Raw genomic sequence first — 57,671 nt, forward strand, 5'->3', positions numbered from 1 at the left:
TTTAGCATCTGCCACTACATATATTTTCTGGTCGGAATAAATTCCTTTTACTTCTTCTACAATCTTATCAGCATACGTCTGATTGTTGGTTTCAACAATAATAAGATTGCTATAGTTATATAATTCCGGAGTGTTGGCAAATGGTGCTACAACCGGAATTTTCTGATTCTTTGTAAAATCAAGGACATCAATTACATTGGATTTAAAGAATGGCCCGATAATAAGGTCTGTATTATCAGGATTGATCTGCGTCAAAGAGTTTTTGAATGACGCTTCATTTCCTGAATCTACGACTTTAACATCCAATTTCTGCCCTCCTCTTGCATTTCTTTCAATAGCAAGTTTAGCTCCTGTCAAAAAGTCAAGTGCCATTGTTCTATATTGGGTTTCGTTTGTGCTGTACCCAAATGGAAGCATTAAAATCACACTAAGAGCATCGCCGTTTTTCTTTATATAAGCTGCGTCCTGCTTTTTGATCTTTAAAACCATTCCGGTCTTTAATCCGTGCGAAAGGTCCGGATTCAGAGCAATAAGCTCATCTATTGAAACCCCGAATTTATTAACAATGGAGAAAACTGTATCTCCCTGCTGAACAGTGTAGGTCACATAATCATCTCCTACAGCAACATTGGAAGAGGAAGCCGATTTTTCGTTCCCGGAATCCATTTTTGCTTTTGGATTCACCGGTTCAGAAACAGCTTCGGTATTTGTATGAGTACTGGATTTTTTTATTTTGATAGAATCACCAGGTTTAAGTCCTTTATCTTCCAATCCTGGATTTAAAGCAAAAAGATCTTGCTGGCTGATGCCAAACTGTTTTGTAATTCTGTAATAATTATCTTTAGACTGGATCACATAAGATTCTCCTTCTACAGCACTCGTAACGCCAGCAGGTGCAGTCGTTGTTATTGTTTTTTCAACAACAGGTTCAACATGCTTTTCTACGGCTACAGCTTGTTGGTCACCACCATATTTTTTAATGCTGGCAAGAGGTAATGTTATCTCGTCTCCTATTTTCATGTGAGAATCCAATTCAGGATTCAATTTTCTCAAATCGGTTTCAGAAATTCTGTATTGTTTTGTGATGCCATATACTGTTTGTTTTGGCTGTAAAACAATTTTACCCAAAGAAGAAGCACTTATGTTTGAAGTTACTTTTTCGGCAGGAGCCGTTTTGGTCACCACCGGAGTGGCTGCTTTCTCGGACTTTATTGTTAAAATATCTCCAATAGCCAGCTTGCCGTCTTTATGTTTAGGGTTTAGCTTCAGCAATTCATCTACAGTCATTCCATACTTTTTGGCAATGTTGTAAGGATTATCACCTTGCACAACCGTATGTGATTTCTGGGCTGAAACTCCCAAAACCATACATAAACTGGATAGAATAAAAAACCTCTTTATCATATTCGATAATTATAATTTACAAAAATACTTCTTTAAAATTAAATGGCAACAATTATTAATTTGGAATCTTGAACCACCATTTCTTCCAAACAATTTTCAAGCCATGAATAGCCATAATCTGAAAAGAATACACTAAAGTTATACACTCTCTCCTGCCAGGTTTTAGCCGGGTGAACATCTAAAAACAATTTTTCAAGTCTTTCCAGTAATTCATTCTGTTTTATTTTCTCGGCATGAAGCAGACGTTTTTTCATTCTTTTGAACGATTTCAACTGCCGTACTTCTTCTGCTTTCACCATATTCCCAAAAGATTTTTCAGTAGTTTCTGCTGAAGCTTTCAACGCTGAAAAGCTGCTTATCAATACCTCTTCTTTTTCGTCCAGTAAATGTAAAATCGGATTGTCTTTTAAAATCTTCTGATTCGTCAATACTGTGAAATTCCGGAAAAAGTCCTCTATTTTAAGATCCAATTTATCAATCTTTCCTAAGGTTTTTTCTTTCAGGAAAAGCATAGAGTTTCTCGGAATCAGGATAGGGAAAGGAATCGCAATTTTCGAAAAATAGTCTTTAAGTTCCAGCCAGTACATGATTTCGGCATTTCCGCCGATATATGCCAGGTTTGGCAGCACACTTTCCTGATACACCGGACGCATTAAAGCATTTGGACTGAATCTTTCAGGGTTGTTTTCCAACTCAGCCAGTATCTGTTCTTCTGTAAACTGAATCGTTTTATCTACAATAATATATTTCTGTCCGTTGAATTCAATTCTGTCTCTGGTTTCTGAAAGATAGAAAAGATTGATCTCACGAGGATTTACCTGAACTTTTCCATACTTTTCAGTGAGAAAATCCACTTTATTCTTAGACGTTTTCTGTAAACTGAAATGAAGAAGTTCATCTTTAAAAACATCCTTCATCTGATTCTTAAGCTCCTTAGAGTCTCCATCCAGAATCAGGAGTCCAAATTCTGAGAAAAGCCGGTTGACAAGAATCTTTATCGCTTCAGTTAAAGTATTTCCTACTTTATAAGCTTCCTTCATCATTAAGATCAACTCGGTTCCGAAAATAGAGTCTTTGAATTCTTTTTCAAATTCAGAGATAAAATAGGTGTCAGTGATATCAATTCTTCCTACCGGTCCTCCGGATTTTTCATTGGTTTCGTAATAATTATTTTCGGTTTTAAAATGGTTGATCTCAGCAAAATCATGATCTTCTGAAGCCATCCAATAGACCGGAACAAAATTAAAATCAGGGAAATTTTCTTTCAGATAGGTACATGTCTTTATGGTCTGAAGAATTTTATACACAAAGAATACAGGTCCCGAAAACAGGTTCAGCTGATGTCCGGTTGTAATGGTAAATGTATTCGGCAGTTTAAGGTTCTCCAAATTTTCTCTTTGTTTTGAAGAAAGGGAAAGGTCTGAAAGCTGCCCTTCGAATACATCAGATAGAGTATTTCTTTGCTCTGATGAGAAGGAATCTTTTTTCAGATGTATCTGTTGTCTGAAATGATCTAAGGAAAATGTATTATTTTCAAAACCCTCAATTTTCTGCTGTAAAAAATCTTTTACCAGCTGAGGAATGCTTTCTATATCGTTAAATGATATTTTATTAATTGTTTTCAACCTGTATCGTTTTTAGTTGAACAAATACCACACGATCCCGATGTTCAATCTGAAATCATATACCGGATAATGTGGAAATGCATATGCTTTGTTATTGGAAATAACCGTTCCTATCTGCTGACCTTCTATGAAAAAGAACATCTTTTTCACTTTCATATTAATGTAGATATCGGCGATAGGCTGTCCTCCAATTGAAAATGAGTCTGCTCTGGGAAGAATATATTCGTTCAGAACAGGGAAATAATCTCTTGATGCAAATTTAGAGAAGTAGTATATTTTAACTCCCGCCTGAATTTCAGCTGCTTTTTTGAATGCTTGTGTCTGGTAGAAGAAATTGGCTCTACCGATGAAACTCGGCATAGGAAGTAATTCTTTATTGGTTAAAGTATTCTGGAAGTGCACTCTTGTATTCAAATGAAATTTATTGAAGCTGAATGTAGCATCACCTCCGATTTGAGAGATATTCACAGAATTATCACTTTGCTTTGGAGCTCTGTTGCTGTCAAAATAAGTATAGTTATCGATTCTGAAATAGTTGGCGAAAATTTCTGTTTTAAACCATTTCAGATTGACACTTCCTCCTATTTCCATTACAGATTGGTTCTTTGCATTTTCAAGATAATAATTGAAATTATTGTAAACGGATGTATTCAATAAATAATTAAAGGAAGGATATGCACTTTGGAAATTCACTTTAGCATTAACAAAATAATCTTTAATAGGTTCAAATTTCAGATTATTGGTTGTTTTAAGATAGCTTTTAAATTGGCTTCCGTTTGAAAATTCCAGGAATGAGTTCAATTGAATTTTATCCCAAAGTTTTACCTGTAGATTTCCTACGGCTCCGATTCTGCTTTCTTTAAGCTCGCCAGGAAAAGGTACGCCATTAAGAGCAACAACATCTCTGATTCCTAATTTAATCATCTGATAACGTACTCCAGCATCCAGTTTAAATTTTTCATTATTAAAAATCAAACTTACTGTATTGCTTAAATTTTCGGAATATTTTTTTGTTGTCAGCGGGAAACCATTAACCAATTCTGTAGGTGCAGCATACCAATAAGGCTCCAATGCTGTCTGGTTGTAATAATATTTATTCCCCTGATGAGAAATAATATGTCTGATACTGAAAGGGAATTTCCCTGAGTTGAACGGTGTAAACTGATGGCTCAGATAATATCTCCTGTACGCAAATTGTGAGCTTGAAGAGGCTAGATTTACCTGTGCATTTTGTCTGTTACTATAATTGCTATCACCACTCTGAAACAGGTTATCCTCAGTAATCCCACCGCTTTCCTGATTGTTTATATTTTGGTGAAGATAATGAGCAAAGAGTTCATAGTTTCCGCTTTTTGAAACATAGTGTCCAGAGAATAAAGTATTGTTATTCGCGGACAATGAGTTTCTGTAAAGTCCCTGAGAACGAAGTCCCATATATTCAAGAGCAAAATTGAATCTTTTTCCAATATTTTGGGTATAAGTTGATCTTAAAGCAGCCCCGTTTCTCATTGCGTTATGATAAACAAATGTCGCGGTAGGTGTTTTTACATCATAGTATTTCACATCATTCGCTCCAATGATCATATAAGATTTGTTGGAGGGCAGCAAAGAAAGATTCTGCTCATCATTGACTTCAAATACAAGAGGATTGAATCCTGAGCCAATGTTGGCAGGCTGTACTCTCCCAAAGTTATCTTCATTATTCTGCTGTGAAAATATGTACGTTTTATCAAAAGTCATTACGGTATCAAAAACTTTCTTTTCAGAAAACTGAGTCTGATACAGGTAATCATTAATAGTAGGTTTGAAAATTTTCAGGGAATCTTTTTTCCCGGAATCTATAACAAGAGTATCTTCTTTTTTAGGTTGAGGCTTGTTACCGGCCTTATTAACAACCTGAGCGTTGGCTACAAAACTTAAAGAGAAGAGTATGAAAAGGATGTACTTCATTATTCATTATTGTACAGCAAAAATAAGAAATAAAAGGACATAAAAAACCCCACAATAAATGTGGGGTTTGATATATTTTTCTTAGAAAAATTTTAGTTTTTCGATAAGCTAAATTTATATCCTGTATTGCTTCCAAAAGCAAGGCTGGTAATATCTATATCTCCAGTACAGAAATTAACTTTACCTGTACCAGTTACAGCAAAGATATCTGTTCCTCCATAGTTAAAAGGCTGATTAGAAGTAACTACAACCGAACCATCATTTGCAACCGTTACAAGCATATAAGATGTAGCTGCATTCAAAAGAGCAGGGTTGTTAGTCGATAATATCTTGAATTGATTAGCAGCAGGCCCTTGCTGAACAGGAACCTCATCATCTACTGAGTAATCTTTCCATGAGTCAACTTTAACTTTATATATTCCTGTAAATGGTGCAATAGTGAAAAGACATGCTTTAGTATATGTTAAAACATAAGTCTGATCAAATGTTGCATTAGCCACTGATGAAGACTGTAATTTAAACGTAATGACTCTAGGTTTTACTGTAGCTCCTGATTCAAGAAGTTTAACCTGAAATTTTGCGCTGATTTGACCAGCATTAACTGTTAAGTTTTGATTTACAATCTGAAAATCTACTCCTTCTACAGCTGTTGAAGTACTAGGATCAACTACCAATTTCACCTGTGCTGAACCAGATAATGGATGAACTGTTCCAAATTCAACATCTACAATTTGAGAACCTGTTCCCTCTGTCACAATAGCTTCTCCTCTTGTTCCCTTATTAAAGTGTAAATAAGAATCTCCTTCGTAAACCGCGGTTTCATCTTTACAACTGTTTAGGAAAAAAACAAAGAATGACAATATTAAAAATGCAATTTTTTTCATAATCTCTTTATATTATTAAAAATTAATAACCCGGGTTTTGTTGGATATTAGGATTTGCATTAAGCTCATTCAATGGAATTGGCAATGTAAATCTATAATCACTAGCAGGCAATGTAAGCGGTAATGACTTGTTGTCATCATCATAAACATCTCTGTCTACACCTACTCCAGCAGCAACCCCCATTCTTTTTAAGTCTACATAACGGTGACCTTCTAAGCATAATTCTTTTCTTCTTTCTAAAAGAATATCAGCATATGCTTGCTGAGCTCCAGCATAAGAAGGCATCGGAGCAGCACCGTTTTCAGATCTTGCTTTTCTCACTTTGTTGATATTATCTGCAGCCACTGCATAGTTTCCTTGGTGAGCCGCTACTTCAGCTAAAATAAAATACATTTCTGATAATCTGAACATCTTGATGTCATTTCTTAAACGCATTGTAGCACTTGCAAGATTCCCAGTTTTCCCTGGGTACTTGTTAATTACAATTACATCATCTTCTCTTGCGTTGGCTCCATTAGGATAGAATGCATCAAATTTACTTGTAGGATCTACAAAATCACGACGGCGACTGTCATTCTGATTTCCAATTGGAGTATCAAGAAGTGCAAATAATTTTCTCCCCATATCGTAGTTTACAGAACCATCGATGTCTGTAGTGTTAGTAGTCCAAAGACCTGCAATATTAGACCAAGAACCCGTTGCACTGTTTGGTCTGTATAAAGACCAGATGACTTCACCTCTGGCTGTATCATTCCAAACGGTAGTATATGCTGCAAATGATGTTAAACTTAAAGTACTGGTACTAATAACCGCATTAGCTTTTGCTTTTGCATTGGTATCATCACCTTTATAGTTATAATATCTTGCTGCAATCGCATTAATGGATGCTTTTTTATCAAAATAATGTTGAGCAGAAACCCCTGTAGAAACTGGAACTCCGGTAATATAGTTCGTAAGAGCATATTGCAAATCAGATTCAATCAAAGCAAAAATATCAGAGTTCTTTACTCTTGGTAATTTTGTAGTAAAAGGATCTGCCTGTTCAGTGCTAAGCATTACTCCTAAAGCATTAGGATCCTTCATATTTGTAGAAAAGTACGATTCCAGAGTAATATAAGCATACGCTCTGATAGCTCTTGCATTTACCAGGATATTCGTGTATAATGATTTATTAGCAGGAGTCAATGAGTTATAATTAACCAAAGCACTTCCTTTCAAAAGGATATTTACTTTATTGATAATGTTATAGTTACTCACCCAAATCCCGGAAACCTGGCTAGTTGTAGAGTTAAGCACGAATCTATGTGTTAAGATATCAGATGTACTTACACTGCTTGGTCCGTATCCAACTTCATCTGTGAAAAGAGAAGTAAAAAAGATCTCATTTGTTGGATTTACTGCAGGATACACACTTCCGTTAAGAAACTTCTGCATATCATCTACTGACTGAAAAGCAACATTTGCATCATTAATCTCCCCATCTTGGACAATTTCTAGCGCATCGTTACATGACGTCAGCACTAAGAAAAACGATAATATATAAAATACTTTTTTCATTTTAATAATTTTTTTAGAAATCAATTTTCACCCCTACTGTATACATTCTCGGGTTAGGATATACACCTAAATTAGTTCCTGTAATTGGTTCAGGATCGAAACCTCTCCATTTTGTCCACGTATAAAGGTTTTCCCCTTGTACATATATTCTAAGCCCTGTAATAGGCAGGTTCCGCAATTGCTCTTTTCTAAGCTGATATCCAATTGTTACGGATCTCACTTTTAAGAAAGAAGCATCTTTAAGGAAATAGTCAGAATCCGCTGTATATCCCCAGTTAGTCGCTCTTAAGCTTGGAGTATCAGAATTTGAATTCTGAGGAGTCCATGCATTTAATAAATCTGTTGACATGTTTGAAGAACCAACAGCACTAGAGCCTAGTCCTTCAGGGTTTGCCAACCAATAAAGTGCATTATCGAATTTCTTAACTCCTTGCTGGAATGTAAATAATCCGTCAAAGAAGAATCCTTTATAATTCGTTTCGAAACCAAAACTTCCCGCATACTTAGGAATAGGGCTCACGTCAATAAATTGTGCATCTTCCACTTTTGGAGCCTCTGTAACTCCTCCGTCTTTAGAATAGAATAGCAGGTTACCATTACTCTTGTTAACTCCGGCATACTTGTAAACATACCATTCACTTAGGGTATGACCAGCCATGGTAACAGTTGATCCCGGTTCCGGATCACCAAAAATCTGATACTCATTAACTTTATTGTTGTTATAAGCACCATTCGCAAATACACTGAATGTAAGATCGTCAGTTTTTATAACATTATAACGTAATCCAAGTTCAATACCTTTGTTAGTCATTGATCCGTTGTTACCATTAATAGTATAAGAACCTGAAGAAGCAGAAGTTGGAATTGTACTGAATAGATTAGTTGTTTTCTTCTGGTACACATCAAGAGTACCTTCCAATTTATTATTAAGCAAAGTGAAGTCTAATCCAAGGTTGGCCTGAGCAACATCTTCCCATTGTATAAACGGGTTTCCGTAAGCAAAACCAAAACCAAGAGCGTTACCGTATCCTGTAGGAGAAGTATATAGATCTCTTACAACATTACTAGCTGTCAATAAGGGGTTTGAACCTGGGTTTGCTGCAATAATATTCTGGTTACCATTTGTTCCGTAAGAAGCTCTTAGCTTAAGAGTACTGAATGTAGATCCTTCCATAAAGCTCTCATGGTCGATATTCCATCTACCTGCTACAGACCAATACGTCGCCCATTTGTTTTCTCCAACAAATCGGTAAGAAGCATCTCTTCTTAATGTACCACTGAAACCAAATCTTCCGGCATAATCATAGTTAACAGTTCCAAAAACAGCTAATGTTCCTGCTGTAACTCTTGAAGCACTTACTGAAGGAATATAAGGAGATGTCGCTGTGTTATCAAAAGGCACATATCCTGTACCTGAACCTGGTACATATGTTCTTGGATCTAATCCGTTTTGTGTTCTTGAAGTAGCTCTATAATTTACTTTATTATACTCCATGTTTACAGATGCATCCACAGAGTGCTCACCTAGTTTCCCACTATATAATAAAGACACTACGTTATTGATCGTTAAGTCTCTTGTTGTAGTTTGAGTTTCCGAACCTGTATACTTAGCCCCTGCTTGTGTTGCTAAAGCCAAATATGACCAAGGAGCTCTACCAGATACTCTATCACTTTGTCTGTAATCAATACCTAGTTTATTACCAATGGTAAAGTTTTTGTTAATAGCATAAGTAGCACCCAAGTTTGCACCGATAGATACCTGATCTACCATATTTGGAAGATTCCCTCTTGTTAGAAGGTTTTGTAATACGTAAATGTTGTTACCATTACTGAAATTGGTACCTATAGAGTTAAATAGCTGTTGCCCATTTGCGTATTTAGTCGGAGACAAATATGGTAAGCCCATAAGAACTCCAAGAAGTGGGTTCTGTACAGAGTTGTTACTAATTCCCGAAGTCGTTTCTTCTACTAATTCGTTTCTTCTTGAGAATGCAAGAGCAAGCTGTGAATTAACGTTTAACTTATTATCTTTAGATTTAGCCTGAACGTTTGATCTAACCGTAAATCTCTTGAAATCCGTAGTTGGAACAGCTCCACCTTGCTCCATATAACCAAATGAGTTATAAGAAGACACATTCGATCCACCCGTAGAAAGAGCAACGTCGTGAGACTGGAACATCTCCGGCTTAAAGAATTGTTTTTTCCAATCTGTATTTATCCCTTGAGCTAAAGCATCTTTAGCCTTAAGATATTCTGAGTTAGTATCAGAGAATCCGTATAATTTCATAATCCCCATATACTGTTCAGTATTGGCAAGATTATATTTATCAAGTGGTCTTAGTGACATACCCGTCATCCCTGTATAGGAAAGCTTAAATCCACTGTTATATTTACCTCTTTTTGTTCTGATAACTACAACCCCGTTAGCACCACGGTTACCATATACGGCAGTTGCTGCAGCATCCTTCAAAATAGTCGTTGACTCTATATCATTAGGGTTCAAGTTTCTATATTCTGAAGCATTCGATGGAATATCATCGATAACAATTAAGGCATCTGTATTACCATTAACAGAACTCGTACCACGAATCAATAAGCTAAACTTAGCAGAACCCGGGCTACCAGAACCACCGTTCATGATCACCCCTGGAGCTGACCCTTGTAAAGAAGTTAACATATTGACATTTGGTCTGTTCTCGAAGAATACCTCTCCAACAGTATTAGAAGCAACAGTTGACTTAGGTTTTGTGATACTTTTTGAGTAACCTAGCAAAACTACTTCATCAATTGATGTTTCTTTTTTTACCGTGTCTTTTTTCTTAGTTGTTGTCTGCTGCTGCGCAATAACCATTCCTCCAAAGAAAAACAGCGCCCCAGCACTCAGTACACGTAATTTAACATTCATATTAACAAATTTTAATATATTTAATGGGCAAATATGTTAATAAATATTAACATCCGCAAATTAAACTATTGTTTAATCTACTGTTTTTTTTAATGTTTCATTTAAAAATTACGCAAATCAAATAAGATTCATTAATGATAGACAGCTTTTATTCAATAAAAAATAATTTTTCCACTATACACATTCGATTTAACAAATTATTAATAATTCAAAAAATATTATTTAGAATCATTATAAATTATCAGGGTATAAAAAATAAAAAAACCACTTTATAAAAAAGTGGTTTTCACATATTTAGGATATATTTATTTCAGTTTCTTCTTAACTGCTACTTCTTCGTAAACTTCAAGAATATCGCCAATTTCAATATCATTATAACCTTTTAGGTTCAGACCACATTCGTAGCCTTTTGTTACTTCTTTAACATCATCTTTGAAACGCTTCAAGCTTTCCAGTTCACCGTCAAATTTAACAATACCATCTCTAAGAACTCTTACTTTTGAACTTCTGGCTACTTTTCCTGAAAGAACCATACATCCTGCAATTGTTCCAACCTTAGAAATTTTAAATACTTCTCTGATCTCAACATTACCAATTACCTGTTCTTTAATCTCAGGTGAAAGCATACCTTCCATAGCTTCCTTCACTTCTTCGATAGCGGCATAGATTACAGAATAGTTTCTGATCTCGATTTCCTCTCTATCAGCAAGGTCTTTAGCATTGGCACCAGCTCTTACATTAAATCCAATAATAATTGCATCTGAAGCTGCAGCTAAGTTAACGTCAGATTCGGTAATCTGTCCTACTCCTTTGTGAAGAATATTAACGTTAATCTCAGCAGTAGACAATCTCTGTAACTGATCTGATAATGCTTCAACTGAACCATCTACGTCCCCTTTAAGGATAATGTTCAATTCTTTGAAATCACCTAAAGCAATTCTTCTACCTAATTCTTCAAGTGTAGTATGCTTTTTAGTTCTGATGGAAAGTTCTCTCTGAAGCTGCTCTCTCTTATTAGCAATAGTTTTAGCCTCACTTTCATCTTCATATACTTTAAACTTATCACCTGCTGTAGGAGCTCCATCCAATCCTAAAATAGTTACTGGAATAGATGGGCCTGCTTCTATAAGGTTTCTACCTCTTTCATCAAGCATAGCTTTCACCTTACCATGGTTTTTACCTGCAACCACATAGTCTCCTACTTTCAGAGTACCAGTCTGTACCAACATTGTGGCAACATATCCTCTACCCTTATCTAGTGAAGCTTCAATAACAACTCCCTGAGCATTTCTATCAGGATTAGCTTTTAAATCAAGCATCTCTGCCTGAAGTAATACTTTCTCCAATAGAACGTCCATGTTGTTACCAAATTTCGCAGAAATTTCCTGCGCCTGAACATTTCCACCCCATTCTTCTACAAGGATATTCATCCCTGAAAGCTGCTGACGGATATTGTCAGGGTTTGCACTTGGCCTATCTACTTTGTTCAATGCAATAATCATTGGTACACCAGCTGCCTGTGCGTGAGAAATTGCTTCTCTCGTTTGAGGCATTACATCATCATCGGCAGCAATTACGATAATTGCAATATCCGTAATTTGAGCACCTCTGGCTCTCATCGCTGTAAACGCTTCGTGACCAGGGGTATCTAAGAATGTAATTCTTTGTCCGTTTTCAAGTTTCACATTGTAAGCACCAATATGCTGCGTAATTCCTCCGGATTCTCCTGCAATTACATTCGTCTTTCTGATGTAGTCAAGCAATGAAGTTTTACCGTGGTCAACGTGACCCATTACTGTTACGATTGGAGCTCTTGATACAAGATCTTCTTCAGAATCAATAATATCTTCGCTGTCATTTTCTTCAAGATCAGCATCTGAGAATTCAATTTTATAACCAAATTCATCTGCTACCAATAATAAGGTATCTGCTTCCAATCTTTGGTTCATGGTAACCATTACCCCAAGTGAGAAACATGCAGAAATCACTTCTGTTGGCGAAACGTTCATTAAGCTCGCTAATTCACCTACAGTAATAAATTCTGTAACTTTTAGAGTTCTGTCTTGTGCTTCAAGCTCTTGCTGACGCTCATCCTGCTCTCTACGGTAAGTTCTTTTGTCTTTTCTGTGTTTTGCAGACTTAGATTTACCTCCTTTATTAGTCAGTTTCTCTAATGTTTCCTTGATCTGATTCTTAACTTGTTCGTCAGTCAGTTCAACTGGCATAACTCTTTGTCCAGGTCTATTGTTCTGAGGTCCTTTTTTGAATCCTCCACCTTGACCACCTGGGCGGTTTTGGTTATTGTTGTTTCCAAAACGGTTTCCACCACCTTGTCCACCTTGACCTGGAGGTCTGTTTCCTTGCCCTCCTTGACCCTGGCGGTTCCCACCTTGTCCACCTTGACCTTGAGGTCGGTTTCCTTGGCCTTGTCCACCTTGGTTATTATTATTGTTATTTCCTGAGTTTTGATTATTCCCTTGGCCTTGTTGGTTATTCTGGCCGCCAGGTTTTTCAATTCTCTTTCTTTTCTTTTTTGCTCCGGCACCTGGTTTTGGCGCAAACTGAGTTAAGTCGATCTTTTCCCCAACGATCTTAGGACCGTCTAGTTTTTGATATACTGTCTCAATTTTTTGCGGTTCCTGAGATTCAGGTTCAGCTTCTACTTTTGGAGCTTCCACTTTCTTCTCCACTACAACAGCTGGTTTTGGAGTTTCTTTTATTGGTTCCACAGGTTTAACTTCTTCTTTTTTCTCCTCCATTTTTGGCTTGTCTTTTTTTACAGGTCTGTTTCTAGATTCTATTTGAGACAAATCAATTTTATCCAAAACCTTGAATTCCTGTTTTTCAGGAACTGCTTTTACTTCCGGTTGTTCTTCTTTCACGATTTCGTCTTTCTTTTCTTCAACCGGTGCCGCAACAGGAGTTACAGGAGCTTCAGGAGCTTCTTCAACTTCAGGCTTCTTAGGTTCTAAATCTATTTTACCTAAAATTCTAGTTTCTGGTTTATTTGCTTTAGCTCTTATCACTTCAGGGGTTTTCTTTTCTTCAATTTCCAGTTTTTCTTCCGGAACTTTAGTGATCACCACCTCATGGGAAGCCTTTCGTTGTTCGCCATCCTTAGCAAACTCAGCTTCCAATGCAGAATATGCCGATTCTTCCAATTGAGCGTTAGGATTGCCTTCAACCACGAACCCCCTTGATTGTAAAAATTCTACTAATCTGGACATCGAAATATTGAATTCCTTAACCGCTTTATTTAATCTAATTTTTGGCATCTATATTATTTACTGTTTTTAATTTTTAAAATTAAAGTATTTCCTTTTTACTGTTTATTAAAATTTATTTAAAATTTTAATCTTCAAATTCTTCTCTTAGAATACGCTTAACATCTTCGATTGTTTCTTCTTCAAGGTCAACCATATTAAGAAGACTTTCAGTTTCTTTATCCAATACTGATTTTGCAGTTGTAAGTCCTACTTTCTTAAACTCATCCAAAATCCACTGCTCGATATCATCGTTAAATTCTCTCAATTCAACATCATCATCCTCGCTGGACTCTCTGTATACATCAATCTCATATCCTGACAACCAAGAAGCCAGTCTGATATTCTGTCCTTGTTTTCCAATTACTTTAGAAATCTCTTCAACAGGAGTATACACTAATGCATAGTTTTGTTCCTCGTTGATGTCAATTTTATTGATGGTAACATTTCCTAAAGCTCTCTTCACCAAAATCTCAGGGTTTTTAGACCACTGAATAACATCGATGTTTTCATTTCTCAATTCTCTTACAACTCCATGAATTCTGGATCCTTTTACCCCAACACAAGCTCCTACAGGATCAATTCTATCATCATAAGCATCTACTGCAATCTTCGCCTTTTCACCAGGAATTCTCACTACTTTTTTCAGCATGATTGTTCCATCCTGGATCTCAGGAATTTCCAGCTCCAATAACTTCTCAAGGAATTTAGGTGCAGTTCTGGAAATAATAATCTGTGGTTTAGAACCTTTAAAATCTACTGTCTCAACAATAGCTCTGATATTCTCACCCTTTTTAAAGAAATCGGATTGGATCTGGTTTTCTTTTGGTAAAATAAATTCATTTCCTTCATCATCCAACAAAATCACGTGCTTATGACGGATGTGGTGGATTTCCCCTACAACTATTTCTCCAATTTTATCTCTAAACTGCTCGTACAGCATTGCATTATTGTGCTCCTGTAATTTTGTAGCCAGAATCTGCTTAAGGGTAAGAATATTTCTTCTTCCCAATTGCGCAACAGGAATTTCCATTGTAAAGTCCTCACCTACTTCGAAAGTAGGGTCAATCTTCTTAGCTTCAGAAATTTCAATTTCCAAATCATCATCTTCAGACATTTCGTCCTCTACAATTGTTTTATTTAAAAATATCTGAAAATCTCCTTTATCCGGGTTTACAATCACATCAAAATGATCATCTGAGTCAAATCTTTTTCTCAAAAGAGTTTTCAGTGAATCTTCAATAATTGCCATAAGATCAATCTTACTGATCCCCTTTTCGTCTTTAAAATCACCAAAGGATTCAATCAACGCTATATTATCCATCTATTCTTTTTTCTTTTAAAATTTAATTATTACTAATGCTTTTTTGATCTCAGAGTAAGCAATCTCTTTCTCCTCTTCTACATCTACTTTCCCTTTCCCGATGTCTTTCGGTTTACGGTAACGTAAAATAAGTGTAATCTTCTCATCGTCTACTTTTGACAATTCTCCTTCAATCTTGGAAGAATCCTCCAGCATCACCTCAATCTCTCTTCCGATATTTTTACCAAACTGTCTGGGTGTGGATAATGGCTCGCTCAATCCTGCAGACATCACCTGAAGGCTAAAGTCATGCTCTTCACGATCCATATTAAATTCTATCGCACGGCTTGCATCAAGACAATCCTGCAGAGAAACTCCGTTATCACCATCTAAAATCACTGTAATATCATCCCCTGCAGAAAATTTAAGATCAATAAGAAACATATCTTTTCTGGTCTCAAGGAATTCATTTAACAATTCTTCAATTCTTTGTCTAAACTCCATATATTTTTTATCTTGATTTACAGTACGAAAAAAGGCTTTCTTGCGAAGCCTTCCCATTTTTTCCGTAAATCCAATGCAAATATACGCTTTTTTTCTAAAAATGCAAAATTATCTTAAGTATCAAGCAAATAGCGTCAGATTCATTTACAATAAATTAAAGGAATATGTCACAGGATTTTTATTACTTTTGTCTTTAGAATTTAAAAACAAACATTTTGAATATAACGATTGTAGGAACAGGTTATGTAGGGCTGGTTACAGGCACTACCCTCGCAGAACTTGGCAATTCAGTATACTGTGTTGATATTGATGAAAAAAAAGTAGAAGGTCTAAAAAACGGCATTGTTCCCATCTATGAGCCGAACCTTGAAGAAATGTTTTTGAGAAACATCCAATCTGAAAGATTATTTTTCACTACGAACCTTAAAGAAGCCTTAGACAAAAGCGAAGTGATCTATCTGGCACTGCCTACACCTCCTGGTGAAGATGGTTCTGCAGATTTATCTTATGTGCTTCAGGTTGCCAATAATATTGGTGAGCTGATGACAGAATACAAAGTTATTGTTAATAAAAGCACCGTTCCTGTAGGAACTGCGGATAGGGTAAGAGAAGCGATCTCTTCCAAAACAAACCTCCCTTTTGATGTAGTTTCAAATCCTGAATTTTTAAGAGAAGGTTTTGCCGTTGAAGACTCTATGAATCCCTCAAGAGTAGTCGTGGGTGCCAGCTCCGAAAGAGCAAAAGACATCATGTCTAAAATATATCAGCCCTTTACCAATACCGGAATCCCGATCATCTTTATGGATGAAAAATCCTCGGAGCTTACGAAATATGCGGCGAATTCATTTTTAGCGGTAAAAATTACCTTTATGAACGAAATTGCCAACTACTGTGAAAAAGTAGGTGCAGATGTAGATAAGGTAAGACTGGGAATGGGGAGTGATGACAGAATCGGACACCGGTTTCTATTCCCGGGAATAGGATACGGAGGAAGCTGTTTTCCAAAAGATGTAAAAGCTCTTATAAAATCCGGAAAGCAGGAAGATTTCAACTTCCAGATTCTTGAAGCCACAGAAAATGTAAATACTACCCAGAAAGTAATTTTAGTTTCGGAAATTGAAAAATATTTCGGTGGAGACATTAAAGGAAAGAAAATCGCGATGTGGGGGCTTGCTTTCAAAGCGAATACTGACGACATCAGAGAAGCTTCATCTTTGGACAACATCGCTCTTTTACTAGAAAAAGGGGCAGAAATCGTAGCCTATGATGCTGTTGCAGAAAATAATGTCCAGAAACTTCTGGGCGACAAAATACAGTATGCCAAAGGAATGTATGATGCATTGGAAGATGTGGACGCACTATTTATTGCTACAGAATGGCCGGAATTTAAAAACCCAAACTTTGAGCTTATGGCAAAAAAGATGAAAAACAAAGTTATTTTTGACGGCAGAAATATGTATCCATTGGAAATCCCGGAACAAAACGGATTCCATTATAAAAGTATAGGAAGAAAGACCATCTCAAAATAAATAAATGAAAAACATTATCATTACAGGAGGTGCTGGATTTATCGGCTCCCATGTTGTAAGAGAATTTGTAAAAAACAATCCGGATATTACAATTATCAATCTTGACGCCCTTACTTATGCCGGAAATCTGGAAAACTTAAAGGACATCGAAAATGAGCCCAATTATGTTTTCGAAAAGGCAGACATTACCCAGCCTGAAGAACTCAGAAAAGTTTTTGAAAAATACAATCCGGATGCTGTAGTGCATTTAGCCGCAGAAAGTCACGTAGACAGAAGCATTACCGATCCTATGGCGTTTATCAACACCAATGTGAACGGAACGGCTAATCTTTTGAATCTTTGTAAGGAATTCTGGACATTAAATCCTGAACATACCCATGGCAGATTCCCTGATGAAAAAAGAACAAGCCTTTTCTATCATATTTCTACAGATGAAGTATATGGAAGTCTGGGAGAAACAGGATTCTTTTTAGAAACAACATCATACGACCCTCAATCTCCGTATTCTGCTTCAAAAGCTGCTTCTGACCATTTGGTAAGAGCTTACGGAAATACATACGGAATGCCGTTCATCGTATCGAACTGTTCCAACAATTACGGCCCCAATCATTTTCCTGAAAAGCTAATCCCTCTTTGTATTTCAAATATTATCAATGAAAAGCCTCTTCCTATTTATGGAGACGGGAAATATACCAGAGACTGGTTATTTGTCATTGATCATGCGAAAGCGATTCATCAGATTTTTAACGATGCAAAAACCGGAGAAACTTACAATATCGGAGGCTTCAACGAGTGGCAGAATATTGATCTTGTCAAAGAACTGATCAAACAAATGGATGCTAAACTGGAAAAACCTGAAGGTTATTCTGAAAAACTGATCACTTTTGTAAAAGACAGACCCGGTCATGACAAGCGTTATGCTATTGATGCAACAAAATTGAATAAAGATCTAGGCTGGAAACCCTCAGTAACTTTTGAAGAAGGTTTAGGAAAAACCATAGACTGGTATCTTGAAAATAAAGAATGGCTGGAGAATGTGACTTCTGGAAATTATCAGGATTACTATAACAAACAATACAGCTAAACACCCAGCTATTGAGGAAAAAGACAATCCGTAAAATAGCAAAAGAAAATCAACTTAGTAACACAAAAGAAATTTGCGTAATACGCACCAACACATGAAAGGAATAATATTAGCCGGAGGTTCCGGAACAAGACTTTACCCTCTAACCATAGCCGTAAGTAAACAGCTAATGCCTGTTTATGATAAACCTATGATCTACTATCCGCTTTCCACGCTTCTTTTGGCAGGAATCAAGGATATACTGATCATTACCACGCCACATGACCAGGCTGGCTTCATCAAACTGCTGGGCGATGGCTCACAAATTGGCTGTAATATAGAATACGTTGTACAACCAAGTCCTGATGGATTAGCACAAGCTTTTATTTTAGGTGATCAGTTTATTGGTGATGATTCTGCAGCACTCGTACTGGGTGATAATATTTTCTACGGTTCCGAGATGGGAACTTTACTGAAAAACAAGACCAATCCTGATGGAGGAGTTGTTTTTGCCTATCACGTTGCAGACCCTGAAAGATATGGTGTTGTAGAGTTTGACAAAGATCTGAAAGCAGTTTCTATTGAAGAAAAGCCTGAAAAACCGAAATCAAACTATGCCGTACCAGGGCTTTATTTTTATGATAACAGCGTAGTGGACATCGCTAAAAACATCAAACCTTCCGCAAGAGGTGAGCTGGAAATTACCGATATCAACAATGTGTATCTCAGCAAAGGAAAGCTGGAAGTAGCTGTTCTTGACAGAGGTACTGCCTGGCTGGATACAGGAACTTTCGACTCTCTTCATGATGCTTCAGAATTTGTAAGCGTTATTGAAAAAAGACAAGGATTTAAAATCGGCTGTATAGAAGAAATTGCATTCAGGAACAAATTCATTAACGAAGAAAAACTTCTTGAAACTGCTGCTAAATATGGTAAAAGTGGTTACGGCGAATACCTGAAACAACTTATTGGTAAATAACAAATACAATTTATAAAAATCATAGACTATTGGCTTTATGGCCAATAGTTTTTGTTCATACCACCAAATATCAATATATTAGTTGTTGATTTTTAGTTTTATTGACAATGAAAATTCATAAACTAAGAGATAAGGTAAGAATTAATTATTATAAATTTGCAAAAACTTACACAGATGAATGAACCACAACAGAAGTGGACTGAAACGATTGATGCTGATCATTCGTTATTTGACTTGAAGCTTAAAGAAGTCTGGAAATATAAAGATCTTGTTTATATGTTTGTAAAGAGAGATTTTATATCCAGTTTTAAGCAGACTATTTTAGGACCTATATGGTTTTTTATCAATCCCATTCTAACAACCATAGTATACCTGGTTATTTTTGGAAGAATTGCCAAACTCCCTACAGATGGAGCCCCACCTCTTCTTTTTTATCTGGCTGGTGTTACTCTTTGGAATTATTTTTCTTCCTCTTTACTGACAACATCCTCTACTTTTACGGGAAATGCGGGAATTTTCGGAAAAGTTTATTTTCCAAGGCTGGTTACTCCCCTGTCCATTGTCATCTCTAGTCTTATGAGATTTGGGGTACAGTTTCTGTTATTCATCATTGTATGGGCTTATTATTACTATAATGGAGAAGTTCATCCTAATATCTGGATTCTTGCAACACCTTTTCTTATATTCCTGATAGCACTTTTTGCTTTAGGAGTGGGAATGATTTTCTCTTCACTCACTACAAAATATAAGGATCTGGCAATGCTATTAGGCTTTGGGGTAAGCTTATACATGTATGCAACTCCGGTAATATATCCAGTCTCATCACTACCTGGATTCTTCAAAAAGCTAGCATATTACAACCCTTTAGCAGGTATTTTTGAATGCTTTAAGTATGCATGGATTGGCGTAGGAGACTTTTCTCCAGTCATGCTTGGAATTAGTACTATTATTATTATTTTCCTTTTAATAATAGGAATTGTTGTATTCAATAAAGTTGAAAAAACTTTTATGGATACCGTGTAATTATTTTCTTTTAAAAATTTAAATTAAAAAACATGCTGGCTTTAAAAGCAGAAAACATATCTAAACAATACCGTCTGGGACAAGTCGGTACAGGAACACTGTCTCATGACCTCAACAGGTTCTGGTATAAAGTAAGAGGAAAAGAAGACCCCTATCTGAAAATTGGAGAAACAAACGACAGAACAACAAAAGGTGATTCTGAATATGTGTGGTCTCTCCGTGATATCGATTTTGAAATCGAAAAGGGAGATGCTGTTGGAATTATTGGAAGAAACGGTGCAGGAAAATCGACACTATTAAAGGTTTTAAGTAAAGTTACAAAACCTACGACAGGTAAGATTTACACCAACGGAAGAATAGCCTCTCTTTTGGAAGTAGGAACAGGATTTCACCCTGAAATGACAGGACGTGAAAATGTCTTTCTTAATGGAGCTATCCTGGGAATGACAAGAAAGGAGATCAAAAGAAAGTTTGATGAAATTGTAGATTTCTCAGGCGTAGAGAGATATATAGATACTCCTGTTAAAAGATATTCTTCGGGAATGTATGTCCGCCTTGCATTTGCTGTAGCCGCTCACTTAGAATCTGAAATTTTAATCGTTGACGAGGTTTTAGCAGTGGGTGATGCCGACTTTCAGAAAAAATGTCTTGGAAAGATGAATGATGTTACCAAAGGAGAAGGAAGAACCATCTTATTTGTAAGTCATAATATGACGGCAATAAAAGAACTTTGTACATCTGGAATTCTGCTTCATCAGGGACAACTGTCTTATAGCGGAGGTATTTTAGATACCATTGCAGAATATCAGAAAAGCTCTGAAAAACAATCAAGCTATCTCCATGAAGGGTCACTGGAAACGGCTTTAGGAAATGAAAATATCAGAATATTAGAATTTTCTGTTAAACCTACAAAAGGACAGTTTTTAGATATAGAATCAGGGATTAAAATACTGCTTAGATTTTACAATTTCAAAGAGAATATCAATATTGACACCACTTTTGAGCTGAGAACATATGAAGAAGCCGTAGTTTTCCATACTGGTGCTCCCATTACCACTCAAAATGATTCTCAAAGAAAAGAATATACTGTAGAATTTGAAATCCCGCCACACTTACTCAATACTGGTAATTATTACTTCAAACTTATGTTTGGAGAGGATCAGAGAATTCCTCTTTTTGTAGCTAATGAAATAGTAGGTTTTGAAGTTGAAAACGTAAAAATGGGTAAAAATATCAATGCATTACCAGGAATCATTAGACCCGACTTTAATTATATTGTAAAATAAATTTATTTAATGGAAAAAGTTCAATATTTTGATTTAGAAAAAATAGGTGATTCTTCATTAGGTTTCATTACTGTCGCTGAAAATTTAGAAAATATACCTTTTGAAATTAAACGTGTATACTGGACTTATTATACTCCCCAAGACGTAATAAGAGGAGGTCATGCACATAAAAATCTTGAACAATTAATATTCGCTGTTTCAGGGATCATAGAATTTAACACCGAAAATAAAGATGGTCACAAAGAAACTTTTGTTCTGAACAATCCATCTAAAGGAATATACTTCCCCAAATTGGTGTGGAGAGACATCAAGTTTTCACATAATGCTGTGCTTTTATGTTTAGCATCTTTGCCCTATAGTGAAGACGATTATATAAGGGATTATCACGAATTTCAAAAACTCATAGAATGATTAAAATATTAATTGCCGGTGCAGGCGGCGCTCCCTCTGAAGGTGTAATCAACTCACTTCTTAAAAGCTCAAAAAAGGAGAGAATAATTGGTATGGGCAGTGAGCCTACAGACCTGATACTCTCCAATGCTCATGAAGTATCCTATATACCTTATGCCAATCAACCTGATTACAAAGCATCATTATTACAAATACTGAATCAGGAAAAGCCTGATTTAATACATTTTCAAAATGATCTGGAGATTTATCATGCCTCTATGATCAGAGAAGATATTCATTCTACCGGTACCAAAACATTTATGCCATCACATGAAGTGATAGATACCTGTGTTCATAAATATAAAACCTATTTAAAATGCAGGGAAGCTGGTGTAACAGTCCCAGAAAATATCATGATCAACAATGAAGAAGATCTAAAAAAAGCTTTTTCAGACTTAGGAGACAAAAATGGGAACATATGGTTAAGAGCTTCATCTATTGGAGGAGGAGGTAAAGGCGCTCTGCCTACCAATGATTTTTCTTTTGCAAAGGGATGGATCGAACGATATAATGGATGGGGAGATTTTGTGGCTGCAGAAATGCTGACTCCGGATACGGTAACATGGCTCTCTATTTGGCATGAAGGCGAACTTGTAGTTGCTCAAACAAGATTGAGAAAAGGATGGACTCATGGGAACAGAACTGTTTCCGGGGTTACAGGAGTCACCAAAGTGGGTCAGACCTATTCAGATCCTGAAGTAGACAGAATATCTATAGCTACGATAAAGGCTGTTTCGGATAAACCTCACGGAATTTTTGGTGTAGATATGGCTTATGACAAAAATGGAATTCCTAATCCTACAGAAATAAATATTTCAAGATTCTTTACAACGGTATTATTTTTTACCGAAGCAGGATTAAATATGCCTGAAATATTTAAAGACATTGCTTTATATAATGAGTTTCCCCAATTAAATAAAAAGATAAATCCATTACAGGATGGGCTATTGTGGTTAAGAGGTATGGATACTCAACCCAAATTAATGACAGATATTCAGATACAGCAACGAATAAAAAATTTGTAAATGTTACTTTTAACTGGAGCTTCGGGATTTATAGGTAAGCACTTACTTTCGCTACTGATTGAAAAATACGGTAAGGATAATATTGTGTGCTTAACCTCTCAACCTATAACAGAATGCAGATATTTATTGCACAACAATTATCAGTTTGAAAGCGATTTTTTCATTAAAAATGGATTTCAGGATATTGAAACAATAATTCATGCAGGAGCTTTCACACCCAAAAAAGGAAGTGAAGCAAATAATATTCAATTATCTAATTCAAACATATTCAACACAGATCAATTATTAAAAGCTACTTTACCTCATCTAAAAAAATTCATTTACCTTAGTACACTTGACGTCTATGATAATGATAACATTATTTCTGAGAGTACTTTAGAAAAACCGGCTTCATTGTACGGTCATTCTAAGCTATATTCAGAAAAGATGGTAGAAAGTTGGGGAAAAGAATATAATAAATCCGTTCAAATTTTAAGGATAGGTCATGTGTATGGTCCTGGAGAAGAGGCTTATCTAAAAATAATTCCCGCAACAATTCATAATATTTTAGCAGAAAAGCCTGTTCAGATTTGGGGTACAGGAGAAGAATTGCGCTCTTTTATTTATATTAAAGATATTGTTACAGCTATTGTAAACGCTATTCAACTAAAAGATGTAGGGGTCATCAACTTAGTCGGAAGCCGTTCTATTTCTATCAACGATTTGGTGAATACAATAAAACAAATTTCTAACGAAGATGTAACAATAGAAAAAATACCTGCTGAAAAAAAAGGAAGAGATTTTGTATTTGACAGTTCAAAAATGAATACGTTTTTGCTATCAAAAGAAACTTTTTTAGAAGAAGGATTAAAGGAAGAGTTTGAGTACATGAAAAAAAATAAAAAATAATATGAATATTTTTTTTGACCTTGATGGCACTTTAATAGATTCCCGACAAAGACTATATCAGTTGTTCCAGTCATTGGTTCCCACTTCTGAATTGTCGTTTGATGAATATTGGGCGTTAAAGCGTAATAAAACAAGTCATAAAGAAATCATCCTTTCTAAATTTAATTATTCCAACGAGCAATACAGCGATTTTGAGAAAAAATGGATGTCGGAAATTGAATTAGAAAAATGGCTGCAGTTAGACACTCCTTTTGAAGGAATAGTAGACGTACTCATACTCTTATCTAAAAATCATGATCTATTTGTTGTTACAGCCCGCCAATCGGAAAGTATCGCTCTGGAACAAATAAAATCATTCGGTTGGGAAAATATTTTCACGAAAATTTTAGTGACCCAACAGCAACAGGAAAAACATGATTTAATTAAAAATGCAGTCCGGGTAACTCCTGAAGACTGGTTCATTGGAGATACAGGAAAAGACATTCAAACAGGCAAATTATTAGGAATCAAAACAGCAGCTGTGCTTTCTGGTTTTTTAAGCAAAGAAAGTTTACTCCCCTATCAGCCAGACATTATCATAAATACTGTTCTCGATTTAAAAACAGATAAAATTACAAATGGAAAATTATAAAAATAAAGTGCAGGATTCGGCACAATTCTATAACAGCTCTTTTCTTGACTTTGATTTTAAGTTAACAGAATTGAATTATTTAAGTTTAAAACCTTATTTTAAGGGAGAATCTGCCCTTGAATTAGGACCAGCTCTAGGACATATGACCAAATATCTGGTCAATGATTTTTCGTCTCTGGATTTGGTTGAAGGCTCTAAAGATCTGATAAACCAAATACCTGATTATCCAAACATTACAAAACACAACTCTTATTTTGAAGAGTTTAAAACAGATAAAAAGTTTGACACCATCATAATGAGCCATGTATTGGAACATATTGAAAATCCTGTCAACGTTTTAAAGCTTGTTTATTCCTGGCTATCCGATACTGGTGTATTTTTAATTTCAGTACCCAACGCTAAGTCTATCCACAGATTAGCTGCTGTAGAAATGGGATTATTAAACAGCGAATATGAATTGAATCAAAGAGATCATGAATTAGGACACTACAGAGTGTATGATTTGGATACTTTAAAAGATGACATTACAAAAGCCGGTTATAAAATAATTGATGAAGGGGGTATCTTCTTTAAACCTGTTTCAAATGGGCAAATTGAAAATAATTGGAATGAAGCTATGATAGAAGGATTTTATAAATTAGGAAAAAAGTTTCCTAATCATTGTGCTGAAATATATGTGGCATGTTCAAAATAAAAAGAAATGATTAAATTTTTAGATCTTCAAAAAGTAAACTTGCAATACCAACAAGAAATAGAACACAAACTTCTGGAAGTCTTCAGAAGTGGATGGTATTTATTGGGAAATGAAATTAAAAATTTTGAAGCAAATTTGGCCAATTATATTGGTTCAGAACATGCAATAGGTGTTGCAAACGGCCTGGATGCACTGCGCCTTATTTTTAGGGCTTATATTGAGCTGGGTTATATGAAAGCCGGTGATGAAGTTATTGTCCCCGCCAATACCTATATAGCCTCTATTCTTGCCCTATCAGATAATGGATTAGTTCCTGTTTTAGTAGAACCCGAGCTCAATACTTATAATATTGATATTTCAAAAATTGAAGAAAAGATTACGGATAAAACAAAGGCCATTTTAATCGTTCATCTTCAAGGCAGAGTTGTTTTCTCAGAACAACTGAAAAGTATAGCTGAAAAATACAAATTAAAAATTGTAGAAGACAACGCACAGGCTATTGGAGCCGAATGGAATAATATAAAATCAGGAAATCTTGGTGATGCTGCCGGTTTCAGTTTTTATCCCGGAAAAAACCTTGGAGCTCTTGGAGACGCAGGAGCAGTCACAACAAATGATAAAGAATTATCTGAAACGATTCGAGCTCTAGCAAATTATGGTTCAAACCAAAAATATGTTAATATTTATAAAGGATTAAATTCCAGGTTAGACGAACTTCAAGCAGCTGTTTTAGATATTAAACTGAAATATATTGAAGATGAAAATGAAGCAAGAAGAAAAGTTGCGAGATTATTTATCGAAGGAATAAAAAACCCAAAAATCATCCTTCCTGAAAACCCATCAGATGAGAAAGAGCATGTATGGCATGTTTTTGTCATAAGAACAGAAAATCGTGATGCACTTCAAGCCTATTTAACAGAAAAAGGTATTCAGACAATTATTCACTACCCTATCCCTCCTCATAAGCAGGAAGCTTACAAAGAAATGAGTGATTTTTCTTTTCCTATCAGTGAACAGATACATCAGGAAGTGCTCAGCTTACCCATATCTTCTGTTTTGGAAGAACATGAAATAGCGGACATTATTAATGTCATAAATGAGTATTAATATGGAACAGCCTTTAGTTACAGTTATTGTTACAGCCTATAATCATTCTCAATATATTAAAGAGAATTTAGATAGCATAAAAAATCAAACCTATAAAAACATTCAGCTTATTCTGGGTGACGATGTCTCACCTGATAATTCCGTTGAAATTTTTGAAAATTGGTTAAAGGATAATAATTTTTCTGCAGAAAAAAACTTCCATACTCAAAATACAGGTCTGGCAACCATGTTGAATGAATGCATTAAGCTTGCAAAAGGAAAATATATAAAAATCATTTCAGCAGATGATTACCTGCATCCTGAGTTCTTAGAAAAAACTGTTGCTAAAATTGAATCTTTAGGAAAAGAATATGGTATGATTCATACCAATACTTATACGATAGATGAAAAAAGTTCTATTGGAGAGGATATGGCAGATTATGATGCATTAGGAGACGTTGATCCCTATATTTTCAGAAAAGAACTGATAAAAAATAATAGAATTGCGGGCCTGACCACATTAATAAAGACAGAAGCAATTATTGAAACCGGCGAATATGATTCCATGTTTATTGCTGAAGATTATTATCGTTGGCTAAAAATAAGTGAAAAGTATTTAATCGGATATATCCCTGAAAAACTGGCATATTATAGATTGCATCAGGAAAATATTTCAAAAATAAAGGCAGACAGGATTGAAATAGAAAACGTGATTCTTCAAATGATGTTTGATAAAGAAGGTAATGTAAAAAATAATATAAATAGTATAACGCAGAAATATTATTTTTCCAGAGAAAAACTCTCTTCACAATATACTGAAGCTTACAAAAAATATCCTTTCAATATAAAAAGGTTAAATATTGCAATAAAGTATAACATTCCGGTTCCGTTGTATAAATTTTTAAATAAAATAATTTAAAAATGAGTCCAAAAATTTCAGTAATCGTTCCTTGCTACAACCAGGCTCATTTTCTTGATGAATGCCTGCATTCTGTTTTAGAACAGACCTATCAGGATTGGGAATGCATCATTGTGAATGATGGATCACCGGATAACACAGAAGATATTGCAAAAAAATGGATAGAAAAAGACAGCCGTTTTCAATATCTTTATAAAAATAACGGCGGTTTATCTTCCGCAAGAAATGCAGGAATAGAAAGAGCCAATGGAGAATGGTTACTTTTCCTTGACTGCGATGATGTAATAGAAAATAAGAAATTAGAAGCTCATTCTAAATTTTTTAATCAAAATATTGATATTATTATTTCCGGATACCGATATTTTGAAAGCTCAGAAGGAATCAACTATAAACGGATTTTTGGCAGAAATAATCTTCTCCCTGAGGTTTATCTAAACTTTGATGACACTGTTGATATTAAGCAGCTTTTCAAGATTAAAAACCCTTTTGTAATATCTGCTCCGTTATATCATAAAGATATATTCAAAACGATTGGTTCTTTTGATGAACGTTTAAAGTCATTGGAAGATTGGGAATTCAATCTTAGATGTGTCCTGAATGATTTTAAATTTCAGCATATTGGCTATGAAGACCATACCAAAACCCTTATAAGACTTCATGACAACAGCATGATGAGAGATACGGAAAAAATGAATCAGAACTATGAATTATTTCTTTCTATCTGTTATTCCAGCCCAAAATATGTAGAAACTTATGGCAAAACAGTTCCAAAAACAGAAAAACCTCAAGAAAAAAAAGGAAGAAAACTATTTCGACTTTTGATTCCGCCTATTTTTATTATATTGAAAAATAAGATCCTGTATAGAACGAAATAATTTAATGATGAAAAAAATAAAGCCCCTTGCATTTTATCTCCCTCAATACCACCCTGTTCCCGAAAATGATGAATGGTGGGGAAAAGGATTTACAGAATGGACGAATGTAGGAAAAGCCCAACCCCTGTTTGAAGGACACGAACAGCCTATATATCCTGGAGATCTGGGATATTATGACCTGCGTGTTCCTGAAGTAAGAGAACAGCAGGCTCAGATGGCAAAAGACTATGGGGTACATGGATTTATCTATTATCACTACTGGTTTGGCAATGGCAAACAATTACTGGAACGCGTGGCAAATGATGTATTACAATCAGGAAAACCAGATTTCCCTTTTTGCTTCTGCTGGGCCAACGAAACCTGGTCTGGAATATGGCACGGGTTATCAGAAAAAATTCTGGCAAAACAGGTTTACCCTAATGAGCAGGACTTAATTGCTCATTTCGAATATCTTCTGCCTTTCTTCAAAGATGAGAGGTATATCAAAATAGACAACAAACCTCTTTTCATTATCTATGATTCCAATCATTTAAATGAAGGAGATCCCCATTATATTACAAAATTCAGAGAGCTCGCCAGGAAAAACGGATTTGATGATCTATACATCATGGCATCCAACAAGCTCCGTGATGACCTAGATTTTAAATCTATGGGATATGACAGTAAGATCTCCAATGCATTTCAAAAGGCCTGGATACCTCATATTGCGAAGAAAGAATATATTTCTCACTCCCAATATTATAAAAACAGAATAAAAGGATTAATAGGAATTAAGAAAAAAGAACAGCCTAAGGTCGGGATTCAGGATGCCCAGGCGGTAGTAAACGACTTAAAGTTTGAGGAAAGCAATATTCCTACCTATCCATGTATCCTGCCCAATTGGGACAATACTCCAAGAAGCGGCTACAGAGGAATTATTCTGGCTAACAATTCCCCGGAGCTGTTTGAAAAGCAGGTAGAAAAAGCTGTAGAATATCTTGAAGATAAAAAGGAGTATCCGGAACAGTTTTTAATTATAAAATCCTGGAACGAATGGGCAGAAGGAAACATCCTGGAGCCAGATAGAAAACATGGTTTCGGGTATTTGAATGCATTAAAAAAAATCTTAAACAAACACAGTCGAAATGAGTAAATTCAGTGTACTTATCGCCAACTATAATAATGGTCATTTTTTTGAAAAATGCTACCAAAGTTTAGTTGCTCAGACTGAAACAGACTGGGAAGCTGTAATTGTGGATGATGGCTCTACCGATGATTCTATTAAAGTCATTAAAAAAATCATAGGTGATGATTCCCGGTTTACAATCAATCTGAATGATCAAAACAGAGGAATAGGATATACAAAAAGAAGATTAATAGAGCTTGCTGAAGCAGAAATATGTGGTTTTTTAGACCCTGATGATGGGCTAACACCTCATGCCCTGGAATTTGTTTTAAAGACCCATTCAGAATATCCCGAAGTGGGTTTGGTGTATTCCAACTTTGTCCTTTGTGATCAGTACCTCAACCCTCAGTCTGTTCACAAAGCAAAACAAATTACAGAACTGGATCAGTCCTACTATAATTTCAATGCAGAAATTTCACATTTTGTGACCTTTAAAAAGAAGATATACGAGAAGACATCAGGTATTGATCCTTTTTTGAAAATTGCGGAAGATAAAGACTGGTACATGAAAATGTGCGAAATAGCCCCTGTAAAATATATCGATGAAGACTTATATCTATACAGAATCCATCATAGTGGTATTTCTACTACCAAAAATGCTGAGAAAGCACTGTTCTGGCACTGGGTAGCGCTGATAAAAATGGCAGAAAGAAGAAATATCAGCGTTGAAGATCTTTTTCTTCAAAGTTATGTTCCCCAAAAAAAATATGAACAGGCACTCAACCAATTGAATCATGTAAAAAATTCAAGATGGGCAAAACTGGGAAATAAAATTGGGCTATTTAAAATCTTTAAAAAACTCTAAAATCTATTGATCCCCTTGAAAGATTTAAAAGATATACAACTAACATCTTAAGTAGACAAGAAGCATATGATTATTGGTAATGGAATTCTGGCAAATGCCGTAAGACTTTATGATAAAGAAGATGTTATTTTTTTCGCATCAGGAGTTTCCAATTCGTTGGAAAAAAATCCAGCTGAATTTGAAAGAGAAATATCTCTCATGAAATTGGTGATCAGCCAGTATCCAGATAAAAAGATGATCTATTTTTCCACATGCAGTATTTACGATCCCAGTAAAACAGACAGCCCTTATGTGATGCATAAACTTGCTATTGAAAACGTAATTGCTGAGCAATGCTCGAGCTATATTATTTTCAGGGTAGGAAATGCTGTAGGCCGGGGAGGAAATCCCAATACGCTGATCAATTTTCTCAAAAATTCAATTTTGTCTGAAAATAAGCTGACAATCCACAGTAATGCAAGAAGGATTCTGATTGGAACAGATGATATCGCCTCATTTGTTGGAAAATACATGGAAAATTTCAACAATGAGATTATTAATCTCGCCTATCCCTACCAATATGCGTTACCTGAAATCTTAACTCAGCTGGAAGATCATCTTGCCAAAAATGCGGCTTATGAAAGTGTAGATGAAGGTTCTTTTTATAATATAGAATTCAACAGCCTTACAGAAGATTTTTTCGCCGGTTTGTCACCTGATGAATATTTAAAAAAGCTTTATACATCCTATTTGTAAGTGATAATGCCGTAAAATATGATGTATCCCGTTCTGTACCCGAAAAAAATAATGTTGTACCTTCGGCCAGAAAACTTCAGTGATCATCAGCCTAATAAAAGCAATGTAGACTGCCAATTTATGATCGATTGAAGTATAAAAAACACATTAAACCTACTGAATAAAAATGAAAATGAATCCCAAAATATCCGTAATTGTCCCCTGCTATAAACAGGCTCAGTTTTTAGATGAATCTCTACAGTCTATACTAAACCAGACTTATGAAAATTGGGAATGCATTATTGTCAATGACGGATCGCCTGATAATACCGATGAAGTAGCTGATAAATGGGTAAAAAAAGATAATCGTTTCATATACCTTTATAAAGAAAATGGTGGATTATCTTCTGCAAGAAATGCAGCTCTGAAAATCGTTACCGGAGATTATATCCAGTTTTTAGATTCTGATGATATCTTAGTTGAAACCAAGTTTTCAGATTCATTAAATTTGATACAAGATAAAGAAGCAATAGTAGTATCAGATTTTTGTTTATTTGATGATTCCGATAAACAAAAATTATTGCCTCCTTTTTGCAAGCTGTCTCAAGATTTGCTGAATTTCGAATCTATTTTATATCAGTGGGATTTTACATTCACAATTCCTATTCATTGTGGATTTTTCCCAAAATCTCTTTTTGAAACTATTGGATTTAATGAAAAGTTAAAAGCAAAAGAAGACTGGCTTTTCTGGATTCAAATTGCACAAAAAAACATTAATTTTATTTATTTAAATGCTCCTCTGGCTTTGTATAGAAAACATGCAAGGAGTATGTCCCGGGATAGAAAACATATGATTTTATATCAAATGCTGTTCTATAATGAAGCTGAAAAAGTGATTTCAAACTCTGCTTTCAATAAATTACTCCTAAAGCATTTAGATGTTAATTATAATAAAGTCAATGAACTAACCATTGAAATAAGAAATCTAAAAGAATCAAAAACTTTTAAACTCTTTTTGTTTTTAAAAAAAATGATTAAAAATATGGGGTTATTAAATTTGTCTAAAACATTATTAAATTTAACATTGAAGTTTAGGAAATAAATTTCATTTATAAAAGATACAACACAGTTAAATTAGTATTGAGCACAATCTGACTCTATGGAGAATTTTGTTATGATTTTAGTTTTGAAATTATTGTTGTAGGTAATTCTGAAGAATTCTCAGAAGTCTTACAAAGTAATACAAGACTAAAAAACAGAAAAATTATCAATCTCCAGAAAGTAAATTATTTTTTACAATATACTAAGACATTTCAACAACTTTTACTTCCAAAATCCTATGAATATAGCCTTCACAATCTGCTCCAATAACTATTTAGCACAAGCTAAAGTTTTAAGAAATTCTATTAATAAATATGGCGAAAACTTCAAATTTGTAATAGGATTGTGCGATGAAAAATCTGATGAAATAGATTATAATTCTTTCCAATGTGAAATCGTAGAAATGAAAGATATTGGAATAAAAAATTTTGATGAATTATGGATGAAGTATGACATCATAGAATTTAATACCTCTGTGAAAGCATCTTTTTTCAAGTACTTATTAGCAAAAAATCCCAATACAGAATTTATCTATTACTTCGATCCGGATATTGAAATACTTGATCAGTTATCTATCCTCAATGCAGAATTTGAAAATAATGCAGATATTTTGCTCACGCCTCACATTCTGAGCTCTATTCCACTGGATGGCTTCAAACCAGTAGAAAACACTTTTCTTAATTTTGGCATATATAACCTGGGGTTTATCGGATTAAGGGGTCATTCTGAAAATGCCAGAAACCTTCTAGATTGGTGGGAAGAAAGATTGTTATCTCTTTGCTATAATCAGCCGGAAAAAGGACTATTTGTAGATCAAATCTGGATGAACTTTTCCCCTATTTTTTTTAAAAAAGTAAAAGTTCTCCATAAAATGGGATACAATGCCGCTCCATGGAATTTGCATGAAAGAATAGGATTAGTAGCTACAGAAAACAATAAATATCTTATGCCGGACAATTCTCCTCTAGTGTTTTATCATTTTTCAAATTTTAAATATAAAAATCCCGAAACTTTAGCAAAATACTATGACAGATATTCTTTGGAAAATTCAAATTCCTTGAAAAAACTATATCAAAATTATCATCAGAAAACCATTGAAAATGACATTGAACGAATCTCTAAAATAGATTGCAAATATGTAATTTTGAAAAATGATTTGCCTAAAAAAAATAAATCATTTTATGAAATTTTGAAATCAAACTTCAATAATTTATTAAAAATAATTTATTATAAAATCCGTTACAACTACAATTATGAACCAAAACTCTAAAATATATATTGCCGGACATCGAGGTATGGTAGGAAGCGCCATTTTAAGAAACTTAACTGCAAATGGCTTTCACAATATTATTACTAAAACCTCAGACGAATTAGACCTTACAGATCAAAAAAATGTACAAACATTTTTTGAAACTGAAAAACCAGAGTATGTCTTTCTTGCGGCAGCCAAAGTAGGAGGTATTCATGCTAATAATACATATCGTGCAGATTTTCTTTACAAAAATCTTATGATTGAGGCTAATGTGATCCATCAAAGTTATTTACAGGGAGTAAAGAAATTGCTTTTTTTGGGCTCCAGTTGTATATATCCCAAGCTCGCACCTCAGCCTTTAAAAGAAGAATACTTATTGAGTGGATTTTTAGAACAAACCAATGAGCCTTATGCCATAGCAAAAATTGCAGGAATAAAAATGTGTGATGCCTACAGAAGTCAGTATGATTGCAATTTCATTTCCGCAATGCCCACTAATCTTTATGGCCCTAATGATAACTACGATCTAAATAACTCTCACGTTTTACCCGCTATGCTCAGAAAGTTTTTTGAAGCCAAACAAAACAAGGTAGAGGAAGTGGTGTTATGGGGAGACGGAAGTCCTTTTAGAGAATTTTTACATGTAGATGATCTTGCAAAGGCATGTGTATTCTTAATGAATAATTACAATGAAAGTGGTCATATCAATATAGGGTCATCCAGGGAAATCTCTATATCAGAACTGGCCACACAGATTAAAGATATTACCCAATATGAAGGAAATATAGTTTGGGATACAGAAAAACCAAACGGCACTCCTAGAAAATTAATGGACTCCTCTAAGATTAATTCTATGGGCTGGTCTCCTGATATATCTTTAGAAGATGGAATAAAACAAGTTTACGAAGAAAAATTTTTAAACAAATGATGAAAAAAGCACTTATTACAGGAATTACGGGACAAGATGGCTCTTATCTTGCCGAACTGCTTTTAGAAAAAGGCTATGAAGTTCATGGTGTAAAACGAAGAGCCTCCTCTTTTAATACTCAAAGAATTGATCACCTATACCTGGATCAACATGAGCATAATGTGAATTTCAAATTACACTACGGAGACCTTACAGACTCTACCAATATTATCAGAATTATACAAGAGGTACAACCAGACGAAATCTATAATCTTGGTGCAATGAGCCATGTGAAAGTAAGTTTTGACATGCCCGAATATGTTGCCAATGTAGATGGTTTGGGTACACTGCGTTTATTAGAAGCCATTAGAATTTTAGGACTCACTCATAAGACGAAAATTTACCAGGCTTCTACCTCAGAATTATATGGTGGGCTACCATCCAATAAAAATGAAAAAGGATTTTATGATGAAAACTGTCCTTTCTATCCTCGTTCTCCTTATGGTGCTGCAAAAATTTATGGTTTTTGGATAACAAAAAACTACAGGGAAGCATATGGAATGTTTGCCTGTAATGGTATTTTATTCAATCATGAATCTCCTAGAAGAGGTGAAACTTTTGTTACCCGAAAAATAACTATGGCGGTAGCTAGTATAGCAAAAAACAAACAAGATTGTTTATATCTAGGGAATTTAAATGCCAAAAGAGACTGGGGACATGCTAAAGATTATGTAGAAGGAATGTGGAGAATGCTGCAGCAAGATAAACCAGACGATTTTGTTTTAGCGACAGGAGAAACTACTATGGTAAGGGATTTTCTTATTATGGCTTTTGAAGAAGCAGGAATAGAACTGGTTTTTGAAGGAAATCAAGAAAATGAAATTGCTAAAGTATTACGCTGTAATAATCCAAATTACCAATTACCCGTAGGAAAAACAGTTGTAAAAGTAGATCCTAATTATTATCGTCCGACAGAAGTTGATCTACTAATTGGCGACCCCACAAAAGCAAAAACTATTCTCGGCTGGCAACCACAATACACCGTAAAATCTCTTTGTAAAGAAATGATTGAAAATGATTTAAAAATAATGTAATTTTTTTCAATGATATTTCATAATACAATATCATTGTACTTCGCAAAAAACAAACAGATATTTACCCAAAAAAATTATTCAAAAATATGCTCAATAAGTCCATTACAATCATAACGATCAACTTCAATAACCGAAATGGTTTACAAAAAACCATGGATAGTGTATTTCGGCAAACCAATAAAGATTTTCAATATATAGTAATTGATGGTGGAAGTTCTGACGGGAGCAAAGAACTTATAGAAATAAATCAATCCAAGATCAACGATTGGGTAAGTGAACCCGATAATGGAATTTATCATGCGATGAACAAAGGAATTGAAAAAGCTACTGGAGAATATCTTCTTTTTCTAAATAGTGGAGACGAACTGCTCAATGAATTGGTTGTAGAAAAAGTAACTCCACTACTCCACACAGAGGATATTATCTCTGGTAATTTAATCGTAGATGAAGACAATAAAGATGTTCTTAGACCTACTAAAAAAAGCATTTCATTTTTAGATTTAATTGAAGAAACTATTTGGCATCCCAGTACATTTATTAAAAAAAGTGCTTTTGAAAAAGTAGGCCTCTATGATGAAAATCTGAAAATCTGTTCGGATTGGAAATGGTTTTTGATTTCTATTTTCAAATATAATTGTACTTATAGACCTATTGAGCAATCCATATCCCGCTTTTATAAAGATGGAATCAGTTCCGATCCCAAATCACAATCTCTAAGAAAAGAGGAAAGGAGAAAAACACTGGTAGAAAATTTTCATTTTTCTGAATTCCAGACGGAAGAATTAATCGACAAAATAAATTTATATTTTAGTGCAACAAATTCTTTAGACAAAATAAATAAATTGAAAAAATCAAGATTATTAAAATTTTTATACCAAATAGGTGTATTTAAAAATTATAAATATCTTTAATTTTTTTTAAAGACAGGATTTTCCATCTGTTATGAAGCTTAATAATATCCAGATTTTAAGAGGAATTTCAGCATTATTAGTATGCTGCTTTCACTTCCGTGATACTATTAACTTCCCTGGTCTAGCGATTGGGGATATTTTGTTCAAAAAAGGAAGCATAGGAGTTCCTGTCTTTTTTATCATCAGTGGGTTTATCATGGCTTTTACCACTCAAAAAATAAATTTCAGTACAGATTCTTTTCGGCAGATTACCTTATTTTACAAAAGAAGGGTAATCAGAATTGTTCCGCTGTATTATCTTTTGACATTGGCAGCAATGATACCGGGAGGCAGCTTTCTGCTTTATTTTCATGGAGCTGGGCTTTATGAACTTATCCATTCCTTATTATTTCTTCCCACCAAAAAGGAATTTCCAGTGCTTTTCCTGGGCTGGTCCTTAAATTTTGAAATGTTCTTTTATTTAATATTTGGACTCTCCTTATTTTTTAAAGAAAAAAGATATTACTTCATCATAGGATTTTTCATTCTGACTTCAGTTTTAGGATATTTTATGCACTTTGAGAATCCTTATCTACGGATGGTAAGCCACTCCCTGAATCTCTATTTTATTGTAGGAGTTCTTTTTTCACTTTTACTGAATAGGTTCACCATTCCCAGGAGTTGGGCAGCATTACTTTCCGGAATAGGAATCCTATCATTTATATTGGTACTGCTTAGCATTATTCCTATTGATAATGAATGGATAAAACTGGCAATCATATCCCTGTTTGTCTTTTCTTTCTTAACTTTTGATTATGTATTTCATTGTAAAGGAAACAAAGCCTTAATTTTTCTGGGAGACATTTCTTATTCTCTATACCTATCACATCCTTTTGTGGGAATAATCTTAAAAAAATTCAAAGTTGAAGGTTATCTCAATATCCCTTTTTTTCTTCTTAAAATTGTTCTTGTCATTATAGTCGCCTCACTTCTGTATTATTTTGTAGAAAAAAGAGTAACCAATTATTTAAAAATTAAATTAAAAGCATAATTCCGTAATCGACTTCTGTTAAAATTAAAAAATTCTTGCTTTCAATAAATTTCATCAACAAAATAAACATCATAGCTCTTAATAAAATTGCTAATATTTTTAGTGAATTATCTTCCATAAAACAAAAACACAAAAGGATTTTATCTATTATTAAAAAGGATTTATCAAAAGCTAAAAAGTCAGAACTACCATTTATTTCACTTTTAAGGATGCAAAAAAATAATATCTTTGCATCAACAACACAAACTGACTTTCTTCAAGATGAAAATTCCTTTATTTTACCTCCCAAAAACTGGGCGCAAATACTTTTTGGAAATTAAAAAAAAATACAAATCTGAAAAATATATCATTCCTATCGGCAAAGACTGCCACGCTGCTCACTCTTTAGATATTCTCAACATCAGAAACCAGAGTCTGCCTTATGACTGGATACGCTTACACTCTATTTCCGGCCTTAGAACAGTAAGCCAGAATATTAAGGAACGTTTTCATTTCTTTTTATCCGATCTCAAAAGAAATGAAAAGGGAAACACTTATGCTGCAAAATACCCTGAAGCAGAATTCACTCATAGTAAAGCTGTTATAGATGACCCAAAGCTTAGAAGCACCTATGAAAAAAGATGTCAGAGATTACTGGAGATTATCAGCCAGCAGCCTGTAGCTTATCTTTATATTCTGGAAATTAAAAATTTTAAGACCAGAGAAGATGCAGACTTTTTCTGTCATACTGTGAAAGATTTTACAAAAATTTTAAAAACAGAAGATTCACTGCACATTTACATACGTTTTGATGAAGAGATAGAAAATGAAGAAGTATGTAATCTGCTCCTGAATGAAGTTCAAAAACCCCCTCAGGTATATATCACAACTTATATCCGGGAAAAAGCGAAATTCGGAATCTGGGGAAACGAAAAAGAATATCCGAAGCTGTATAAAAGGCTTAATTTAAAAATCAAAAGGGCATTTCCAACTATTGCTATCAAATAAAAGCTTAGTTTTATGCCCGCAAAACATAATACGATACAAATGAAAATTTCAGTAATCATTCCCGTCTATAACGCTGAAAACTATGTTTCTCAAGCCGTTGAGTCTGCTCTTCAGTTCGAAGAGGTATATGAAGTAGTACTTATAGAAGATAAATCTCCGGACAATGCATTACAGGTATGTCAGGAACTTGCTGAGAAACACGATAGGGTAAAGCTTTTCCAGCATCCTGACAAAGGAAATCACGGAGCTGGTGCGAGCCGAAATTTAGGACTGGAAAAGGCAGAAGGTGATTTTATGGCTTTCCTTGATGCAGATGATTACTATCTTCCGAATCGTTTTGATGCAGAAAAAAAACTGTTCACCAATAAAGATGTTGACGGAGTGTATGGAGCCATCGGTGTTCATTATTATTCTGAAAAGGCAAAAGAACAGTATTATAAAGTCTTTGGAGACCGCCTGACTACCGTTTACAAAAAGCACCCTCCTAAAGAGGTATTTCCCGGACAGCTTAATATGATAGGAACTTTCGGACTTTTCAGCATTGATGCTTTAACCATCCGAAAAAGTTCTCTGAAAAACATGGAATATTTCTTCAAAACTCATTTAAAGCTTCACCAGGACACGGAATTTTTATTCAGACTCTCCTACTACCTGAATTTGTATCCCGGGATTCTAGACAAAGCAGTAGCCGTGAGAGGTGTTCATGAGAACAACAGAATCACCAAAGTAGATTCAAGAGAAGTGAAACCAGCTTCAACAAGAGTCGTATTGTGGAAAGAAGTCAACAATTGGGCAGAGCATGAAAACACGATTCCTGATGACATCAAACTTCACATCAAAAGAGTATACAGGAGTTTCCAGATTGCCAATGCTCCTCTTCTGAAAAAATGGGGAATGATTACAAAATATATGCTTACAGATTATAAAAGCATACGCTCAGGACTGTACAATATCAATTTCAGAAAAGATTTATTCTGATGACATAATTAAACTAAACACTTAGTTTAATTGATATTTCTTTAATTTTTATTGTTTTGAAAAATGAATCTTTCTTAAAAGATTCCTCATCGGTTTTTCTATACATTGATAAAAAAGAGCGGAACTAAGCAGCATAATGATAATGTAGATCACAAATACCACATCAATACTAAAAGTACATTCCTGCCATTTTAAAAGTTCCCTAACCAGATAAAGAACGGGAATATGAGTAATGTAAATTCCATAACTTATTTCCCCAAGATACTCCAATGGCTTCATTGAAAAAAGCCTGGTAATCCATCCGTTATTAGCTGATATCAGAAATATTGCCGGTACAAAAAGTAAAGCCATCAGACCATTGTGATAGAAAAGCGGTACAAACATCAGAGACACAAGAATGAGTAAAAAGACTGCCATTACCTGACGATCATAATTTTTCTGTTTATAATTTCTCACAAAAAAAATACCTGCCAGATTTCCAATCAGAAATTCATTAAGATGCCAGAAAGGGAAATAATAAAGAAATTCGTGGCTTTTTGTATGAGGTCCCTCATACGCTCCATATATCGGATATAGGTTTGAAAATACCTGAGTAATCAGCCAGAGCACGATTGTAAATACCCAGATTGTTTTATTCTTCTTAGCGTAAAGATAATTGTATAACAATGGAAAAAGAAGATAGAAGAAAAACTCTACGGAGATAGACCATCCCGGAAAATTCAGGATCATGGCTTCTCCGGGTATCCATGTCTGAATGCCCAAACCATACAAAACAAGCTTATACCAGTCGAACATTTCAGATCTCGTCAGAAAAAACAGTATAAGCCCCACGATATACAGAGGATAAATCCTTGCAAACCTGTTTTTATAAAACTCCAGATAGTCAATCTTACCCTTCTTATGATAAGCAATGATCATGATAAATCCTGAAAGAATAAAGAAATAGCTCACTCCTACATTGGCTCTCAGAAAAAGATTGGAAATGTAATCTATCTTATATAAAAACAGATCTTTATTGAAATGGGAAATGACAATTGCCATAGCGGCAACAAACCTGGTAAATGTAATCTGACTTATCTTCACAGAATCGCAAAAAGCTTTACTTTATCAAAACACAGCGATCTTCACTCTGAGAGCTGTTCTTATTTGATATAAAGTGTTAATTTTAAGGCACAAAAATAAGATTTATTCTTATAATTATGTAAAACAAATTATATTTGTAGACTACAAATGTGAAAATAAATTTAAGTATGCTATATGAAATTTTAGCAAAAATTCAACGAAAAAGCCAGATTTCTCGTCTCAAAAAACACCCTCATGTTTCTTTTAAGGGAATAAAACTTGGGATCAGTGATCATTTTGTTCTGCACGAAAACTTAAAGAAGGTTGCCATTGGAAGCTCAGTCAGTTTCCGAAATTATGTACACATTCTTGTGCAGCAGAATGCTACTTTAGAAATCGGGAATCATTTTTTCATGAATAATTTCTGTTCCATCAACTGTCTGGACAGTATCTCCATAGGTGACAATACGTTATTCGGAGAAAATGTAAAGTTGTATGACCACAACCATGCCTATCAGACACATCCGGATTTTAAGCTGTCTCACGCTGAGTTCACCACAGCTCCTATCAAAATCGGAAGCAACTGCTGGCTCGGGAGCAATGTAACCGTCTTAAAAGGGGTTACCATAGGAGACAACTGCATCATTGGAGCAGGATGTACCATTCACAAAGATATTCCTCCCAATACAACTGTAATCAATCATCAAGATTTAATATTCAAGGAACACTAATGAAGTTTTCGATTCTTATTGCCCATTATAACAATTCTCATTTTTTCAAAGACTGTTTTGAAAGCATCCTTCAACAGACGTATACAAACTGGGAAGCTGTAATTTTAGATGACGGCTCTTCTGAAAGTGAAAAGAAAATGATACAGGAAATAATTTCAAAAGATAAAAGATTTAAATTTTTTGAAAATGAAAGAAATTCCGGTGTAGGAGTGACAAAAAGTAAACTGATTGAGCTGGCAGAGGGGGAAATATGTGGATTTCTGGACCCGGATGATGCCATTACTCCTACAGCTATTGAAAAATGCATGGAGATCTTTCAGGCTAAAAAAAATACAGTCCTTACCTATTCAAGGTTTATGACCTGTGATCAGAACCTGAAACCTATTTCTCCGTTCAGATCAGCGATGCAGGTTCCGAATAGTGATCCTTATTTTTTTAATTTCCCTATTCAGATTGCTCATTTCGTAACCTTCAGAAAAGCGGTTTATGAACTGACAGAAAAAATGAATCCGGATTTAAAAATCGGGGAAGATCAGGATCTGTACCTTAAAATGTATGAAAAAGGAAAAGTTCAGTTCATTGATGAAACCAACTACCTTTACAGAACCCATCAGGGTGGAATTTCCCAGAATGACAATAAAAAGAAATCCCACGAGTATTTTGCCCAGGTGATTTTCAATACCATGAAGCGTAGAGGACTTACCACCATCAACGGCCAGAAAGTTCCTGACCAATATACCGGAGCGGATGAAATATTCGGATTGCTGCAATATCAGCATCAGCTGCCCTTCCGTATCAAGAAAAAAATAAAAATTACGTTACAATCAATCTTCGGATAATGTTAGAAAAAAAAATAAAAATTTTGTTCAGGCATCGTTCCATGGAAATGGGAGGTGTAGAAAAAGTACTGTTGGGACTTCTCAACAACCTTGATCCTGACAAATTTGAAATGACGGTATGCCTTACTCTTAATCAGGGTAAATTGCGTGATGAACTTCCGAAACATATCAGAAAAGTATATCTTACGGATGGAAAAGAAGATTTTTCCACCAATTCTCTTTTACAAAAACTTCAGCTTGCCAAGAGAAGGATAAAACTTCGTAAGCTGAAAAACAATCCAGCCATTGCAGACCGGCTTATCAATGATACTTTTGATATAGAAATCGGGATGGATTACAGGGATTATGATGCTATTCTTAATTCTACCAATAAAAATTCAAGAAAAATAGGCTGGTTTCACTCTGAAGTCAATGTCCCTAAATTTCAGCCTTTGGTTCCTGATATTTTAAAGAGTTTCCCCCAGTTTGATCATATGGTATACTGCTCACACAAGATAAAAGATATGATGCATCAGTATTATCCTGATCTCAATTATCCGGCTGAAAGTGTTATTATTAATCCTATTCCTATCGAGGAAATCAAACATAAGGCAGAAGAAAAACTTGAAACGTTCCCTGAAGGACCCGTTTTCGCCTCTATTGGAAGACTTCATTCAAGAAAGGGGTATCATAAACTTATTGAAGCTCATACAAAGCTTATCAATGAAGGATTTCATCACAGCATCATTGTTATTGGTGATGGTGACGAAATGAAAAACCTGATGGCTCAGGTAGCAAAAAACAATGTTGAAAAGACCTTTATTTTGGCTGGGAATAAGATGAATCCTTATCCTTACATCAAAAAGGCAGACTATTTCGTTCTTTCTTCCGAATCTGAAGCATGGCCTTTGGTAATTGCTGAAGCATTAATTCTCCAGAAGCCTATTATAGCCACGAATGTAGGAGATGTGGGTCTTATGATCAAAGACCGGGAAACGGGGTACCTCATCAGCTATGAGGTAGATGAAATGTATTCGGCAATGAAAACATTCCTTACCGATCCCAGCCTTGTTCTCCAAATAAGAGAGAATCTTAAAAATATTGAAAGTCAGTTTGACAATAAGAAAATATTTGACAGCGTAGAAAATATTATAGAAACGCTGCATAAAAAATAGTTTACTGTGCAGAATATCCTCCGTCTATTACGAGATTGGTCCCTGTGACCCATCTTGAGGCATCTGACAGTAGAAAAATACAAGCATTCGCTACATCTTTAGGATCACCTATTCCCAGCGGATGCTTTTTTATGATTTCTGATGAAGCTTCTTCACCGATATCTTCAAACATTTTTTCTAAAATCGGGGTATTTACCATTGCTGGACTTATGCTATTGACCCGGATATTACTTCTGGAAAGTTCCATTGCCAATGACCGGGCTCCAGAAATAACAGCTCCTTTACTGGCTGAATAAGCCGCTTTCCCAGCTTCTCCTACCATTCCGGCAACAGAAGAAATAAATACGAAACTGGAGGTTTCATCTTTATATTTTTTTAGAGATAAAATTTTAGCAATTTCAAGTCCGGCAATGACATTCACTGCAAAAATATCCTGATACAGCTGAGTATTGTGCTTTTTTAACGGCAATGTTTTCTCGATGCCGGCACAGTGTATAAATCCTGATATTTTACCTAAAATCGAAACTTTATCGGCAATAATTCCTTCAAGGTTTTCAGATTGGGTAATATCTTCGGTAATGATCTCTACTTTCGTTTCAGGATTCAGCATGGAAACGGTTTTCATCAGTTCCTCATGGTTTCTTCCTACCAGAATCAGATCGGCACCACTTCTGCTGCATTCTACAGAACAGCTTCTCCCGATGCCGGAAGAAGCTCCTGTAATAAGAATAATTTTATTTTTTAATGAGAAAACGTCCATTAATCTTCAAAATTTTCTTTCCCAATAACATTCATCAGATCTGAAACAGTCTCTATATCTTTAAAGTGTTTTGTATCAATTTTTTTACTGAAATTTTCGTCTACAAACGCAATAACAGAAAGTAAACTGATAGAATCATAGCTCTCTAAAGATTTCAAATTCGTTTCAGTGGTTAATGTTTCATCTTCTTCCAATTCCTCTTGTAGTTTTTCTAAAAAAACGGATGTCTTCATATTTTATAATTTTAAATGTTTGTTCTCTTAAATTTCCATAATGGTGGCGCCCCATGAGTATCCTACCCCGAAGCCTGCCATTAAAACTTTATCACCTTCCTTCAGCATTCCTTTATCCATCATATTCTTAAGGGCAATAGGAATCGTTGCAGAAACAGTATTCCCGGTTTTTTCCATATCAATATAGAACTTTTCTGCCGGTATTTTTGTTTTCTTTCTTAAATAATTCAGCATGAAAGAATTGGCCTGGTGAAAAACAAAATGGTCAATATCATCCATCGTCATTCCATTCACTTCCAAAGTTTCTTTTACCAGTCCCGGGATATTTTCAATAGTAAAATTAAAAATTTCAGGACCATTCATATAAATATTTTCAGGGCTGAATTCATGTTCAGGATTCAGCTCAAAATCTCTTTTGAAGCCTCCTTTCTTCACAATAAGGTTTTCAGCACCGCTTCCATCTGTTCCCAGGCAGAACTGATAATCATTACCATCAGCTTTTTCAATAATTGCTGAAGCAGAGGCATCTCCGAATATACTTCGGTTTCCCTTATCATCTGGGTGAATATGTTTGGTATAGGTTTCTGAAGTCACCAGAAGAATGCTCTTTGCAATTCCTGCCGAGATCAGTCCTTTTGCAAAAGCCAGCCCATACACAAACCCCGAACAGCCCAGGTTAAAGTCTATGGCTCCAATATTTTTTCTAAGACCAAGTCTGTCCTGCAAAATACAGGCCGTTGTCGGCAGAAAATACTCCGGACTTTGGGTACAGAACAAAATGAAATCTACCTTGTTCCGGTCATAGTTTTCGAAAATTTTTTCTGAAGATTGTACCGCCATATCCAGCGCTGTTTCATTCTCAGAAGAGATATGACGCTGAGCGATGCCTACTTTCTCATGAATGCGTTCGGAACTCCATTCGGGAAATTGTTTCTCCAGATCCTCATTAGTTAACACCTGCTGAGGCAGATAATATTCTATTTTTGAAATTTTCATCATATTAATAAATTCTCTTTCTTTGCAAAAGTAACGAAAACAAATTTACACTTGTGATGATTTTTATATTCAGATTCCTATTAAAATTAGATTCTCTCTATCATTCTTTTTTAAATAAAGGAAGCCTTGAAGTGGCAAAATATAGAGGCATGAAAGTAGGTAAAAACTTCAATATGCCTGATAAAGTGTATTTCGGAACTGAACCCTACCTTATTGAGATTGGCGACCATGTGAATATTGCGGGAGATGTAAGGTTTGTAAATCATGGTGGAACCACTACTCTACTGAGAAGACTTCCCGGATATGAAGATGCCAGAATTCTTGGGAGAATAAAAATCGGAAATAACTGTACCATTGGGCTCAATTGTGTGATCATGCAGGATGTACAGATTGGAAACAACTGTATTTTAGGAGCCAACTCGGTATTGTCACAATCTATGCCGGACAATACAGTCTTTATTGGAAACCCGGCACAATTTCTGTGTACTATTGAAGATTACGGTGATATTGTCTTAAAAAACAATCCGGAATACCCCCGTGAATTGGAAAAAGACAGAAAAAAGTTGGATGCGTATATCAAAGAAAATCTTCCTCACAAGTATAAAAAAGCAAGAAAAATTAAATAAATTTAATCTTGTAAAATCATAAAAGAAAAAAAACAAATTGAAAAAGAAAAAACTCCTCATTCGTATAGGCTCATTACGTCATGGTGGTGCTGAGAAAGTATTAATCAACTTTTTGAAGAATCTTCCTGCGGATAAATATGAAGTAGATCTTCTTGTCAACCTTTATTCCGGAATATATATTAAAGAAGTTCCGTCCTGGGTGACTCTATACTATTTAACAAAAGGAGAAATGATAACAACCAACAGGCTGCAGGATATTCCTGTGAAGGCGTACAGGGTTTTGTATCAGAAAATGTTTCTTTGGTTTCCTTCTCTTCTTTATAAATTTGTTTTAAAAAATAAAAAATACGATGTAGAAATTGCAGCCATTCATGCGATGCATCAGGAAATTCTGTCCAGTCCTCAAAAAGATTCCAAAAAAATTATCTGGGTACAGAATGATATTTTCAATCTAAAAGGGTACACTCCGGAAGTTATCAGACAGTTTTTCAAATTTGACAGAATTCTTGTGATTTCCAACAAACTTCAGGAAGGAATGCACAACCTGGCCAAAAACGAAGCTGAAAAGGAGTCTGTCATTAAGATCTTTAATCCGATTGATAAGAATGATACCTTAAGAAAAGCGGATATTGAAATTAATGATTACCCGTTCAACACGGATCTTCCCACTTTTGTAACGGTAGGCACTGTATATCCGCAGAAGGGCTATGACCGGCTTTTAAATGTTCATAAAAAACTGATTGATGAGGGGTTGAAACATCAGCTTTTGATCATTGGTGACGGTTATGATTTTAACAATATTCAGGATCAGCTTAATCAACTGGGGCTTCAGGATACCGCAAAAATGCTGGGTTTCAGCAGCAATCCGTATCCTTACATGAAAAAAGCAGATTTTTATATTATGTCTTCACGCCATGAAGGGTTCCCTACCATCATTGCCGAAGCACTTATTCTCAACAAACCTATTTCTGCAACGGATATTTCCGGGATCAGAGATCTTCTGCAGGATGGAAGACTGGGAAATATCACCCCGAATTCCGAAGAAGGAATCTATGAAGGAATGAAAAAGTTTCTTACCGATAAAAACATATCTGAAGGGTACAAAAAAGAGATCTCTGAAACTGAACTTCCGTTTGTTTTAGAGAAATCTGTAGAACATCTTCAGAAAATAATTGATGAAGTATAAAAATAGTTACGATGGCCAATTATTCTATTATTCAAAAAGACTTTTACCGGGAAAGCGGAAAATGGCTTTCAAAGTTTGAAATCTGGAAAAAGTGCATTAATCCTAATCTTCATTTTGTATATGTCCTAAGGATGGCTCAGAAATATCAGAAGAGCCCTGTTTTGAATACTTTCTGGAGAGTTGTATTAAGACATTATCAAATCAAATACGGATTTCAGATTTACCCTGAGACCCAAATCGGGGAAGGTTTTTATCTGGGCCACTGGGGAAGTCTTGTCATCAACCCCAAAACCATTATTGGAAAAAACTGTAATATCGCACAGGGAGTCACTATAGGCCAGCAAAACCGTGGAAAAAATGAAGGTTCTCCTGTTATCGGCGATGAGGTATGGATAGGAACCAATGCAGTAATTGTAGGGGGTATCACAATTGGCGACAACGTATTGATCGTTCCAAATTCCTATGTCAATTTTGATGTTCCTTCCCATTCTGTTGTTATAGGAAACCCCGCTAAAATCATCCCTACAGAGAATGCCACAATGGATTATATCAACCGTAAAGTGTAGTAAATCCAACAGTTATAGTAAAAATTCTACTTGCATTTATCGGTAATTTCGTTTACATTTGTAAAAAAAGTATTGTTTGGCTATGAAATAGCAACGTAATCATCTGATTTTATGAAAAATATAATGTTTTATAACTCAGCTGACATCAATCCCTCAATACTGCTATTTCTGAAAAAAAACCACTTAATATTAAAAACACAACCCAGGTCTTATTATTAATTTTAAAAAATAATTTTTGATGAAAAGAATACATCTTTACCATTCCCATTCTTTATCTGCATTATCAACTCTGTAATTAGATTTTCTACAGTAACTTAAAGTCTGGCGGAAAAAGCAGCTCTCCACATGAACCTGTAGCACCCCTCTTTAAAAGTTTTCTTTTTGAGTTGATATCATACTCCAATCTTTAGAATGAGTATCTTATATAATTTCTTTTCATGCAATACATGATTATGATATTCGGCAGACTCTTATCCGGAGGACTTTTGGGAAAGATTATCTAAAAAATTTATCTTAACAGAAAGCACATACAAATATGTTCAAAAAAATAATTCCTATTCTTCTCATTATAATATACCTCACAGGTTTCCTTCTTTCTTTCCCTTATATTTTTGATAATCTGTTCGGAGCAGAAAAACTGGACAGCATAAGAAATATTATTGAATACGGGATTATGTTTTGTTCTTTCCTTGTATTTAATGCCCTTCTTTTTAAGAATAAATATACCTCTGTGATTGCTGTTGTTCTCTGTTTATTATTGAGTGTTAATTTTCTGATATCAGCATCCTGTTTTCTTATCTACCATTCCGGGTTTAATGTAGGAATGGCCATCAGTATTCTTGAATCTAATCCAGATGAAGCAATGAGCATGTCTTATATGTTTATTCTTCCCGGTATTTTATTTTTTGTTTTTCTGGGAATGTTACTTTATTCTGTGAATTACCTTAAAAAAGAAGTAGTCAAATTCGATATTAAATTTATCATTATCGCATTATTATGGCTTATTCTACCATTCGGATATCATCTTAAACACACATACATAAGTAATAAAGGAGGAGGAAAAATGATTAAAAATGTATACTATCATTTATCCGATTTCAATACTGCATTGAATATACAGAGAGATATTAACGCAATTAAAAAGAATATCCCTGTTTTCAACATCAAAAAAATAAACCCTGGGATAGAAAATGTAATTCTGATCATCGGAGAATCAGAAAGAAAACAGAATATGTCATTGTATGGATATTCTAAAAAAACAACTCCTTTTACGGATCAGCAAGCTGAAAATATGATGATTTTTGATCATGCTGTTTCGCCTGCGGGAATTACCAACCTAAGTGTTCCTCTAATGCTGTCGAGCATCCATCCGGATGAATTCAGATACCGCTATGATAAACTATCCGACAATGTTATCAACATGGCCAATCAAGCCGGATACAATTCTTTCTGGCTGAGTACCCAAGCGAGCTCCAGGGGAATAACCGCTATGGCTTCCTTATCCAAAAATAAAAAATGGATAAACGGCTATGATGAAATAATAGTTCCTGAACTTAAAAAAGTCATCCAGAACCAAGGAGATAAATTTGTGGTTCTTCATATCATGGGAAGCCACCCCAATCCTTGCAACAGGCTTCCTTCTAATTGGAATTCTGAAGGCCTGAACTGCTATGACAGTTCTATCAAATATACAGATTATGTCTTCAAAAATATTTTCAGCACGCTGAAAAACACCAATTCCGTAGTCATCTACGCATCAGATCATGGACTGAAAATACAAGGAGACAAGCTATTACACGTAGACTCAAAAGAATCTACCCAGGTTCCATTTTTTATATGGTATGGTGATAAAGTACCGGCAGCTTACCGAGTTACCGGACATGAAACCAAGCAAACCCAAACAACTTATGTGTATCCTCTCATCATGAAATATATGGGTCTTGAACCTCCTCAGCATTATAAAAATGAAGGGAAGAAATATTTAAACTTAGAAATGAAGAGCATGGAATATGATAAATTGCCGGAGTAAATTGCCGTTAAGTTTGTATTTCTGTTATTTTTCTATTGATAAAATAAGCAAACAGCAGATTAGGAACCCAACACAGCCATGCTACAGCAATATAGGAATTATCAGGATCTCCGGTAATGCTTTTTAGTAAAGGAAACCACAGCCTAAGGGTCACAGCGGCAAAGGTACAGGCATAGCTATAAATCATCAATTGCTGATGCTGTATAATATTCTTTTGTCTAATCTGTACTACTGCAGCAAGAGTTGTCACGAGCCAGATGCATCCCAAACAGATAAACCCTATTGCTGAAACCAGTCCCCCATTGGCATAAAAACCCATATAAATAGCTGAAATAGAACTTATGATCACAGCGATTACATAAAGAGTTCCTATTTTCCGGTGTATCCTTATATATTTATTTCTAAATGAGCTTCCAAACTGGCGCCAGCCTATAAAAAGAGCCAGCCCTCCAAAAATAATATGCGCAAAAAATGCTGTTTTCCAAATGATATTATGAAGTACTTCAGCAGATTTTGAACCCAGAAAAGTATATTTATGTTCAACGAAGGCATAAAGAAGAGGATAGGCTCCTATAAGCAATGCCAACACACACATGATTACAAATAATAATTTTTTCATAGTGACTGATTAATTTTTTTTGTAAAAATGAGGATTTTAAAAGCTCCAACTGTTCCAACATGAAAGGTGGAACCTATTTATAAATTACTAAAATACAGCAAACTACAAAACCTTAAGGCAAATTATTCCATATCAATAGTAATGCTTTGGCTTTTTAGAAACTCTCTTGGTGAGCAGTTCATATATTTTTTAAAATTCCGGTTAAATGAAGTTTTTGAATTGAATCCGCTCTCAAATGCCAGTGAAAGAATGGTAAACTTTTCGTTTTCGGGAAGCACTGCTATCCTTTTGAATTCATCAATACGCTGACGATTGATATAATCATAAAAGTTTTTATTTTCTATTGAATTAATTGCCTGAGACAATACATTAGGGTGCACGTCTAATAATGCCGCAGTATAATTAAGATTCAGCTCCGGATCCTTATAGAGTTTTTCCTTCTCCATCTTATCTACAAGCTTCTCATAAATAGCCATTATAGCATCCTCTCCGGGAGAATTCTTCTGATACTTCACCGTCTCTTCATCAGCTATTTTCCCATCTATGGTATCAGCTGTAATAGGTAAATTCAGAATCCCGACACGACTTATTCCAAAGTAAGCAGCCACTACAATAAACAGAACCACGATAGAAAAAATAAGAATATCATTTCTAATAATCACGGCAACCCATATCAGCGCTATCCCGGCAATAAGATAATACAACCAGTTAAGGTTAATTTTCTCAGTGTTGGAATATTGGTCGGAAATTCTTTTCGTGTATTTTCTAACGGCAAAAAGGCTTAAAGCAACATATGCTATTCCCGATAGGATCATCATGTATTTGAGAACCCTGCTTATGAATACATATTCTCTGTTTCCGCTTTGATAGACGGAAAGCCTATCCCAGGGAGATAAAATCAACAGTTTAAAAAGCATCAAAAAGACAATCAAAACAGGAATAAAATGCAGCAACCAGATCTTTTTGCCCGGATTTCTTCCCGTAACGCACAGAACATATCCATACAACATGGGTCCATGGATAAATGGAAAGATAACTTCATAGCCCAGGAAATAAGGAAACTTCACATAACTACCCGAAAAAAATAAGATGAATAAGATAAGGTGTAGTCCTATAATCAGAAACCATGCTGCCAGTACATAATCAGCCATTATTTTTCTGCGTTTCCCTATAATCAGAAATGAAGAGAAACAGGCAATAAAAATTCCTGACAGATAAAATACCGAGGATAAAGATTGCAGACCAAAATCAGACATTAGATGGATAGATTAATCAGGCGGTTAAATTATTCATTTTTCGACATACCTACTGCCTTTTTAATTAATTCTTATGGGGTAAATCTGTTATCCGGTAAATAATTAAGAATATTTTAATTCTCAAATCTCAAATTTTAATTTATACTTCGTAATTTTATCTTAGTTTTTAAACGTTTGGATTGCCATATAGATCTCAACAACTGCAAAGCAAATTATATCGAAATACAGATATGATTTTAAGCATATTTTAATATTAAACTTTGTTAAAAGTGATTGAATCTTTAACAAATATTATATTTTTGCATAATTATTGATTTAGTCTATTGATTTTGGAAATAATTTAAACGAAATAAATAATTATAAACTTTTAAAAATTTAAAATTATGTCACAATCGTACGAGGTTATTTTCGAAAACAATAGAAAATGGGTAGAGTCCAAAGTAGCAGAAGATCCAAACTTCTTTCAGGAACTTGCAAAAACTCAGCATCCAGAATATCTGTACATCGGATGTTCGGACAGTAGAGCCACTGCAGAAGAATTGATGGGAGCAAAACCTGGAGAAGTATTTGTTCACAGAAACATTGCTAATGTTATTAATACTTTAGATATGAGTTCCACAGCGGTTATTCAATATGCTGTAGAACATCTGAAAGTAAAACACATTATTGTTTGCGGACATTACAACTGTGGCGGTGTAAAAGCAGCGATGACTCCTCAGGATTTAGGATTATTAAATCCATGGCTGAGAAACATTCGTGACGTTTACAGACTGCATCAGGTGGAACTGGATTCTCTTCAGGACGAAAACAAGCGTTATGACAGACTTGTAGAACTTAATGTTCAGGAGCAGTGCATCAACGTGATCAAAATGGCCTGCGTACAGGAAAGGTATATTTTAGAAGAACAACCTATTGTACACGGCTGGGTATTTGACCTTAGAACAGGTAAGATCATTGATCTGGAGATTGATTTTGAGAAAATCTTAAAAGACATCCAAAAGATCTACAACCTTACGGGTTCTGATTGGGTAATGAGCAGAAAGACTGAATAGTTTTTCTAAAAAGAAGGTAAGATGAAATTCTGGAGTATTATTGTATTAACGTTTTTTCTCAATTTTACAGCGCTGCCAAGCATTGCTGCGGTAGCAGGCTGGGATATTGCAAGAACGAATATAATAATCAATGAAGAAGAACCTCATTCTCACCCATCCTCATTTATTGTTTACGAAAAGACCATTCCGAAACCTTTGGATGTTTTTGATTATCTGAAGTTTTCTGAACCTGATGTTCAGGGTGTGTCTTTTGTACTGATCGATGATTCTTTTCATCTGTCACCTTTACTTAGTATATTTTCTCCCCCTCCGGAAGCGTAACTCCTATAGTTAGATTTTTTTGATACTTATTCCATATCATTTTTGATATCGGATACGCACGTACTTTAAAAATTATTTTTTTCAACTTCTTTGTAATTGACTTATTTAAAAACAAATAAGCCGGTTATACTTTACAGCTTCACATTATGAAAAAGACATCATTAATAGGAGGAATCAAGGAGAATTTTCCTTCAGGACTCGTGGTATTTTTAGTAGCACTTCCGTTGTGTTTAGGAATTGCTTTAGCATCAGGTGCTCCCCCATTATCCGGTATTATTTCCGGTATTGTAGGCGGCCTGGTAGTAGGAACAATGAGTAACTCGAATATTTCAGTTTCCGGACCTGCTGCAGGTTTAACGGCGATTGTTTTAACAGCTATAACTGATCTTGGCGCATTTGAACTCTTCCTTTGTGCAGGGATCATCGCAGGACTTATTCAATTGGTTTTAGGGTTTGTAAGGGCTGGAAGTATTTCCAACTATTTCCCCAACAACGTTATTGAAGGAATGCTTGCTGCCATAGGGATCATTATTATTTTAAAACAGATTCCGCATGCTTTAGGATTCGATAAAGATTATGAAGGTCATGAATCGATCTTTGATAATGGCCTGAATTTCGGGTATTTTGCAGAATTATTTGGGGCAGTCCATCCGGGAGCTATCGTTATCACTTTGATTTCTGTAGCAGTTCTTATTGCATGGGATAAAATACACGTACTGAAAAGGATGAAACTGCTTCCAGGAGCATTGGTTGCAGTAATTATAAGTATTCTTTTAAATCAACTTTTTAAAATGTCCGGAAGTTCTCTGGCTATTGAAACCCAGCATTTGGTTTCTTTACCTATTCCAAAGACTTTTGATGATTTTAAAAACCTGATTACAACTCCAGATTTTAATGGTTTTACCAATCCTAAAGTATGGATCATAGGAGCTACGATTGCTATTGTAGCATCTATTGAAACGTTACTTTGTATTGAAGCATCAGACCGATTAGACCGACAAAGAAGAATTACGGATACCAATCTTGAGCTTAAAGCCCAGGGAATAGGAAATCTTATCAGTTCATTTATTGGTGGTCTTCCAATGACGTCTGTTGTGGTAAGAAGTTCTGCTAATGCTAATGCGGGAGCAACTTCTAAAATATCATCCATCATTCATGGAGTCTTCTTATTGATCTGTGTACTTTCTATTCCGGTTATTTTAAATTTAATTCCTCTGGCTACTTTGGCTGCGGTATTAATTTTAGTTGGATATAAGCTGGCAAAACCGGCTACGTTCAAACATTTCTGGCATTTGGGTAAATTCCAGTTTATACCATTTGTAGCAACAGTTGTGGCAGTTGTAGCAACAGACTTATTAAAAGGAGTAGGAATTGGTCTTGCCATTTCTGTTTTCTATATTCTTCAGGGAAATATGAAAAGAGCGTATTATTTAAGCCGGGAAAGACTGGATAATGCCGATGGGATCAACATCAAACTGGCTGAAGAAGTATCATTTTTAAATAAAGCAGCTATTAAAAAAACACTTAAAAATATAAAACCAAATTCTACGGTTATCATTGATGCCCGAAACACTTCATACATTGCAACAGATGTACTGGAAATGATTCAGGATTTTGCCAATATCAGGGCAAAGGAACAAGACATCAATGTTGAACTTCTAGGCTTTAAAACTTCATACCGAGATTACGAAAGAAGTGAGGACTCCCATATTTTAGTTACTCACAATAGAGCCATGTAATCTCATTCATCAATTTTTTTTAACTTTAAATTCGAAAACAATACATTATATGAAAGCACATACATACGAAACTCAATCTACTATTACACCTGAGAAAGCTTTAGAATTCTTAAAAGAAGGGAACCAGAGATTTGTAAACAATCTTAAAGCAAACAGAGATCTTCTTGAGCAAGTGAATGCTACCCGTGAAGGACAGTGGCCTTTTGCGGTAGTTTTAAGCTGTATAGACAGCCGTACTTCTGCAGAACTTATCTTTGATCAGGGATTAGGAGATGTTTTCAGTATCAGAATTGCAGGTAATTTTGTGAACCAGGATATTCTTGGATCAATGGAATTTGGCTGTAATGTTGCCGGTTCTAAACTTATCGTAGTTTTAGGCCATACGAAATGCGGAGCCTTAAAAGGAGGTCTTGACGCTGCACAGATTGAGGGTCTGGGAATGGATAACCTTAACCACCTTATCAATCATTTTGACCCGATCATCAATGATATTATCGAAGAGAATGAAGAGCGTTCATCTAAAAACAGCTCACTTCTTGAAAGACTCAATCAGCAGAACGTACGAAGCGCGATTGAAGATATCCGTAAACAAAGCTCAACACTTAGAAACCTTGAAACTGAGGGTAAAATTAAAATTGTTGGAGCCAACTATGATGTTGAAACAGGTGCTGTATCTTGGCTATAAAAATAAAACTCATTAAATTTCAATTATAATTTACAGAAAATGCCATCGAATTTCGGTGGCATTTATTTTTTGTTGTTCTTTCTAAAGCAATGCAAGTTAATCATAAACCTATTGATTTATTAAGATAGTGAAATTAACAACCCATCTCATTTCAAGAAGAGCTAGTTTTAATTATCGAAAAATAATGATATATTGGCATCATTGAGAGGGTACATTCAAAAACCATGATTAGAAACTGAAAAGAAGATGATTTTTCCAAAAGCAAAAAAAATAGCCAGAGATCTTGGCTGGTATAAAACAAATGACAGCGTATTCGGACTTTACAAAGGCTACTTTTTCAACGTTTCAGACGCAAGCATAATACAGACTCCCCAATACAAATATATATCGGTGACAATCGGTAATTTAAAAGAGGAACAAAGAGAACAGATCAAAACAGAATTAGCTATAAGCAAAAAAAGGCTAAAATTTACGAGCTTTGAAATCGGAGAAAATAGTATTTTCTTTAAATTCACCGAAAACCTAATACCCACTAAGCTCAGTACGGTTTATGCTTTGTTTGACTTCCTGACTGACCTTTTTAAAAAGCTAAATATCCCAGAGCAAAACCAATGTCATAGCTGTGAGGCTAATCAAAGAACCAATTATTATGACCTTAACGATACTGGCGTTATACTCTGCGACAATTGTTTTAAAAAGACCGATGATAAATTCTACGAAATTGAAAAAGAAAGAACTTCAAAAGAGAAAAATTATCTGACAGGATTTTTAGGAGCCATTATTTTCTCCATTCCTGCCATTATCATCTGGGTTTTACTTGCAGTCTATTTAGGGGGACTTTCCTCGGGAATGGCGTTTGTTATTGCTTTTCTCGGGTTTATAGGCTATGATTATTTCAAAGGGCTTCAAGGGAAACTGACAAAATATATTATTTTCTTCACCAACATCACAGGTATATTTGTCGCAAATGTTTTGACTATTATTGCAATACTGGTCAAACAGGGTCTCTCTATCAATCAGGCAATATTGGAGTTTCAAACAAACCCTGCAGCCAATGAAATATTTATGCAGAATATCGTTATATCTTTTTTATTATCATTTATTCCTTGGATCTGGATATTGTTTATCAGGAAAGACAATACATTAATCATAAAACCTGCAGAAAAATTTTAGAGATAAATACAATAAATGACTGCCCGTTTCTGAGGCAGTCATTCTATATTATAAACCGTATTTTCATTTCAGGTTTTCCTTATTGCAATCTGAAATTATTTCCCATTAAATGCAGACATCGTATTATTCAAGCCTGCAAATACAAAAGAAAGACTGGCCTTGGAAAAGGTTTCAATTCTCTCTGTAAGTTTTCCGGCTTCTTCTTCACTCCAGGTTCCTAATACATAATCTACTTGCCGCCCGGCAGAGAAGTCCGCAGAGATCCCGAAACGAAGCCTTGCGTAATTCTGAGTCTGTAATACTTCATTGATATTTTTGAGCCCGTTATGACCTGCATCAGAGCCCTTTCCTTTAAGTCTTAACGTTCCGAAAGGCAACGCAAGATCATCAGTAATAATCAATACATTCTCCAAAGGAATATTTTCTTTCTGCATCCAGTATTTCACTGCATTTCCGGAAAGATTCATGTAAGTGTCTGGTTTCAGAATAAAAACTTTTCTCCCTTTGTGTTTTCCTTCCGCCATCCAGCCAAAGTTGGATGTATTGAATGATACCTCAAGAGTTTCCGCTATTTTCTCAGCTACCTTAAAGCCTATATTGTGTCGTGTATTTTCATATTCTGAGCCTTTGTTACCAAGCCCAACAATTAAATATTTCATCAGAAATTTTTTGCAAAATTAAGAGATAAAAAATAAAAAACTCAATCTTATGAAAGATTGAGTTTGAATATTGTTAAAAAAATTCTTCTATTGTGGTTTATAGATATAATTAACACCATATCCTTTCGTCATGTAAGTCTGAGGATCATACGAGTAATTCGTACTTTTTACAATTGGAGTTGGAATAGGTGGCGTAAGATCTGTCACCGCCCATCTCTTAGGATTGTTTGGAGACAAGATAAGACTTTCCTTATCATTGATCACTGTAGATAATAGTCTTGAAATCTTATATACATGTGGTAACAATGTGAAAGGGCTCACCTGATCATCATATGCATAATATTCATAGCTATATTTTCTTGTAACAGTACCGAATGCCCCTCCGGACATAGTACCATAGTGTCTTACTACTTTAGATACATTATCTCCTACATACGTATAAGCTGTTTTAGAGAAATCTGTGAAAGCTAATGGAACTCCAGTAACATCCGGACCATTTCTCATGATAATGGAATCCAGCTTTCCTGTAGAAACACTGTATTTTATATCATAACGCGTTTTTTCTTTCTTAAGTAATGTCTGTGGACCCGGAGTCGTTGCCGGTGGTACAGGTGGAGGTCTTCTGAAAGTCACACGATTTTCAGAAATCATCTGCAGCTTGCTATTATTTGCGTAAGTGAATAATTGAGTATACGATACACTGTCCTTATCGAGTTTTCCGTTTCCATCAAGATCCAGGAAACCGTTAAAATTGATCTGGCTGATTTTATCACCACTGTACATGATGTCAGTTATTGAAGCACTGTCTGTGATTACTTTAGTCACAAGAAGCCCGCTGTAGCGATATTCTGCGATTGTATCTTTATCTGTAATTTCTCTGTATAATGCTCTGGGACCGCTTAATCCTCCTGTATTATTAAGATCCAACAATGGATTCCCATCCTCATCCAATAAACTCTTGCAGGAATGTATTGAGGAAAAACCTGCGATTAGTAAAATAAAATAGAAAATTTGTTTCATTTCCTTGTAATTGATTATTTTTTTGACAAATATAATTTTTTTTTGCCTAAAAGTTGTAATATTATTTATATTCTGGTAAGATTAATAACTATATTTCTCCTATAAATTTTTATAGGTAAAAGTTACATTCTTGTTTTTCTCAACAACTACATACCCCTGATTATCATAAGAATAACT

Annotated in this window: 55 protein-coding genes (2 of these 55 running past the window's edge); 37 read left to right on the top strand and 18 right to left on the bottom strand. The window is 35.0% G+C overall.

The window, feature by feature from the left end; genetic code table 11:
- The 9 genes from DBR39_RS08795 to rimP all read right to left on the bottom strand — a co-directional run.
- Positions 1 to 1,404 carry the 5' portion of a LysM peptidoglycan-binding domain-containing protein gene (locus DBR39_RS08795; RefSeq protein WP_228447798.1) on the bottom strand. It extends 564 nt beyond the left edge of the window, so 1,404 of the gene's 1,968 nt are visible here — the first part of the coding sequence; its start codon is at positions 1,402 to 1,404; its stop codon lies off the left edge, out of view.
- A 38-nt stretch (positions 1,405 to 1,442) separates the two neighbouring features.
- Entirely contained in the window at positions 1,443 to 3,029 is a 1,587-nt protein-coding gene (bshC, locus tag DBR39_RS08800; RefSeq protein ID WP_124532309.1) for a bacillithiol biosynthesis cysteine-adding enzyme BshC, read from the bottom strand.
- Between the two features lie 12 nt (positions 3,030 to 3,041).
- The gene (locus tag DBR39_RS08805; protein WP_124532311.1) at positions 3,042 to 4,979 is read right to left on the bottom strand and encodes a putative porin; all 1,938 of its coding nucleotides are present in this window, start codon (positions 4,977 to 4,979) and stop codon (positions 3,042 to 3,044) included.
- A 92-nt stretch (positions 4,980 to 5,071) separates the two neighbouring features.
- Positions 5,072 to 5,863 carry a DUF4843 domain-containing protein gene (locus DBR39_RS08810; protein ID WP_124532313.1) on the bottom strand — a complete coding sequence of 264 codons (792 nt, stop codon included), beginning with the start codon at positions 5,861 to 5,863 and terminating at the stop codon, positions 5,072 to 5,074.
- Between the two features lie 22 nt (positions 5,864 to 5,885).
- Positions 5,886 to 7,421 (bottom strand): RagB/SusD family nutrient uptake outer membrane protein, encoded by a 1,536-nt coding sequence (locus tag DBR39_RS08815; RefSeq protein WP_124532315.1) that lies wholly within the window; start codon positions 7,419 to 7,421, stop codon positions 5,886 to 5,888.
- Positions 7,422 to 7,434: 13 nt separating this feature from the next.
- Positions 7,435 to 10,326: a SusC/RagA family TonB-linked outer membrane protein gene (locus tag DBR39_RS08820; RefSeq protein ID WP_124532317.1), complete on the bottom strand. Its 2,892-nt coding sequence runs from the start codon at positions 10,324 to 10,326 to the stop codon at positions 7,435 to 7,437.
- 305 nt (positions 10,327 to 10,631) lie between these two features.
- Complete coding sequence (gene infB, locus DBR39_RS08825; protein ID WP_124532319.1) at positions 10,632 to 13,601, bottom strand: translation initiation factor IF-2; 2,970 nt, start codon at positions 13,599 to 13,601, stop codon at positions 10,632 to 10,634.
- A gap of 76 nt (positions 13,602 to 13,677) precedes the next feature.
- Positions 13,678 to 14,913 (bottom strand): transcription termination factor NusA, encoded by a 1,236-nt coding sequence (gene nusA / locus DBR39_RS08830; protein WP_103231872.1) that lies wholly within the window; start codon positions 14,911 to 14,913, stop codon positions 13,678 to 13,680.
- A 15-nt stretch (positions 14,914 to 14,928) separates the two neighbouring features.
- Positions 14,929 to 15,396 carry a ribosome assembly cofactor RimP gene (gene rimP / locus DBR39_RS08835; protein ID WP_103231878.1) on the bottom strand — a complete coding sequence of 156 codons (468 nt, stop codon included), beginning with the start codon at positions 15,394 to 15,396 and terminating at the stop codon, positions 14,929 to 14,931.
- A gap of 215 nt (positions 15,397 to 15,611) precedes the next feature.
- Between rimP and DBR39_RS08840 the strand changes: the two genes are divergently transcribed.
- The 25 genes from DBR39_RS08840 (at position 15,612) to DBR39_RS08955 (ending at position 38,788) form a co-directional block, all read left to right on the top strand.
- Positions 15,612 to 16,925, top strand: a complete 1,314-nt coding sequence (locus tag DBR39_RS08840; protein WP_124532321.1) for a UDP-glucose dehydrogenase family protein — start codon at positions 15,612 to 15,614, stop codon at positions 16,923 to 16,925.
- A 4-nt stretch (positions 16,926 to 16,929) separates the two neighbouring features.
- Positions 16,930 to 18,009, top strand: coding sequence for a dTDP-glucose 4,6-dehydratase (rfbB, locus tag DBR39_RS08845; RefSeq protein WP_124532323.1), 1,080 nt, complete (start codon positions 16,930 to 16,932; stop codon positions 18,007 to 18,009).
- Positions 18,010 to 18,103: 94 nt separating this feature from the next.
- Entirely contained in the window at positions 18,104 to 18,967 is an 864-nt protein-coding gene (rfbA, locus tag DBR39_RS08850; protein WP_124532325.1) for a glucose-1-phosphate thymidylyltransferase RfbA, read from the top strand.
- A 174-nt stretch (positions 18,968 to 19,141) separates the two neighbouring features.
- On the top strand, positions 19,142 to 19,990 hold the full coding sequence (locus DBR39_RS08855) for an ABC transporter permease (protein ID WP_124532327.1): 849 nt from the start codon (positions 19,142 to 19,144) through the stop codon (positions 19,988 to 19,990).
- A gap of 32 nt (positions 19,991 to 20,022) precedes the next feature.
- Complete coding sequence (locus DBR39_RS08860; RefSeq protein WP_124532329.1) at positions 20,023 to 21,276, top strand: polysaccharide ABC transporter ATP-binding protein; 1,254 nt, start codon at positions 20,023 to 20,025, stop codon at positions 21,274 to 21,276.
- A 9-nt stretch (positions 21,277 to 21,285) separates the two neighbouring features.
- Positions 21,286 to 21,687, top strand: a complete 402-nt coding sequence (locus tag DBR39_RS08865) for a sugar 3,4-ketoisomerase (protein ID WP_124532331.1) — start codon at positions 21,286 to 21,288, stop codon at positions 21,685 to 21,687.
- A complete protein-coding gene (locus DBR39_RS08870) occupies positions 21,684 to 22,751 on the top strand; it encodes a carboxylate--amine ligase (protein ID WP_124532333.1) in 1,068 nt (355 codons plus the stop codon). Before DBR39_RS08865 ends, DBR39_RS08870 begins: the two co-directional genes overlap by 4 nt.
- The gene (locus tag DBR39_RS08875; protein WP_124532335.1) at positions 22,752 to 23,639 is read left to right on the top strand and encodes an NAD-dependent epimerase/dehydratase family protein; all 888 of its coding nucleotides are present in this window, start codon (positions 22,752 to 22,754) and stop codon (positions 23,637 to 23,639) included.
- 1 nt (position 23,640) lies between these two features.
- The gene (locus tag DBR39_RS08880; protein ID WP_124532337.1) at positions 23,641 to 24,270 is read left to right on the top strand and encodes an HAD family hydrolase; all 630 of its coding nucleotides are present in this window, start codon (positions 23,641 to 23,643) and stop codon (positions 24,268 to 24,270) included.
- Positions 24,257 to 24,964 carry a class I SAM-dependent methyltransferase gene (locus tag DBR39_RS08885; RefSeq protein ID WP_124532339.1) on the top strand — a complete coding sequence of 236 codons (708 nt, stop codon included), beginning with the start codon at positions 24,257 to 24,259 and terminating at the stop codon, positions 24,962 to 24,964. Before DBR39_RS08880 ends, DBR39_RS08885 begins: the two co-directional genes overlap by 14 nt.
- Before the next feature lie 6 nt (positions 24,965 to 24,970).
- The gene (locus DBR39_RS08890) at positions 24,971 to 26,071 is read left to right on the top strand and encodes a DegT/DnrJ/EryC1/StrS family aminotransferase (protein WP_124532341.1); all 1,101 of its coding nucleotides are present in this window, start codon (positions 24,971 to 24,973) and stop codon (positions 26,069 to 26,071) included.
- A 1-nt stretch (position 26,072) separates the two neighbouring features.
- Positions 26,073 to 26,969, top strand: a complete 897-nt coding sequence (locus DBR39_RS08895) for a glycosyltransferase family 2 protein (protein ID WP_185147157.1) — start codon at positions 26,073 to 26,075, stop codon at positions 26,967 to 26,969.
- Between the two features lie 2 nt (positions 26,970 to 26,971).
- Positions 26,972 to 27,844 (top strand): glycosyltransferase family 2 protein, encoded by an 873-nt coding sequence (locus tag DBR39_RS08900; RefSeq protein ID WP_124532345.1) that lies wholly within the window; start codon positions 26,972 to 26,974, stop codon positions 27,842 to 27,844.
- Positions 27,845 to 27,848: 4 nt separating this feature from the next.
- Positions 27,849 to 28,976 carry a glycoside hydrolase family 99-like domain-containing protein gene (locus tag DBR39_RS08905; RefSeq protein ID WP_228447799.1) on the top strand — a complete coding sequence of 376 codons (1,128 nt, stop codon included), beginning with the start codon at positions 27,849 to 27,851 and terminating at the stop codon, positions 28,974 to 28,976.
- Positions 28,969 to 29,814: a glycosyltransferase family 2 protein gene (locus DBR39_RS08910; RefSeq protein WP_124532349.1), complete on the top strand. Its 846-nt coding sequence runs from the start codon at positions 28,969 to 28,971 to the stop codon at positions 29,812 to 29,814. The genes DBR39_RS08905 and DBR39_RS08910 overlap by 8 nt, the downstream gene beginning before the upstream one ends.
- 66 nt (positions 29,815 to 29,880) lie before the next feature.
- On the top strand, positions 29,881 to 30,549 hold the full coding sequence (locus DBR39_RS08915) for an NAD-dependent epimerase/dehydratase family protein (RefSeq protein ID WP_124532351.1): 669 nt from the start codon (positions 29,881 to 29,883) through the stop codon (positions 30,547 to 30,549).
- Between the two features lie 172 nt (positions 30,550 to 30,721).
- Positions 30,722 to 31,630 (top strand): glycosyltransferase family 2 protein, encoded by a 909-nt coding sequence (locus DBR39_RS08920; protein WP_185147159.1) that lies wholly within the window; start codon positions 30,722 to 30,724, stop codon positions 31,628 to 31,630.
- A 237-nt stretch (positions 31,631 to 31,867) separates the two neighbouring features.
- Positions 31,868 to 32,899, top strand: coding sequence for a hypothetical protein (locus tag DBR39_RS08925; RefSeq protein WP_124532355.1), 1,032 nt, complete (start codon positions 31,868 to 31,870; stop codon positions 32,897 to 32,899).
- Positions 32,883 to 33,809 (top strand): GDP-L-fucose synthase family protein, encoded by a 927-nt coding sequence (locus tag DBR39_RS08930; RefSeq protein ID WP_124532357.1) that lies wholly within the window; start codon positions 32,883 to 32,885, stop codon positions 33,807 to 33,809. Before DBR39_RS08925 ends, DBR39_RS08930 begins: the two co-directional genes overlap by 17 nt.
- Complete coding sequence (gene gmd, locus DBR39_RS08935) at positions 33,809 to 34,882, top strand: GDP-mannose 4,6-dehydratase (protein ID WP_124533181.1); 1,074 nt, start codon at positions 33,809 to 33,811, stop codon at positions 34,880 to 34,882. Before DBR39_RS08930 ends, gmd begins: the two co-directional genes overlap by 1 nt.
- 152 nt (positions 34,883 to 35,034) lie before the next feature.
- On the top strand, positions 35,035 to 35,793 hold the full coding sequence (locus tag DBR39_RS08940) for a glycosyltransferase family 2 protein (protein WP_185147160.1): 759 nt from the start codon (positions 35,035 to 35,037) through the stop codon (positions 35,791 to 35,793).
- A 31-nt stretch (positions 35,794 to 35,824) separates the two neighbouring features.
- Positions 35,825 to 36,823: an acyltransferase family protein gene (locus tag DBR39_RS08945; RefSeq protein ID WP_124532361.1), complete on the top strand. Its 999-nt coding sequence runs from the start codon at positions 35,825 to 35,827 to the stop codon at positions 36,821 to 36,823.
- A gap of 35 nt (positions 36,824 to 36,858) precedes the next feature.
- Complete coding sequence (locus DBR39_RS24225; protein ID WP_185147161.1) at positions 36,859 to 37,143, top strand: hypothetical protein; 285 nt, start codon at positions 36,859 to 36,861, stop codon at positions 37,141 to 37,143.
- Positions 37,133 to 37,810: a DUF1796 family putative cysteine peptidase gene (locus tag DBR39_RS08950; protein WP_185147162.1), complete on the top strand. Its 678-nt coding sequence runs from the start codon at positions 37,133 to 37,135 to the stop codon at positions 37,808 to 37,810. Before DBR39_RS24225 ends, DBR39_RS08950 begins: the two co-directional genes overlap by 11 nt.
- 39 nt (positions 37,811 to 37,849) lie before the next feature.
- The gene (locus DBR39_RS08955) at positions 37,850 to 38,788 is read left to right on the top strand and encodes a glycosyltransferase family 2 protein (RefSeq protein WP_124532365.1); all 939 of its coding nucleotides are present in this window, start codon (positions 37,850 to 37,852) and stop codon (positions 38,786 to 38,788) included.
- A gap of 48 nt (positions 38,789 to 38,836) precedes the next feature.
- On the opposite strand, the gene DBR39_RS08960 is transcribed toward DBR39_RS08955, so the two are convergent.
- Positions 38,837 to 39,871, bottom strand: a complete 1,035-nt coding sequence (locus DBR39_RS08960; RefSeq protein ID WP_124532367.1) for an acyltransferase family protein — start codon at positions 39,869 to 39,871, stop codon at positions 38,837 to 38,839.
- Positions 39,872 to 40,038: 167 nt separating this feature from the next.
- Between DBR39_RS08960 and DBR39_RS08965 the strand changes: the two genes are divergently transcribed.
- Genes DBR39_RS08965 through DBR39_RS08975 form a run of 3 tightly spaced genes read left to right on the top strand, consistent with a single transcriptional unit; the run spans position 40,039 to position 42,574 of the window.
- The gene (locus DBR39_RS08965; protein ID WP_124532368.1) at positions 40,039 to 40,581 is read left to right on the top strand and encodes an acyltransferase; all 543 of its coding nucleotides are present in this window, start codon (positions 40,039 to 40,041) and stop codon (positions 40,579 to 40,581) included.
- On the top strand, positions 40,581 to 41,420 hold the full coding sequence (locus DBR39_RS08970) for a glycosyltransferase family 2 protein (protein WP_124532370.1): 840 nt from the start codon (positions 40,581 to 40,583) through the stop codon (positions 41,418 to 41,420). The genes DBR39_RS08965 and DBR39_RS08970 overlap by 1 nt, the downstream gene beginning before the upstream one ends.
- Positions 41,420 to 42,574, top strand: a complete 1,155-nt coding sequence (locus DBR39_RS08975) for a glycosyltransferase (protein WP_124532372.1) — start codon at positions 41,420 to 41,422, stop codon at positions 42,572 to 42,574. The genes DBR39_RS08970 and DBR39_RS08975 overlap by 1 nt, the downstream gene beginning before the upstream one ends.
- Before the next feature lies 1 nt (position 42,575).
- Here the strand turns inward: DBR39_RS08975 and DBR39_RS08980 are convergent, their stop codons facing one another.
- Genes DBR39_RS08980 through DBR39_RS08990 form a run of 3 tightly spaced genes read right to left on the bottom strand, consistent with a single transcriptional unit; the run spans position 42,576 to position 44,566 of the window.
- A complete protein-coding gene (locus DBR39_RS08980; protein WP_124532374.1) occupies positions 42,576 to 43,334 on the bottom strand; it encodes an SDR family NAD(P)-dependent oxidoreductase in 759 nt (252 codons plus the stop codon).
- The gene (locus DBR39_RS08985) at positions 43,334 to 43,567 is read right to left on the bottom strand and encodes a phosphopantetheine-binding protein (protein ID WP_047380387.1); all 234 of its coding nucleotides are present in this window, start codon (positions 43,565 to 43,567) and stop codon (positions 43,334 to 43,336) included. Before DBR39_RS08985 ends, DBR39_RS08980 begins: the two co-directional genes overlap by 1 nt.
- Before the next feature lie 27 nt (positions 43,568 to 43,594).
- Positions 43,595 to 44,566, bottom strand: a complete 972-nt coding sequence (locus DBR39_RS08990; protein WP_124532376.1) for a 3-oxoacyl-ACP synthase III family protein — start codon at positions 44,564 to 44,566, stop codon at positions 43,595 to 43,597.
- Between the two features lie 53 nt (positions 44,567 to 44,619).
- Between DBR39_RS08990 and DBR39_RS08995 the strand changes: the two genes are divergently transcribed.
- From DBR39_RS08995 to DBR39_RS09010, 4 genes are all read left to right on the top strand, one after another.
- Positions 44,620 to 45,189 (top strand): acyltransferase, encoded by a 570-nt coding sequence (locus DBR39_RS08995; RefSeq protein ID WP_124532378.1) that lies wholly within the window; start codon positions 44,620 to 44,622, stop codon positions 45,187 to 45,189.
- A 37-nt stretch (positions 45,190 to 45,226) separates the two neighbouring features.
- Complete coding sequence (locus tag DBR39_RS09000) at positions 45,227 to 46,375, top strand: glycosyltransferase (RefSeq protein WP_124532379.1); 1,149 nt, start codon at positions 45,227 to 45,229, stop codon at positions 46,373 to 46,375.
- 11 nt (positions 46,376 to 46,386) lie between these two features.
- On the top strand, positions 46,387 to 46,941 hold the full coding sequence (locus tag DBR39_RS09005; protein WP_124532381.1) for a serine O-acetyltransferase: 555 nt from the start codon (positions 46,387 to 46,389) through the stop codon (positions 46,939 to 46,941).
- Between the two features lie 535 nt (positions 46,942 to 47,476).
- A complete protein-coding gene (locus DBR39_RS09010; protein WP_124532383.1) occupies positions 47,477 to 48,970 on the top strand; it encodes a phosphoethanolamine transferase in 1,494 nt (497 codons plus the stop codon).
- Between the two features lie 7 nt (positions 48,971 to 48,977).
- Here the strand turns inward: DBR39_RS09010 and DBR39_RS09015 are convergent, their stop codons facing one another.
- Positions 48,978 to 49,589, bottom strand: coding sequence for a DUF2306 domain-containing protein (locus DBR39_RS09015; protein WP_124532385.1), 612 nt, complete (start codon positions 49,587 to 49,589; stop codon positions 48,978 to 48,980).
- Between the two features lie 122 nt (positions 49,590 to 49,711).
- Positions 49,712 to 50,740, bottom strand: coding sequence for an AraC family transcriptional regulator (locus DBR39_RS09020; RefSeq protein ID WP_228447800.1), 1,029 nt, complete (start codon positions 50,738 to 50,740; stop codon positions 49,712 to 49,714).
- 488 nt (positions 50,741 to 51,228) lie between these two features.
- Here DBR39_RS09020 and DBR39_RS09025 point away from each other — a divergent pair, with 488 nt between their 5' ends.
- The 5 genes from DBR39_RS09025 to DBR39_RS09045 all read left to right on the top strand — a co-directional run bounded on the left by DBR39_RS09025 (position 51,229) and on the right by DBR39_RS09045 (position 55,815).
- Complete coding sequence (locus DBR39_RS09025) at positions 51,229 to 51,897, top strand: carbonic anhydrase (protein WP_124532389.1); 669 nt, start codon at positions 51,229 to 51,231, stop codon at positions 51,895 to 51,897.
- Between the two features lie 21 nt (positions 51,898 to 51,918).
- Entirely contained in the window at positions 51,919 to 52,218 is a 300-nt protein-coding gene (locus tag DBR39_RS09030; protein ID WP_124532391.1) for a hypothetical protein, read from the top strand.
- 146 nt (positions 52,219 to 52,364) lie between these two features.
- Positions 52,365 to 53,957, top strand: coding sequence for a SulP family inorganic anion transporter (locus DBR39_RS09035; RefSeq protein WP_124532393.1), 1,593 nt, complete (start codon positions 52,365 to 52,367; stop codon positions 53,955 to 53,957).
- Between the two features lie 49 nt (positions 53,958 to 54,006).
- Positions 54,007 to 54,642 (top strand): carbonic anhydrase, encoded by a 636-nt coding sequence (locus DBR39_RS09040; protein WP_124532395.1) that lies wholly within the window; start codon positions 54,007 to 54,009, stop codon positions 54,640 to 54,642.
- 246 nt (positions 54,643 to 54,888) lie between these two features.
- Positions 54,889 to 55,815 carry a hypothetical protein gene (locus tag DBR39_RS09045; protein WP_124532397.1) on the top strand — a complete coding sequence of 309 codons (927 nt, stop codon included), beginning with the start codon at positions 54,889 to 54,891 and terminating at the stop codon, positions 55,813 to 55,815.
- Between the two features lie 95 nt (positions 55,816 to 55,910).
- On the opposite strand, the gene pth is transcribed toward DBR39_RS09045, so the two are convergent.
- The 3 genes from pth to DBR39_RS09060 all read right to left on the bottom strand — a co-directional run.
- Positions 55,911 to 56,474, bottom strand: a complete 564-nt coding sequence (gene pth / locus DBR39_RS09050; RefSeq protein ID WP_124532399.1) for an aminoacyl-tRNA hydrolase — start codon at positions 56,472 to 56,474, stop codon at positions 55,911 to 55,913.
- Positions 56,475 to 56,561: 87 nt separating this feature from the next.
- Positions 56,562 to 57,494 carry a hypothetical protein gene (locus tag DBR39_RS09055; RefSeq protein ID WP_124532401.1) on the bottom strand — a complete coding sequence of 311 codons (933 nt, stop codon included), beginning with the start codon at positions 57,492 to 57,494 and terminating at the stop codon, positions 56,562 to 56,564.
- 99 nt (positions 57,495 to 57,593) lie between these two features.
- Positions 57,594 to 57,671 carry the final stretch of a hypothetical protein gene (locus DBR39_RS09060; RefSeq protein ID WP_124532403.1) on the bottom strand. 798 nt of this gene lie beyond the right edge of the window, so the window shows 78 of its 876 coding nt (coding positions 799-876); its start codon lies off the right edge, out of view; the stop codon is at positions 57,594 to 57,596.

This window comes from Chryseobacterium sp. KBW03 (genome assembly GCF_003852415.1).
Classification (GTDB): Bacteria; Bacteroidota; Bacteroidia; order Flavobacteriales; family Weeksellaceae; genus Chryseobacterium; species Chryseobacterium viscerum.

Bases quoted from the DNA above. Each gene is read 5' to 3' on its own strand.
- DBR39_RS08875 (WP_124532335.1), top strand. From the start codon at position 22,752: ATGTTACTTTTAACTGGAGCTTCGGGATTTATAGGTAAGCACTTACTT.
- rfbA (WP_124532325.1), top strand. From the start codon at position 18,104: ATGAAAGGAATAATATTAGCCGGAGGTTCCGGAACAAGACTTTACCCT.
- DBR39_RS08985 (WP_047380387.1), bottom strand. From the start codon at position 43,567: ATGAAGACATCCGTTTTTTTAGAAAAACTACAAGAGGAATTGGAAGAA.
- DBR39_RS08870 (WP_124532333.1), top strand. From the start codon at position 21,684: ATGATTAAAATATTAATTGCCGGTGCAGGCGGCGCTCCCTCTGAAGGT.
- DBR39_RS08865 (WP_124532331.1), top strand. From the start codon at position 21,286: ATGGAAAAAGTTCAATATTTTGATTTAGAAAAAATAGGTGATTCTTCA.
- DBR39_RS08940 (WP_185147160.1), top strand. From the start codon at position 35,035: ATGGATAGTGTATTTCGGCAAACCAATAAAGATTTTCAATATATAGTA.
- gmd (WP_124533181.1), top strand. From the start codon at position 33,809: ATGAAAAAAGCACTTATTACAGGAATTACGGGACAAGATGGCTCTTAT.
- pth (WP_124532399.1), bottom strand. From the start codon at position 56,474: ATGAAATATTTAATTGTTGGGCTTGGTAACAAAGGCTCAGAATATGAA.
- DBR39_RS08995 (WP_124532378.1), top strand. From the start codon at position 44,620: ATGATTTTTATATTCAGATTCCTATTAAAATTAGATTCTCTCTATCAT.
- DBR39_RS08915 (WP_124532351.1), top strand. From the start codon at position 29,881: ATGATTATTGGTAATGGAATTCTGGCAAATGCCGTAAGACTTTATGAT.
- DBR39_RS08955 (WP_124532365.1), top strand. From the start codon at position 37,850: ATGAAAATTTCAGTAATCATTCCCGTCTATAACGCTGAAAACTATGTT.
- DBR39_RS08920 (WP_185147159.1), top strand. From the start codon at position 30,722: ATGAATCCCAAAATATCCGTAATTGTCCCCTGCTATAAACAGGCTCAG.
- DBR39_RS09045 (WP_124532397.1), top strand. From the start codon at position 54,889: ATGATTTTTCCAAAAGCAAAAAAAATAGCCAGAGATCTTGGCTGGTAT.
- DBR39_RS09055 (WP_124532401.1), bottom strand. From the start codon at position 57,494: ATGAAACAAATTTTCTATTTTATTTTACTAATCGCAGGTTTTTCCTCA.
- DBR39_RS09020 (WP_228447800.1), bottom strand. From the start codon at position 50,740: ATGGCTGATTATGTACTGGCAGCATGGTTTCTGATTATAGGACTACAC.
- DBR39_RS08860 (WP_124532329.1), top strand. From the start codon at position 20,023: ATGCTGGCTTTAAAAGCAGAAAACATATCTAAACAATACCGTCTGGGA.
- DBR39_RS08975 (WP_124532372.1), top strand. From the start codon at position 41,420: ATGTTAGAAAAAAAAATAAAAATTTTGTTCAGGCATCGTTCCATGGAA.
- DBR39_RS08965 (WP_124532368.1), top strand. From the start codon at position 40,039: ATGCTATATGAAATTTTAGCAAAAATTCAACGAAAAAGCCAGATTTCT.
- rimP (WP_103231878.1), bottom strand. From the start codon at position 15,396: ATGGAGTTTAGACAAAGAATTGAAGAATTGTTAAATGAATTCCTTGAG.
- DBR39_RS08990 (WP_124532376.1), bottom strand. From the start codon at position 44,566: ATGATGAAAATTTCAAAAATAGAATATTATCTGCCTCAGCAGGTGTTA.
- DBR39_RS08885 (WP_124532339.1), top strand. From the start codon at position 24,257: ATGGAAAATTATAAAAATAAAGTGCAGGATTCGGCACAATTCTATAAC.
- DBR39_RS08810 (WP_124532313.1), bottom strand. From the start codon at position 5,863: ATGAAAAAAATTGCATTTTTAATATTGTCATTCTTTGTTTTTTTCCTA.
- rfbB (WP_124532323.1), top strand. From the start codon at position 16,930: ATGAAAAACATTATCATTACAGGAGGTGCTGGATTTATCGGCTCCCAT.
- DBR39_RS08820 (WP_124532317.1), bottom strand. From the start codon at position 10,326: ATGAATGTTAAATTACGTGTACTGAGTGCTGGGGCGCTGTTTTTCTTT.
- nusA (WP_103231872.1), bottom strand. From the start codon at position 14,913: ATGGATAATATAGCGTTGATTGAATCCTTTGGTGATTTTAAAGACGAA.
- DBR39_RS08855 (WP_124532327.1), top strand. From the start codon at position 19,142: ATGAATGAACCACAACAGAAGTGGACTGAAACGATTGATGCTGATCAT.
- DBR39_RS08815 (WP_124532315.1), bottom strand. From the start codon at position 7,421: ATGAAAAAAGTATTTTATATATTATCGTTTTTCTTAGTGCTGACGTCA.
- DBR39_RS08805 (WP_124532311.1), bottom strand. From the start codon at position 4,979: ATGAAGTACATCCTTTTCATACTCTTCTCTTTAAGTTTTGTAGCCAAC.
- DBR39_RS09025 (WP_124532389.1), top strand. From the start codon at position 51,229: ATGTCACAATCGTACGAGGTTATTTTCGAAAACAATAGAAAATGGGTA.
- DBR39_RS09010 (WP_124532383.1), top strand. From the start codon at position 47,477: ATGTTCAAAAAAATAATTCCTATTCTTCTCATTATAATATACCTCACA.
- DBR39_RS08925 (WP_124532355.1), top strand. From the start codon at position 31,868: ATGAATATAGCCTTCACAATCTGCTCCAATAACTATTTAGCACAAGCT.
- infB (WP_124532319.1), bottom strand. From the start codon at position 13,601: ATGCCAAAAATTAGATTAAATAAAGCGGTTAAGGAATTCAATATTTCG.
- DBR39_RS09035 (WP_124532393.1), top strand. From the start codon at position 52,365: ATGAAAAAGACATCATTAATAGGAGGAATCAAGGAGAATTTTCCTTCA.
- DBR39_RS09005 (WP_124532381.1), top strand. From the start codon at position 46,387: ATGGCCAATTATTCTATTATTCAAAAAGACTTTTACCGGGAAAGCGGA.
- DBR39_RS08980 (WP_124532374.1), bottom strand. From the start codon at position 43,334: ATGGACGTTTTCTCATTAAAAAATAAAATTATTCTTATTACAGGAGCT.
- DBR39_RS08930 (WP_124532357.1), top strand. From the start codon at position 32,883: ATGAACCAAAACTCTAAAATATATATTGCCGGACATCGAGGTATGGTA.
- DBR39_RS09015 (WP_124532385.1), bottom strand. From the start codon at position 49,589: ATGAAAAAATTATTATTTGTAATCATGTGTGTGTTGGCATTGCTTATA.
- DBR39_RS08910 (WP_124532349.1), top strand. From the start codon at position 28,969: ATGAGTAAATTCAGTGTACTTATCGCCAACTATAATAATGGTCATTTT.
- DBR39_RS09040 (WP_124532395.1), top strand. From the start codon at position 54,007: ATGAAAGCACATACATACGAAACTCAATCTACTATTACACCTGAGAAA.
- DBR39_RS08905 (WP_228447799.1), top strand. From the start codon at position 27,849: ATGATGAAAAAAATAAAGCCCCTTGCATTTTATCTCCCTCAATACCAC.
- DBR39_RS09030 (WP_124532391.1), top strand. From the start codon at position 51,919: ATGAAATTCTGGAGTATTATTGTATTAACGTTTTTTCTCAATTTTACA.
- DBR39_RS08970 (WP_124532370.1), top strand. From the start codon at position 40,581: ATGAAGTTTTCGATTCTTATTGCCCATTATAACAATTCTCATTTTTTC.
- DBR39_RS08890 (WP_124532341.1), top strand. From the start codon at position 24,971: ATGATTAAATTTTTAGATCTTCAAAAAGTAAACTTGCAATACCAACAA.
- DBR39_RS08880 (WP_124532337.1), top strand. From the start codon at position 23,641: ATGAATATTTTTTTTGACCTTGATGGCACTTTAATAGATTCCCGACAA.
- DBR39_RS08945 (WP_124532361.1), top strand. From the start codon at position 35,825: ATGAAGCTTAATAATATCCAGATTTTAAGAGGAATTTCAGCATTATTA.
- DBR39_RS08900 (WP_124532345.1), top strand. From the start codon at position 26,972: ATGAGTCCAAAAATTTCAGTAATCGTTCCTTGCTACAACCAGGCTCAT.
- DBR39_RS08895 (WP_185147157.1), top strand. From the start codon at position 26,073: ATGGAACAGCCTTTAGTTACAGTTATTGTTACAGCCTATAATCATTCT.